The 57671-nt window shown below is 54.7% G+C and carries 51 protein-coding genes and 1 riboswitch (2 of these 52 running past the window's edge); of the genes, 25 read left to right on the forward strand and 26 right to left on the reverse strand.

Annotated elements, in window-relative coordinates; genetic code table 11:
• The 4 genes from AC2LB6_RS02175 to AC2LB6_RS02190 form a co-directional block, all read left to right on the forward strand.
• A protein-coding gene (locus AC2LB6_RS02175) for an MFS transporter (protein ID WP_490092231.1) crosses the window boundary here: on the forward strand, positions 1-924 show its 3' portion. 303 nt of this gene lie to the left of the window's left edge; only the last 924 of its 1227 coding nucleotides appear in the window; its start codon lies off the left edge, out of view; the stop codon is at positions 922-924.
• Positions 925-950: 26 nt separating this feature from the next.
• Positions 951-2012, forward strand: a complete 1062-nt coding sequence (locus tag AC2LB6_RS02180; RefSeq protein ID WP_490092306.1) for a sugar phosphate isomerase/epimerase family protein — start codon at positions 951-953, stop codon at positions 2010-2012.
• Positions 2013-2061: 49 nt separating this feature from the next.
• Positions 2062-3096: a LacI family DNA-binding transcriptional regulator gene (locus AC2LB6_RS02185; RefSeq protein ID WP_490092232.1), complete on the forward strand. Its 1035-nt coding sequence runs from the start codon at positions 2062-2064 to the stop codon at positions 3094-3096.
• Between the two features lie 109 nt (positions 3097-3205).
• A complete protein-coding gene (locus tag AC2LB6_RS02190) occupies positions 3206-3931 on the forward strand; it encodes a pirin family protein (protein ID WP_490092233.1) in 726 nt (241 codons plus the stop codon).
• A 41-nt stretch (positions 3932-3972) separates the two neighbouring features.
• Here AC2LB6_RS02190 and AC2LB6_RS02195 read toward each other — a convergent pair whose 3' ends face one another.
• Genes AC2LB6_RS02195 through AC2LB6_RS02210 form a run of 4 tightly spaced genes read right to left on the reverse strand, consistent with a single transcriptional unit; the run spans position 3973 to position 8760 of the window.
• On the reverse strand, positions 3973-4794 hold the full coding sequence (locus AC2LB6_RS02195) for an alpha/beta fold hydrolase (protein ID WP_490092234.1): 822 nt from the start codon (positions 4792-4794) through the stop codon (positions 3973-3975).
• Between the two features lie 48 nt (positions 4795-4842).
• Positions 4843-6471: an MFS transporter gene (locus AC2LB6_RS02200; RefSeq protein WP_490092235.1), complete on the reverse strand. Its 1629-nt coding sequence runs from the start codon at positions 6469-6471 to the stop codon at positions 4843-4845.
• The gene (locus AC2LB6_RS02205) at positions 6458-6880 is read right to left on the reverse strand and encodes a DoxX family protein (protein WP_490092236.1); all 423 of its coding nucleotides are present in this window, start codon (positions 6878-6880) and stop codon (positions 6458-6460) included. Before AC2LB6_RS02205 ends, AC2LB6_RS02200 begins: the two co-directional genes overlap by 14 nt.
• 2 nt (positions 6881-6882) lie before the next feature.
• The gene (locus AC2LB6_RS02210) at positions 6883-8760 is read right to left on the reverse strand and encodes an amidohydrolase (protein ID WP_490092237.1); all 1878 of its coding nucleotides are present in this window, start codon (positions 8758-8760) and stop codon (positions 6883-6885) included.
• A gap of 287 nt (positions 8761-9047) precedes the next feature.
• Here AC2LB6_RS02210 and AC2LB6_RS02215 point away from each other — a divergent pair, with 287 nt between their 5' ends.
• From AC2LB6_RS02215 to AC2LB6_RS02235, 5 genes are all read left to right on the forward strand, one after another.
• Positions 9048-9740, forward strand: coding sequence for a hydrolase (locus tag AC2LB6_RS02215; protein WP_010670331.1), 693 nt, complete (start codon positions 9048-9050; stop codon positions 9738-9740).
• A gap of 62 nt (positions 9741-9802) precedes the next feature.
• Complete coding sequence (locus tag AC2LB6_RS02220; protein WP_490092238.1) at positions 9803-10027, forward strand: XapX domain-containing protein; 225 nt, start codon at positions 9803-9805, stop codon at positions 10025-10027.
• A gap of 2 nt (positions 10028-10029) precedes the next feature.
• Complete coding sequence (locus AC2LB6_RS02225) at positions 10030-10284, forward strand: XapX domain-containing protein (protein ID WP_490092239.1); 255 nt, start codon at positions 10030-10032, stop codon at positions 10282-10284.
• A 43-nt stretch (positions 10285-10327) separates the two neighbouring features.
• Positions 10328-10711: a response regulator transcription factor gene (locus AC2LB6_RS02230; RefSeq protein WP_490092240.1), complete on the forward strand. Its 384-nt coding sequence runs from the start codon at positions 10328-10330 to the stop codon at positions 10709-10711.
• On the forward strand, positions 10711-16251 hold the full coding sequence (locus AC2LB6_RS02235; RefSeq protein ID WP_490092241.1) for an AAA family ATPase: 5541 nt from the start codon (positions 10711-10713) through the stop codon (positions 16249-16251). Before AC2LB6_RS02230 ends, AC2LB6_RS02235 begins: the two co-directional genes overlap by 1 nt.
• A gap of 28 nt (positions 16252-16279) precedes the next feature.
• On the opposite strand, the gene AC2LB6_RS02240 is transcribed toward AC2LB6_RS02235, so the two are convergent.
• Together AC2LB6_RS02240 and AC2LB6_RS02245 are read right to left on the reverse strand one after the other, a co-directional pair.
• Complete coding sequence (locus tag AC2LB6_RS02240; protein ID WP_490092242.1) at positions 16280-16900, reverse strand: response regulator transcription factor; 621 nt, start codon at positions 16898-16900, stop codon at positions 16280-16282.
• A 497-nt stretch (positions 16901-17397) separates the two neighbouring features.
• Positions 17398-19341 carry an autotransporter outer membrane beta-barrel domain-containing protein gene (locus tag AC2LB6_RS02245; protein ID WP_490092243.1) on the reverse strand — a complete coding sequence of 648 codons (1944 nt, stop codon included), beginning with the start codon at positions 19339-19341 and terminating at the stop codon, positions 17398-17400.
• Positions 19342-20117: 776 nt separating this feature from the next.
• Here AC2LB6_RS02245 and fdhF point away from each other — a divergent pair.
• Both fdhF and AC2LB6_RS02255 read left to right on the forward strand, forming a co-directional pair.
• Positions 20118-23090, forward strand: coding sequence for a formate dehydrogenase subunit alpha (fdhF, locus tag AC2LB6_RS02250; RefSeq protein ID WP_490092244.1), 2973 nt, complete (start codon positions 20118-20120; stop codon positions 23088-23090).
• The gene (locus AC2LB6_RS02255) at positions 23090-23575 is read left to right on the forward strand and encodes a helical membrane plugin domain-containing protein (protein ID WP_490092245.1); all 486 of its coding nucleotides are present in this window, start codon (positions 23090-23092) and stop codon (positions 23573-23575) included. The genes fdhF and AC2LB6_RS02255 overlap by 1 nt, the downstream gene beginning before the upstream one ends.
• A gap of 16 nt (positions 23576-23591) precedes the next feature.
• Here the strand turns inward: AC2LB6_RS02255 and AC2LB6_RS02260 are convergent, their stop codons facing one another.
• On the reverse strand, positions 23592-24002 hold the full coding sequence (locus AC2LB6_RS02260; RefSeq protein WP_490092307.1) for a GFA family protein: 411 nt from the start codon (positions 24000-24002) through the stop codon (positions 23592-23594).
• Positions 24003-24203: 201 nt separating this feature from the next.
• Here AC2LB6_RS02260 and uilS point away from each other — a divergent pair, with 201 nt between their 5' ends.
• On the forward strand, positions 24204-25064 hold the full coding sequence (gene uilS / locus AC2LB6_RS02265) for a UilS family quorum-quenching N-acyl-homoserine lactonase (protein ID WP_490092246.1): 861 nt from the start codon (positions 24204-24206) through the stop codon (positions 25062-25064).
• 92 nt (positions 25065-25156) lie between these two features.
• On the opposite strand, the gene AC2LB6_RS02270 is transcribed toward uilS, so the two are convergent.
• On the reverse strand, positions 25157-25927 hold the full coding sequence (locus AC2LB6_RS02270) for a DeoR/GlpR family DNA-binding transcription regulator (protein WP_490092247.1): 771 nt from the start codon (positions 25925-25927) through the stop codon (positions 25157-25159).
• A 119-nt stretch (positions 25928-26046) separates the two neighbouring features.
• Here AC2LB6_RS02270 and AC2LB6_RS02275 point away from each other — a divergent pair, with 119 nt between their 5' ends.
• Positions 26047-27198, forward strand: a complete 1152-nt coding sequence (locus tag AC2LB6_RS02275; RefSeq protein WP_490092248.1) for an MFS transporter — start codon at positions 26047-26049, stop codon at positions 27196-27198.
• An 81-nt stretch (positions 27199-27279) separates the two neighbouring features.
• Here the strand turns inward: AC2LB6_RS02275 and AC2LB6_RS02280 are convergent, their stop codons facing one another.
• The 4 genes from AC2LB6_RS02280 to AC2LB6_RS02295 all read right to left on the reverse strand — a co-directional run bounded on the left by AC2LB6_RS02280 (position 27280) and on the right by AC2LB6_RS02295 (position 30363).
• On the reverse strand, positions 27280-27921 hold the full coding sequence (locus tag AC2LB6_RS02280) for a DUF1109 domain-containing protein (protein ID WP_490092249.1): 642 nt from the start codon (positions 27919-27921) through the stop codon (positions 27280-27282).
• Positions 27908-28462: a sigma-70 family RNA polymerase sigma factor gene (locus AC2LB6_RS02285; RefSeq protein WP_490092250.1), complete on the reverse strand. Its 555-nt coding sequence runs from the start codon at positions 28460-28462 to the stop codon at positions 27908-27910. Before AC2LB6_RS02285 ends, AC2LB6_RS02280 begins: the two co-directional genes overlap by 14 nt.
• 71 nt (positions 28463-28533) lie before the next feature.
• The gene (locus AC2LB6_RS02290) at positions 28534-29775 is read right to left on the reverse strand and encodes a protein-disulfide reductase DsbD family protein (protein WP_490092251.1); all 1242 of its coding nucleotides are present in this window, start codon (positions 29773-29775) and stop codon (positions 28534-28536) included.
• A 24-nt stretch (positions 29776-29799) separates the two neighbouring features.
• Positions 29800-30363 (reverse strand): peroxiredoxin, encoded by a 564-nt coding sequence (locus tag AC2LB6_RS02295; RefSeq protein ID WP_490092252.1) that lies wholly within the window; start codon positions 30361-30363, stop codon positions 29800-29802.
• Between the two features lie 361 nt (positions 30364-30724).
• On the opposite strand from AC2LB6_RS02295, the gene AC2LB6_RS02300 reads away from it, so the two are divergent.
• Together AC2LB6_RS02300 and AC2LB6_RS02305 are read left to right on the forward strand one after the other, a co-directional pair.
• Positions 30725-31933 carry an aldose 1-epimerase family protein gene (locus AC2LB6_RS02300; protein WP_490092308.1) on the forward strand — a complete coding sequence of 403 codons (1209 nt, stop codon included), beginning with the start codon at positions 30725-30727 and terminating at the stop codon, positions 31931-31933.
• A 419-nt stretch (positions 31934-32352) separates the two neighbouring features.
• The gene (locus AC2LB6_RS02305; protein ID WP_490092253.1) at positions 32353-33639 is read left to right on the forward strand and encodes a methyl-accepting chemotaxis protein; all 1287 of its coding nucleotides are present in this window, start codon (positions 32353-32355) and stop codon (positions 33637-33639) included.
• Positions 33640-34087: 448 nt separating this feature from the next.
• Here AC2LB6_RS02305 and AC2LB6_RS02310 read toward each other — a convergent pair whose 3' ends face one another.
• Complete coding sequence (locus AC2LB6_RS02310) at positions 34088-34483, reverse strand: DUF4440 domain-containing protein (protein WP_490092254.1); 396 nt, start codon at positions 34481-34483, stop codon at positions 34088-34090.
• A 2-nt stretch (positions 34484-34485) separates the two neighbouring features.
• Entirely contained in the window at positions 34486-35859 is a 1374-nt protein-coding gene (locus tag AC2LB6_RS02315; RefSeq protein ID WP_490092255.1) for an MFS transporter, read from the reverse strand.
• A gap of 137 nt (positions 35860-35996) precedes the next feature.
• Between AC2LB6_RS02315 and AC2LB6_RS02320 the strand changes: the two genes are divergently transcribed.
• On the forward strand, positions 35997-36908 hold the full coding sequence (locus AC2LB6_RS02320; protein ID WP_490092256.1) for a LysR family transcriptional regulator: 912 nt from the start codon (positions 35997-35999) through the stop codon (positions 36906-36908).
• A gap of 297 nt (positions 36909-37205) precedes the next feature.
• On the opposite strand, the gene AC2LB6_RS02325 is transcribed toward AC2LB6_RS02320, so the two are convergent.
• Both AC2LB6_RS02325 and AC2LB6_RS02330 read right to left on the reverse strand, forming a co-directional pair.
• Complete coding sequence (locus AC2LB6_RS02325; protein ID WP_490092257.1) at positions 37206-37370, reverse strand: hypothetical protein; 165 nt, start codon at positions 37368-37370, stop codon at positions 37206-37208.
• Between the two features lie 578 nt (positions 37371-37948).
• Complete coding sequence (locus AC2LB6_RS02330; RefSeq protein WP_490092258.1) at positions 37949-38722, reverse strand: HalD/BesD family halogenase; 774 nt, start codon at positions 38720-38722, stop codon at positions 37949-37951.
• Between the two features lie 99 nt (positions 38723-38821).
• Here AC2LB6_RS02330 and AC2LB6_RS02335 point away from each other — a divergent pair, with 99 nt between their 5' ends.
• Positions 38822-39727: a LysR substrate-binding domain-containing protein gene (locus AC2LB6_RS02335; RefSeq protein WP_490092259.1), complete on the forward strand. Its 906-nt coding sequence runs from the start codon at positions 38822-38824 to the stop codon at positions 39725-39727.
• 71 nt (positions 39728-39798) lie between these two features.
• On the opposite strand, the gene uca is transcribed toward AC2LB6_RS02335, so the two are convergent.
• The 6 genes from uca to AC2LB6_RS02365 all read right to left on the reverse strand — a co-directional run bounded on the left by uca (position 39799) and on the right by AC2LB6_RS02365 (position 47565).
• Positions 39799-43404: an urea carboxylase gene (gene uca / locus AC2LB6_RS02340; RefSeq protein WP_490092260.1), complete on the reverse strand. Its 3606-nt coding sequence runs from the start codon at positions 43402-43404 to the stop codon at positions 39799-39801.
• A 112-nt stretch (positions 43405-43516) separates the two neighbouring features.
• Complete coding sequence (locus AC2LB6_RS02345) at positions 43517-44152, reverse strand: urea amidolyase associated protein UAAP2 (protein WP_490092261.1); 636 nt, start codon at positions 44150-44152, stop codon at positions 43517-43519.
• 10 nt (positions 44153-44162) lie between these two features.
• A complete protein-coding gene (locus AC2LB6_RS02350) occupies positions 44163-44891 on the reverse strand; it encodes an urea amidolyase associated protein UAAP1 (protein WP_490092262.1) in 729 nt (242 codons plus the stop codon).
• On the reverse strand, positions 44888-45673 hold the full coding sequence (locus AC2LB6_RS02355) for an ABC transporter ATP-binding protein (RefSeq protein WP_490092263.1): 786 nt from the start codon (positions 45671-45673) through the stop codon (positions 44888-44890). Before AC2LB6_RS02355 ends, AC2LB6_RS02350 begins: the two co-directional genes overlap by 4 nt.
• Entirely contained in the window at positions 45670-46485 is an 816-nt protein-coding gene (locus tag AC2LB6_RS02360; RefSeq protein ID WP_090965396.1) for an ABC transporter permease, read from the reverse strand. Before AC2LB6_RS02360 ends, AC2LB6_RS02355 begins: the two co-directional genes overlap by 4 nt.
• 24 nt (positions 46486-46509) lie before the next feature.
• Complete coding sequence (locus AC2LB6_RS02365) at positions 46510-47565, reverse strand: putative urea ABC transporter substrate-binding protein (RefSeq protein ID WP_490092264.1); 1056 nt, start codon at positions 47563-47565, stop codon at positions 46510-46512.
• Positions 47566-47625: 60 nt separating this feature from the next.
• A riboswitch (guanidine-I (ykkC/yxkD leader) is annotated at positions 47626-47724 on the reverse strand.
• 211 nt (positions 47725-47935) lie between these two features.
• Between AC2LB6_RS02365 and AC2LB6_RS02370 the strand changes: the two genes are divergently transcribed.
• Both AC2LB6_RS02370 and AC2LB6_RS02375 read left to right on the forward strand, forming a co-directional pair.
• The gene (locus tag AC2LB6_RS02370; protein WP_490092265.1) at positions 47936-48985 is read left to right on the forward strand and encodes an ABC transporter substrate-binding protein; all 1050 of its coding nucleotides are present in this window, start codon (positions 47936-47938) and stop codon (positions 48983-48985) included.
• Positions 48985-49674 (forward strand): molybdate ABC transporter substrate-binding protein, encoded by a 690-nt coding sequence (locus AC2LB6_RS02375; RefSeq protein ID WP_490092266.1) that lies wholly within the window; start codon positions 48985-48987, stop codon positions 49672-49674. Before AC2LB6_RS02370 ends, AC2LB6_RS02375 begins: the two co-directional genes overlap by 1 nt.
• 46 nt (positions 49675-49720) lie before the next feature.
• On the opposite strand, the gene AC2LB6_RS02380 is transcribed toward AC2LB6_RS02375, so the two are convergent.
• Both AC2LB6_RS02380 and AC2LB6_RS02385 read right to left on the reverse strand, forming a co-directional pair.
• Positions 49721-50302 (reverse strand): DJ-1/PfpI family protein, encoded by a 582-nt coding sequence (locus tag AC2LB6_RS02380; protein ID WP_490092267.1) that lies wholly within the window; start codon positions 50300-50302, stop codon positions 49721-49723.
• 153 nt (positions 50303-50455) lie between these two features.
• The gene (locus AC2LB6_RS02385) at positions 50456-50839 is read right to left on the reverse strand and encodes a cupin domain-containing protein (RefSeq protein WP_490092268.1); all 384 of its coding nucleotides are present in this window, start codon (positions 50837-50839) and stop codon (positions 50456-50458) included.
• A 272-nt stretch (positions 50840-51111) separates the two neighbouring features.
• Here AC2LB6_RS02385 and AC2LB6_RS02390 point away from each other — a divergent pair, with 272 nt between their 5' ends.
• Positions 51112-51909: a MetQ/NlpA family ABC transporter substrate-binding protein gene (locus AC2LB6_RS02390; protein WP_162303273.1), complete on the forward strand. Its 798-nt coding sequence runs from the start codon at positions 51112-51114 to the stop codon at positions 51907-51909.
• A gap of 120 nt (positions 51910-52029) precedes the next feature.
• Here the strand turns inward: AC2LB6_RS02390 and AC2LB6_RS02395 are convergent, their stop codons facing one another.
• On the reverse strand, positions 52030-52737 hold the full coding sequence (locus tag AC2LB6_RS02395) for a phage antirepressor KilAC domain-containing protein (protein ID WP_090965384.1): 708 nt from the start codon (positions 52735-52737) through the stop codon (positions 52030-52032).
• 390 nt (positions 52738-53127) lie between these two features.
• Here AC2LB6_RS02395 and AC2LB6_RS02400 point away from each other — a divergent pair, with 390 nt between their 5' ends.
• Both AC2LB6_RS02400 and AC2LB6_RS02405 read left to right on the forward strand, forming a co-directional pair.
• Complete coding sequence (locus tag AC2LB6_RS02400) at positions 53128-53562, forward strand: 6,7-dimethyl-8-ribityllumazine synthase (protein WP_490092269.1); 435 nt, start codon at positions 53128-53130, stop codon at positions 53560-53562.
• 51 nt (positions 53563-53613) lie between these two features.
• Positions 53614-54087 (forward strand): nuclear transport factor 2 family protein, encoded by a 474-nt coding sequence (locus tag AC2LB6_RS02405; protein WP_490092270.1) that lies wholly within the window; start codon positions 53614-53616, stop codon positions 54085-54087.
• A gap of 45 nt (positions 54088-54132) precedes the next feature.
• Here AC2LB6_RS02405 and AC2LB6_RS02410 read toward each other — a convergent pair whose 3' ends face one another.
• Positions 54133-54531: a hypothetical protein gene (locus AC2LB6_RS02410; protein ID WP_490092271.1), complete on the reverse strand. Its 399-nt coding sequence runs from the start codon at positions 54529-54531 to the stop codon at positions 54133-54135.
• Positions 54532-54890: 359 nt separating this feature from the next.
• On the opposite strand from AC2LB6_RS02410, the gene AC2LB6_RS02415 reads away from it, so the two are divergent.
• From AC2LB6_RS02415 to AC2LB6_RS02425, 3 genes are all read left to right on the forward strand, one after another.
• The gene (locus AC2LB6_RS02415; protein WP_490092272.1) at positions 54891-55661 is read left to right on the forward strand and encodes a MerR family transcriptional regulator; all 771 of its coding nucleotides are present in this window, start codon (positions 54891-54893) and stop codon (positions 55659-55661) included.
• Between the two features lie 122 nt (positions 55662-55783).
• Entirely contained in the window at positions 55784-56173 is a 390-nt protein-coding gene (locus AC2LB6_RS02420; RefSeq protein WP_490092273.1) for a DUF1090 domain-containing protein, read from the forward strand.
• A 465-nt stretch (positions 56174-56638) separates the two neighbouring features.
• Positions 56639-57671 carry the 5' portion of a Glu/Leu/Phe/Val family dehydrogenase gene (locus tag AC2LB6_RS02425; RefSeq protein WP_490092274.1) on the forward strand. The gene runs 242 nt beyond the window's last position, so 1033 of the gene's 1275 nt are visible here — the first part of the coding sequence; the start codon lies at positions 56639-56641; its stop codon lies beyond the right edge, outside the window.

Genomic DNA, 57671 nt, shown 5'->3' on the forward strand with positions numbered 1-57671 from the left:
GCGCTGATCGCAGAGAACGGGGCACTGCTGATCGCCCTGTTATTTGGCTATACGCTCTGCTTTATGCCTACACTGGCGCTCTCAAATAACATCGCCTTTCACAGCCTTGCCAGCAGCCTGAGTTTTCCTATCGTCAGGGTTTTTGGCACCATAGGCTGGATCGCGGCGGGGATCTTTATCGGCGTGACCGGCATTGCTGACAGCATTGTGGTGTTCCAGCTGGCGGCGCTCTGCTCGGTACTGCTGGCGATTTATAGCCTGACGCTGCCACATACGCCGGCACCCGCCAAAGGTTTGCCATTAAAATTCCGGGATATCTTCTGCGCGGATGCTTTCGCGCTGCTGCGATTGCGTCATTTCATGGTCTTCGCTCTGTGCGCCACCCTGATTTCCATACCGCTTGGCACCTATTATGCCTTCACGGCCTCCTGGCTGGCGGATGCGGGTATCCGCAAAGTCAGCACGCTGATGTCGCTGGGGCAGATGTCTGAAATTGCCTTCATGCTGATCATTCCGCTGTTGTTTCGTCGCCTCGGCGTCAAAACCATGCTGCTGATGGGTATGACGGCGTGGTTCGTCCGCTATGCCCTGTTCGCGCTGGGCATGAGTGATGAGACCCGCACGTTGATTTACCTTGGCATCCTGCTGCATGGCATCTGTTACGACTTCTTCTTCGTGGTGGGATTTATCTACACCGATCGGATTGCCGGTGAAAAGGTGAAAGGTCAGGCGCAAAGCATGGTGGTGATGTTCACCTATGGCATCGGCATGCTACTGGGATCGCAAATCTCCGGTGCGCTCTACAACCATCTGGTCGCCGGCAACGCCAGCGCGCAGAGCTGGGCAATCTTCTGGTGGATCCCCGCGCTTGCCGCTGCGCTGATTGCGATTATCTTCTTTTTCTCGTTCAAATACCGTGATTAGGCGGTAGCGGAACACAGGAGTTAATGATGAAAACAGTTAAGGGTCCGGGCATCTTCCTGTCACAGTTCATCACTACGCAGCCGCCGTTTAACTCGCTGGCGGGTCTGGGAGAATGGGCCGCCGGGCTGGGATATCGGGCGTTACAAATCCCCTGTCATCAGCCTGCTATTTTCGATCTTGAAAAGGCGGCGGTGAGCCAGACATACTGCGACGAGGTGCGGGGAGTGCTGGCCGGTTTCGGGCTGGAGATCAGCGAGCTTTCCACCCATCTTGAAGGACAGCTGGTTGCGGTTAACCCGGCCTACGACCTCGCGTTTGATAATTTTGCGCCAGCAGCATTGCGTGGCGATCCCGTCCGGCGCACCGACTGGGCTATTACCACGCTGAAGCGTGCGGCGGCAGCTTCTGAGAAGCTCGGCCTGCGGGCACATGCTACCTTTTCCGGTTCGTTCGCCTGGCCCTGGTTCTACCCCTGGCCGCCGCATCATGAAGCGCTGTTTGATGAGGCGTTTGCCGAACTGGCGCGCCGCTGGCTGCCGGTGCTGGATGTGTTTGACCATCACGGCGTTGACCTCTGTTATGAGATTCATCCCGGCGAAGATCTGCATGACGGTGTCACGTTTGAGCGTTTTCTGTCAGAGGTGAATCATCATCCGCGCTGTAATATCCTGTTCGATCCCAGCCATCTCCTGCTGCAACACATTGACTATCTGCAGTTCATCGACCTCTATCATTCGCGTATCAGAGCCTTTCACGTTAAGGATGCGGAGTATCAGCTCAACGGGCGCAGCGGCGTCTATGGCGGCTATCAGCCGTGGCTGTCGCGTGCCGGACGGTTTCGCTCGCCAGGCGATGGTCAGATCGACTTCACCCGCATTTTCAGCAAGCTGGCGCAGTACGACTATGACGGCTGGGCAGTGCTGGAATGGGAATGCTGCCTGAAAGAGGGTGAGACCGGGGCGCGTGAAGGCGCAGAGTTTATCCGCCGGCACATCATTCCGGTGTCTGACCGCGCCTTTGATGATTTTGCTCTGGCAGAGAACGGCCCATCGGTACGTCATCAGCTGGGTCTGGATCGCGACGCCTGAGGCGGCGCAGCGTCAGCGGGTGTGGCACGGGTTAAAACAGAGGGATCTTATGTCAGTTCAGAAAATCGCGCGGATGGCGGGCGTCTCAGTCGCCACGGTTTCCAGGGTGCTGAATAACAGTGACAGCGTAAAACCGGCGAACCGGCAGAAAGTCCTCGCCGCAATCGAAGAGAGCAACTATCAGCCCAACCTGCTGGCGCGTCAGCTGCGCACGGCGCGCAGCTCGATGATTCTGGTGCTGGTTTCCGATATCTCCAATCCGTTCTGCGCCGAGGTGGTCAAAGGCATTGAGGAGCAGGCGGAGAAAAACGGTTATCGCATCCTGTTATGTAATTCGGGCGCGGATATCGCCCGATCGCGATCCAGCCTGCAACTGCTCTCCGGGAAGATGGTAGATGGCATCATCACTATGGATGCCTTCAGCAAACTGCCGGAACTGAGTCAGCTGATAGGCGCTGCACCCTGGGTTCAGTGTGCGGAACATGATGACAGCGGCCAGGTCTCCTGCGTCGGCATTGATGATGAAGCCGCTGCGCAGTCCGTGGTGCGCTATCTGGCTGAGCACGGGCATCAGCGGATTGCGCTGATCAACCACGACCTCAGCTACCGCTATGCCCGTCTGCGTCAGCAGGGCTACATCCACCAGCTCGATAAACAGCAATTGACCTGGCAGGCTATCGCGTTCGCCAGGGAGCTGAGTTTCAATGCCGGTAAAGCGGCGATGGATCAACTGCTGGGCGCTGAAACACGACCTGACGCGGTGTTTGCGGTGTCCGATACGCTGGCCGCCGGTGCGATGGCGGCGATCCAACAGGCGGGCCTGCTGATCCCTCAGGACATTGCCGTGGTGGGGTTTGACGGTAGCGAACTGGCCAGCATGGTCTCACCGCCGCTGACAACGCTGGCTCAGCCCTCGAAGGAGATAGGCCGTAGGGCCTGTGAACTGCTGCTGCAAAAAATTGCCTGGCCCGACGCGTCGCCGCAATGCGTAATCATGCAGAGTGAACTGGTGGTGCGAGCCAGCAGCTTAAAGCAACATCAGCAACCCTTTTCTCCGGATAACGATTCCTGTATTGTCCACTAAAACGCGACAGTGATTGCTCATTCAGACCATTGTGTGGCTGTCAGGTTTACTTATATGCTGTCTCCATCGAAGGGCATTCGCACTTCCCGAATCAACGAAGGGGCAGAATATGATTGAGCAAAGATTGTCAGAACAACGCGGTGTGGGCGATCACGGCTGGCTGAATTCACGTCACACCTTCTCTTTTGCAAACTACTGGGATCCGAAACAAGCGGGCTTTTCTGATCTGCTGGTGATCAACGATGATCGGGTTGCCAAAGGACGTGGTTTTGGTGCCCATCCGCACAGCAACATGGAGATTATCTCCTATGTGCTGGAAGGCGCACTGGAGCATAAAGACTCGATGGGCACCGGCTCGGTGATTGTCCCAGGCGACGTGCAGCTGATGAGCGCTGGCAGCGGTGTGACCCACAGCGAGTTCAACCACTCGGGCACCGAGGGCGTTCATTTTCTGCAAATCTGGGTGGTACCGGCAGAGAAAAATAGCCCGCCAGGCTACCAGCAGATGTCGGTCAGCGAAGCGGATAAACGCGGTAATCTGCGGCTGATTATTTCGCCGGAAGGTGAAAATGGGGCATTACGGGTGCGCCAGGATATTCGCATCTATGCGGGACTGTTTCAGGGGGACGAGCAGCAGACAATCACGCTGCCGGACGATCGCTACGCCTATATTCATGTGGCGCGCGGCAGTGTCAGAGTCAATGGCCTGCAGTTTAATGCCGGAGATGGTGCGCGGGTTCGCGATGAGAAAACGCTGTCCTTCAGTCACGGTGAAGGGGCGGAGGTGCTGTTATTCGATCTGCGTCCGAATGAAGTGAATCATCCAACCCGTTAAAACGAAAACTGCGCGGCTTCCACCGCGCAGTTTTTTTTGCATTACTGAGCGTTAAGGAACGCCAGCAGATCCTGATTCAGTTGATCCTGATGCGTCACCGCAAAACCGTGCGGCGCATTGTCATAAACCTTGAGTTCAGCACCCTCAATCATCTCCGCCGCGACTTTGCCGGTAGATTCAAACGGCACGATCTGGTCGTTGCTGCCGTGAATCACCAGCGTCGGCACATTCACTTTCGCTACGTCAGCACGGAAATCGGTCTCAGCAAAAGCGGTGACGCAATCAACGGTGCTTTTCAGTGAAGCGAGCAGCGCGATGTTCAGCGTCTGCGTCATGACGCCATCAGAAACGGTCTGTCCGGCATTGGTCCCATAAAACGGTGTAGCGAACTCTTTGATAAACTGCGCGCGATCCTTAAGCAGGCCATCACGAATCCCTTCAAACACCGACATATCGACACCCTGCGGGTAGTCTGCCGTTTTGCCAAAGATTGGCGTGACGGCACCGAGCAGCACCAGTGCCGCGACGCGATCGCTGCCATAGCTGCCGATATAGCGCGTGACGTCGCCGCCACCCATTGAGAAACCAACCAGCGTCACATTCTGCAGGTCGAGATGGGTGATTAAATCGTTGATATCAGAAGCAAAGGTATCGTAGTTATTACCGGTCCAGGGCTGATCAGAACGACCAAAACCACGACGGTCAAACGCAATAACCCGATAACCTCGCTCCGCCAGGAAGTTCATCTGGCTGTCCCACATATCGGCATCCAGCGGCCAGCCGTGGCTGAACAGAACCGGCTTACCGGTGCCCCAGTCTTTAAAGTAGATCTGTGTGCCGTCGGTCGTTTTAAAGGTGCTCATGGTATTGCCCTCTGTATGACGTGATGGATGAAAACAAGGTAGCGGCAGTCATACTGGCGCCACCAGATAGCGAACCTCAGGTGAATGTTCACCCTGATGAAATGCGAAAACCCGCCGCTCTATCTTTTTATCGTTGATGGTGTAGCGCTCTTTCTGACGCAGATGCTCGACCCAGGAGCCGACCACAAACGTCTCAACGAAAATGCCAGGCTGCAGGATATCTTCATAAAGTGACCAGTTGATGGCGCCGCCGCGACGCCTGACCCGCCGCATATCCTGCATGCAGACGGTAAAGGCATGTGCATCATCAATATTAATCCGGTATTCGTAATTCACCATGACCGGCCCGCGTTCGTGACGGATATCCAGCACAGGCGCATTGACGCCATCACCAACCATATCGAGATTGAGATCGGGATCCTGATCGAGCCGCCAGCGCCAGACGGTGCTGCTGGCCAGTACCATGCCCAGCGCGGCGATGCAGAGTGACAGCGGAATACTGAAGTGAGAGGCGAGCTGTCCCCAGAGCGCGCTGCCGGCGGTCATGGAGCCGAAGAACACCGTCAGATAGACCGCCAGCGCGCGGGCTTTCACCCATTTCGCGGCGCTGCGCTGTGCGCCGAGATTCAGCGTCGACAGCACCGCAATCCAGGCAAAACCGGTGAAGAACTCAAACGCATTCAGCAGCCAGAAGTGTCGCACATAGGCCAGCGCCAGCATAGTCAGGGCGAAGAGGAGACTGGCGACCACCATCAGGCGATCGGAGCTCAGACGACGGCGCAGACGCGGCAGCAGCACCGCGCCGGTAATTGCGCCGACCCCGATGCAAGCCAGCATGATGCCGTAGCCGCCAGGGCCGAGACCGAGTTCACGGCGTGCCACCAGCGGCAGCAATGCCCAGCCCGCGCTGCCAAACAGGAAGAACGAGAAGGTTCGCACCAGCACGTTACGCAATACCGGTGCCGCGTGAACGTAGCGCAGACCCGCCCTTACCGCCGGGAAGAAGTGCTCGGGTGGGAGGCGCTGCACGCTCGGCTCCGCTTTCCAGCGCCAGAGCACCCAGGTGACGCCCAGCACCGACAACGCATTGAGCAGGAAGACCATCCAGGGGCCGGTGAACGACAGGATCAACCCACCCAGGGCCGGTCCGATGGCGCGACTGATATTAATGCCCAGTGAGTTAAGGGCAATGGCAGGCCCGAGTTCCGGCTTGGTCACCAGATCCGGCACGATCGCCTGGAAGGGCGGCGAACTCATGGCGGCACCCGCGCTCAGCAAAAAGGCAGCGGCCAGCAGCACTTCGGGTGTCACATGACCGGTCCAGGCGAGCACGGTCAGTCCGGCGGCGGCGGTAAAGGTCCACAGTTGGGAAAACAGCAAATATTTACGCCGGTCAACGATATCCGCCATGACGCCGGAAGGCAGCGCGAACAGAAACATCGGCAGGCTGCTGGCTGCCTGCACCAGGGCCACGGCCAGTGGATCGGCACTCAGCGTCAGCATGGTCCAGTTCACGCCGACATCGTTCATCCATGAACCGATATTGGAGACCACGGTGGCGATCCACAGCATGCGGAACACAGGCTGGCGCAGTGGCTGTAGCGGTGAAACCTCATTGGCGGGCCGCGCCTCGGGCGGCTCCTGCTCCAGCTGGTGGATATCATTAACCTGTGCCATGACGGACCCCCTGAAGTTTCGCCGCGCCGATGCGCCAGCCGCCTGGCCCGGTCAGCGCCAGCGTGGTAAAGATAATCAGCAGCAGCCAGCCGAACTGACCTTCCGCCAGTGACCAGCCGTAGTGGACTACCAGCATTGCGACCAGCAGAACCGCGATGATCGGCAGGCAGGCAATACGGGTTCCCCAGCCGAGAATGATAAAAATCGGGCAGATAACTTCTGCCACGATAGCTGGCAGCAGGCTCATCATCGGTCCCAGCCCGAAGGGATCTTCGATGCGCGTCAGTTCTTCGCCGAAATGCAGAATTTTCGGCAGCCCATGCACCTGTAACAGCAGCAGGCTGCCGGTCAGGCGCAGGAAGAACAGCCCCGCGTTGATACGGGGCGAAAGAGCGATAGCGTTATTCATGATTAAAACGCGAAGCAGCTGCAGCCGAGCGCGCCCCAGAAGGCGTTATCTTCGGCGACCGGCACGCTGGAATCCCGCGCGATCTCATGCGAGTGACGATGAACACCGCACGGGCCGCTGCAGTGATGGACGGCGGGCATCATGCCTGCACGGCTCTGCGCAACCGGCGGGGCACTGCGATAATGACCCGGCACATTCACCACCGGCGACCACTCAGGCAGAACCGGAATAGCAGGCGGTGCATCCGCGCTGAACGATCCCGCGGCATAGACAATATTACCGTCCACCACGGTCAGCACCGACTCGATGCCTTTGATCTCCTCTTCCTGCACGCTGAAAAAGTCTTTGCTCAGCACCGCCAGATCCGCCAGTTGGCCCACTTTAATCTGACCTTTTTTACCCTGTTCACTGGAGAACCAGGCGCTGCCCTGGGTCCAGAGCATCAGCGCCGTTTCGCGATCGAGGCGGGCACTGACATCATACATCTGCATGCCACCCACGGTTCGGCCCGAAACCAGCCAGTAGAGCGCGGTCCAGGGATTGTAGCTGGCAACGCGGGTTGCATCGGTGCCGAGTCCGACCGGAATGCCGGTCGCCAGCATTTTCTGAACCGGCGGGGTGTGGCGGGTAGCTTCAATGCCGTAGCGCTCAGCAAAGTATTCACCCTGGAACGCCATGCGATGCTGCACGGCAATGCCACCGCCCAGCTCTTTAATACGATCGATATTGCGCTGAGTGATGGTTTCCGCATGGTCAAAGAACCAGTGCAGACCATTGAATGGAATATCACGATTCACTTTTTCGAACACATCCAGCATCCGGCTGATCGACTCGTCATAGGTCGCATGCAGACGGAAAGGCCAGCGATGCTCTACCAGATGACGCACCACGCGCTCCAGTTCGTCTTCCATGCCAGGCGCTAAATCCGGACGCGGCTCCAGGAAATCTTCGAAGTCAGCAGCCGAGAAGACCAGCATTTCGCCTGCGCCGTTGTGACGGAAATAGTCGCTGCCCTGGCCTGGCGTCAGCATGTCCGTCCACTTCTCAAAATCTTCCAGTTCATGACCGGGACGTTGAGTGAAGAGGTTGTAGGCGATACGTAGCGTCATCTGCTTCTTCTGATGCAGCTCAGCGATCACTTCGTAATCTTCGGGATAGTTCTGGAAGCCGCCGCCCGCATCAATCGCGCTGGTCAGACCCAGACGGTTCAGCTCGCGCATAAACTGGCGTGTGGAGTTGACCTGCTGTTCCAGCGGCAGTTTCGGCCCCTTCGCCAGGGTAGCGTAAAGGATCATCGCATTGGGACGGGCGATCAGCAGGCCGGTGGGATTGCCATTGCTGTCGCGCTGGATTTCACCGCCCGGCGGGTTCGGGGTCTCTTTGGTGTAGCCAACCACTTTCAGTGCGGCGCGGTTGAGCAGGGCACGGTCATAAAGGTGCAGCACGAAGACCGGCGTGTCTGGGGCTGCTTCGTTGATCTCATCCAGCGTCGGCATCCGGCGCTCGGCAAACTGGAACTCGGTCCAGCCACCGACGACACGTACCCACTGCGGTGATGGCGTGCGCAGCGCCTGCTCTTTCAGCATCCGCAGCGCATCGGCAACCGACGGCACGCCTTCCCAGCGCAATTCAAGATTGTAATTCAGACCCCCGCGAATCAGATGCAGGTGTGAATCGTTCAGGCCCGGCACGGCGGTGTGTCCCTTAAGATCGACTACTTTCGTGCCGTCGCAGTGAAACTCCATCGCCTCTGCCAGCGTGCCTACCGCAACGAACTTACCATCGCGAATCGCAACCGCTTCTGCCACCGGATTGCTGCGGTCAACGGTATGAAATTTGCCATGTGTCAGTATCAGTTCTGCTTTACCGAGCGTAACCATAGATGCTCCTCAACGGGGGTGTCCGGCTTAGCGCGGGACAGGAAGTGCCGCAGATAACAGGGCACGAATGAGCCGGATTATGGTGAGCGGGCTAATGGGTCGTCTAGTTATACAGAGGGATACCTATACCTTCGTATAGTTATACGCAGAGATAATAGTTTGCCGTTGCAGGTCGCCCTACACTGCGACCAGACAGCCAGCAGCAGGGCGATAAACCTGCACTGACCGTCATTTTGCACCGCGCCGGTTGGCGGAAATTTCGTTACATAACCTCTATGGGTGAACGCATGTCCAACGCTAAACTTGAAGTCCTCACGCCACATAACAGCCAGATTATCTTCATCGACCAGCAGCCGCAGATGGCCTTTGGTGTGCAATCCATTGACCGCCAGGTGCTGAAAAACAACACCGTTGCGCTGGCGAAGGCGGCGAAAGTCTTCAATATCCCCACCATCATCACCACGGTAGAAACCGAAAGCTTCTCAGGTCACACCTATCCGGAGCTGCTGGATGTGTTCCCGGGTCAGGATATTCTGGAGCGCAGCTCAATGAACTCCTGGGATGACCAGAAAGTGCGTGATGCGCTGGCCGCAAACGGGAAGAAAAAAGTGGTGGTTTCTGGCCTCTGGACCGAAGTGTGCAACAACAGCTTTGCGCTCTGCGCGATGCTGGAAGGCGATTACGAAATCTATATGGTGGCGGATGCGTCTGGCGGCACCACCAAAGAAGCACACGACTACGCGATGCAGCGCATGATTCAGGCGGGTGTAGTGCCGGTAACCTGGCAGCAGGTGATGCTGGAGTGGCAGCGTGACTGGGCCAATCGTGACACCTACGATGCGGTGATGAACATTGCTAAAGAGCATTCAGGTGCTTACGGCATTGGTGTGGATTACGCCTACACCATGGTGCATAAAGCGCCGTCACGTCAGAAAAGTGAACACCGTACCCTGGCACCGGTGCACGCACCGGTTCGCTAAGCGGCGTCCTGCTGACCGGCAGAGAGCTGCCGGTCAGCAGAGTGGCACAACAGGAGCTGGTCATGAATCCATTACTTCTTTCCCTTGCAGCCGGGGTGCTGATTGGCCTGCTTTATGGTCTGCTTAAGGTACGCTCACCGGCCCCACCTGCGATTGCCCTGGTAGGCCTGCTGGGAATGTTGCTGGGTGGGGCGCTGATGCAGGCGGTATTGCCCGCTGAAAAGCCCGCGACCGCCCTGCAGCAGCCCGATGTTCCGCCCGTTCAATCCTCATTCCGGATAAGCTGAACATGTTGAAATCCTACATTTTTTCTCTCGCGATCGGCCTGCTCGCCGGGGTAATCTATGCCCTGATCAACGTTCACTCTCCGGCGCCGCCGATTATTGCGCTGGTGGGGCTGTTTGGCATGCTGGTGGGCGAACAGTTAATTCCGCTGGCTAAACGTCTGTTACGGCGACAGCCGGTAACGCTCAAGTGGTTCCGCCATGAGTGCGTGCCAAAAATCAGTGGGACACCGCCACCCGATGGCGATAACACCCCTTAAGTCCTCGCGTGTCGCACGGTGAGGCGTTCCAGAGGATACCTGCATGGCGCTCTCCCGGCGTATTGTCATTGTTGATGATGAACGCGCGGTCCGCAGTGGACTGAGCAATCTGTTGCATTCAGACGGCTATTCAACCCGATTATTTGAATCCGGTGAGGCGTTGCTGAGCGATGAGGATGCGCTTTCTGAGGCGGGCATGCTGATCATTGATGTCGGCCTCAAGGGCATGTCCGGCTTTGAGCTCTTTACCCTCCTGAAGCAGCGGGCCGATCTGCCGCCGGTAATTTTTATCTCGGCAGATTTGGAAGAAACCACGCTGTGGTATGCCATTGCGCTGGGCGCTGTGACTTTTTTGCGAAAGCCGATTGATATTGATACGCTGCTGACACTGATCCGTTGCGAGTTATCTCAGGGAGATGTGCGCTGATGAGCCTTCTTTCGGTTAATTTCCAGGAGAGTGACGACGCAGGGATCGCGATTGAAAATTTTGACACGTTGATGCCGCTGGCACAGGAGGGCTGTCTGCTCTGGATGCTGGCGCGCCGGACGTCTGGCGAGTCAATACTCATTGCCACCGGTAATAGTGACGACGTCACGTTTCAGGCGACCCAACAACTCAAAAATGAGCGCGCGCTAGCGGCGTATCTCTCTCCCCGCTGGGCCATTACCGCCACCGGTACCACCCGTTACCTCAACCGTTATGCGTTGATTTACCCCACGTTTCCGTTTCGCACCCTGGCTAACAATCTCGCGACCCCTCCCGACAAAATCGCCGACTTCCTGCAGGTTGCGTTGCAGCTTTGCTACACGCTCGGTCAGGCGCATCATCAGGGCATCGTGCATGGGGATATCAAGCCGGGTCATTTTTTTATCACTGACGATGGCCGGTTCCGACTGGGCGGGTTTGGACTTGCCTCGCTGGCGGCGCAGTCGGCAGAGAAAAACAACCTGCGCGCCACCGGCGGCACGCTGGCTTATATGTCACCTGAGCATACTGGCCGCACGCCGCATCCGGTCAGCAGCCTCAGCGATCTCTACAGCCTGGGCGTAGTGTTATATGAATATCTGACCGGTAAGCTGCCGTTTGGCTCACCGGATGCGGGAGAAGCGGAGTGGATCCATCATCACATCGCCAGCGCGCCCCGGCCAGCCGAACAGGTCAGAGAGGATGTGCCGCCGATGCTCTCGGTGATTCTGCTGCGTCTGCTGGCAAAGTCACCCGCTGACGGCTACCAAAGCGTGCAGGGGCTGATGGCCGATCTGCGCCGCTGCCAGGCAACGCTGACAGCGGAGAATACCATCGCATCCTTTACGCCCGGTCTGCAGGAGCGGTTCAGCACCAGCTTCCGGCCCGAGACGCTGTTCACTCTGCATCCGCAGGCCCGCGCATTGCTGACGACGCTGGAGTCGGTCAACCACACCGGAACGCAGAGTCTGGTGATGCTGAGTGGTGCGCCCGGCTCGGGTAAATCTGCCATTATCGCTTCCGCCCTGAAAACCCTGCAGCACCGACAGATTCTGCTGGCCGCCAGCAAAGCCGATCAACATTCGCCGGCCGTACCCTATGCCGCAGTGGCCTCCGCGTTTCGCACGGTCACGCTTTACCTGCTGGGATTATCGGCTCAGGAAGTCAGCAAATGGCGGGGACGACTGTTGCGGATTTTGGGTGGGTATACCGATTTAGCCATTGAGCTGGTGCCTGAGTTAAAACAGCTGCTGAATATCCAGGCCTTACAGCCGGTCGTGCGGCATGCCCCGGACGCCCGCGAGCAGTTTAATCAGATGGCCTCTGCGCTTATTCATGCTTTTGCCACGCCTGGCCGTCCGCTGGTGATGCTGATTGATGATGTTCACTGGGCAGATAATGCCACGCTGCAACTGCTGGAAAACCTGATAACCCGTAATGAGCATCTGCCGTTTATGCTGGTGCTCGCCTTCCGGGAGGGCGATTCGATGCCCTGTCCGATGATTGCCGGGTTTCTGCTGCGCATCAGAGCCGCCGCACCACGGGTAGTCGCGCTGATGCCGCAGCCGCTGAGTGTTAAAAGCATCGGCCGCTGGCTGGCGGGGAGACTGCATACCCGTCCCGGCGGCAATCGCGAGCTGGCACAGATACTCTTTGAGAAAACCGGTGGTAATCCGCTCTCTGTGCAGGAGTTCTTCCGGCAGGCGGTGGATGATGGGGTGATTAACTTACATCAGAATCCACCGAAATGGCATTACGACAGCCAGGCGCTGATGGCGCGTCACTACACCGACAATGTGGCCTCGCTGGTGTTAAGTCAACTGACGCGGATGCCGGAGAGCACACGTCAGCTGCTGGGGTCGCTGGCTTGTCTGGGGGCCAGCGGCGAGCTGTCGCTGTTAGGTCATCTCAACGCGACACCCGTGACGTTGATTCAGCAAAAGCTCGAGCCAGCTGTCAGCAGTCGTTTCATCAACCTGACTGGTGTGCACTATGCCTTTACTCACGATCGCGTGCACAACGCGGCGTTATTGCTGCCCGACCTCCGGCAGCAACAACATCTTCACCAGCAGGCGGCGGCCTGGCTGTCAGCAGCGGTTGTTACCGCCGATAACAGTGAGACCCTGTTCCGCGCGGTTTATCATATTGGCATGATTGCTGAACTGCCGCTCAGTATTGCTGACCGTGAACTTTACTATCCCCTCTGTCTGCGCGCTGCGCAGGCGGCGAAACGTGCCGGGGATTATCTCTCGGCGCTGCGCTATCTGCGCACCGCCCAGCGGCTCAGCCAGCGTATGTTTTCCGACAATGACTTTATGCTGGGCTTCGATGAAGCGGAGTGCGAGTTTCTGCACGGTAATCTTACTACCGCGCAAACGCTTTGTACCCGACTGCTGAATGAGCCGGGCACACTCACTGAAAAATCGATGGCCGCCTGTCTCTCGGCGGAAATTCACATGCGGCAGTCTGACAACCATCTGGCGCTGGAAACCGCGCTGGCCTGGCTGGCTGTCTTTGGTGTGCATCTCAACCGGGATCCTGATGACGCGCAGATCGACGCCGCCTGGCTGGCGCTCAGGACTCGCATTGGCGACTCCCCGCAGTCTGCTTTTGCCGGGCTGCCACTGAACAGCAATCCCGAAATTGAGTCGATCCTTAACCTGATGGCCAGCACCATTTTTGTCTCTGCCTACGACTGCCCGCAGCTGCATCTGATTCTGGTCTGCCGGATGCTGGATATGACGCTGGAGCACGGCATGACCGGCGCTTCTGCGTTTGGTCTGGCCTGGTTCAGTGTGCTGACGGGCGAACGCTATCAGGCCTGGCACTTGAGTTATGCCTGTGGCCAGGTAGCACGTGAGCTGGTGGAGCGGCATGACTTTATCCGCTATAAAGCCCGTACGCTGCTGCCACTGGATCAGGTGGGGATCTGGACACAGCCGCTGGATGTCGCCGTCGAATGCGCCCGTGAAACTTTTCGCGTCGCGGTAAGGCACGGCGATCGCTCCTTTGCCTGCCTCTCATTGCGACATCAGATCATGAACGCGCTGACGCGCGGCGATCACCTGGAGTCGGTGATGACCTCTATTGAGCGCGGACTCGCCTTTACCCGCAAAACGGTTTATCCCGACGTCGAGAATGTGCTGCTGATGCAGAAGCAGCTGGTAAGGCAGTTGCGTAACAGTAATGGGTTCAGAGCAGGCGAGCGCGACGAGGTTTTGCCGCTGGTGGCAGGCAGTGAGCCAGGACCGATCTCCGGCCCTAAAGCGATGGTGCGGTTCTGGGCAGGACTGTATCGGGGAATGGCCTATTTCTATGCCGGTGAATACGGTAATGCGCTTCGCTGTCTGGCAGACATTCAGCCACTGATCAGCGCGGTGCCCGCTTACATCTTCCTGATGGATCAGCATTTTTACAGTGCATTGTCCCTGAGTCATCAGCCTGAAACTGCTGATAGCGACGCGCTGCGAAGCCATCTGGATAAGTTTGCCGGCTGGACTGACCTCAATCCCGGTCTGTTTGCGGACAAATATGCCCTGGTGAAGGCAGAGTGTGCCCGACTCAGCGGCGACACGGGCGAGGCGCTGAAGCAGTATGAAAATGCAATCCGTCTCTCGCGGCAGTCGGGATATCTGCACATTCATGCGCTGGCAAATCAGCTGGCGGGTCGCTATTGCAAAGCCTTGCAGCTCGATACAGCCGCAGATGCCTACATTAAAGCGGCAATGGCCAGCTGGGAGAACTGGGGAGCACAGGCGATGGTGCGCCAGCTGGAGCAGCACTATCCGCATCTGGCCGCGCCGGTGCAAAACAGCGCGCTAACGACCATTCCTTTCACTCAGGACGCCGCTTTCTATGATCTGGAAAGTGTCCTGACCGCCGTGCGCGCATTGACGGAAGAGATCAATCTGGATCGGCTGATTCATACCCTGATGCAGATGCTGCTGGAGCGGGCGGGTGCCCAGCGGTGTCGTCTTATCCGCATTCTGGATGGCAATCTGCCAGAGACGCAGGCCTGGGCGGAAAGCACGGCCGATGGCGTGCGGGTGCAGATTGTTAAAGAGCGGCCCGACGCGACCGACCTGCCGCTATCGATACTGTCAGCGGTGATCCGCACCGGCCAGGAGATTCGCACCGGCAAACCAGAGACGTTCAGTCCGTTCAGTCAGGATCCTTACCTGGTCGCCTCGGGTGCAGCGGTGCTCTGTGTACCGATGTTCAGACAGGCCAATATGGTCGGGGTACTCTATCTTGAAAACCGCCTGATGCCCGATGCGTTCACCGCTGAGCACTCCCATATCGTGAAAACATTGAGTGCGCAGGCGGCGGTTTCCCTTGAGACGGCCCGACTTTACGCGGAGCTGCTGGAGGAGAACAACCATCGTCGGCAGGTTGAGAAACAGCTGCGTGCCAGCAAAACCTCACTGATGCTGGGCGAGAAGATCAGTCATACCGGCACCTGGCGCTGGGAAGTGACGGAGGACATGATGATGGTCTCTGAAGAGTATGGCCGGATTCTGGGGCTGCCAGCCGAACAGAAGGGGCTGTCGATGGCAGACTTCCTGACCCGCGTTCATCCCGATGATTATGAGTGCATCAGCGAACTGGTGACGCACAGCGTCAGTCAGGGACGCAGCATGGAGGCTGATTTCCGGGTGCTCAGGCCGGATGGTGAATGCCGCTATATCAAAGGCATCGGTGAGCCGGTAGACAATTTCCCCGAGGTGAAGGAGTACTTCGGCACCATTTCCGATATCACCTCGCAACGTCTGGCGGAGGATAGCGCGCGAATGGCGCAGGCGGATCTGGCCCGAGTCACCCGTGCCACCACCGTCGGGCAGCTTACCGCGTCCATTGCCCACGAAATCAGTCAGCCGTTAATGTCGATCGTGGCCAATGCGGGCGCCAGCCTTCGCTGGCTGAAGCGGGAACCGCTGATGCTGGAAAATGCCAGCAGCGGTCTGGATGAAATTATCAAAGAGGGGCAACGTGCCGGGGAGATTATTCGTGGTCTTCAGGCGCTGACCCGCAATCATGAGTCGAGTTTTGCTTCGGAAAACCTGCATCTGATTGCCCGCGATATTCTGGCGCTCTCCCGGATTGAGCTGGAACGACGCGGGATTTCGCTGGAACTAAAACTGCGGGCCGCGAAGGCAGATATTTTCTGCGACCGCGTTCAGATTCAGCAGGTGTTGCTGAATCTGGTGATCAATGCGATCGATGCCATGTCGGACGATCTGCCGCGTGCGGCGCTGTTGCGCCTATCATCAGAGAATCCCACTCCTGATACTCTGCGCTTTGAGGTGCGGGATAGCGGCTGCGGATTGCCTGACGACGTGCGGGAACGGATTTTTGAGTCGTTCTATACCACGAAAAAAGGCGGCATGGGCATGGGGCTAACCATCAGCAAAGGGATCATCAAAAAGCATTGCGGTGAATTAGGCGCAGAGAACCGCGCGGAAGGGGGGAGCTGTTTCTGGTTTACACTGCCGCTGGGATAAGCGAGTGGAGCAGGATGTCTGCCTGGCCTTAGCGGCGTCGGCTGTGATCAATGTTAAGCCGCTCTGCCGCCCGGACCAGATCGGTTAGCGAGCGTGCATTCATCTTCTCCATCACCCGTCGTTTGTGGACTTTAGCCGTAATTTCACTGACGCCCATTTCGGCGGCGATCTGCTTATTCAGCAGACCGCTAATGGCCAGCATCATCACCTCGGTTTCACGTGGCGTAAGGGTCTGATGTCGCTGCACTATCTCACGCCGCTCTTCAGAAGAGGCCAGATTCTGCTCTGCAATCTGTAAGGCTTCCGAAACCGCCTGCAAAATACGCTCAGGATCAACGGGCTTAGTCAGAAACTCGTAAGCGCCAGTTTTCATCGCCCGCACCGTGACCGGGATGGTTCCGAAGCCAGTCAGGAAGATCGTGGGAATGGCATAGCCGCGATCGATCAACGCCTGGGCGACATCAAACCCATCTGCGCCGGGCAGATTAATATCCAGAATCAGGCAACAGGGAAGTGGAGTCACAGCGTGTGCCAGGAAATCATCAGCTGAAGAGAAAGAGATAACCGTGTAATCGTCGGCGGTAAGCAGATTACGTAGTGCAGAAGTCACAGCCGCGTCGTCGTCAACGATATATACGATGGGATTCATAAGGACCTCATTTCAGCCAGAGTTTTACTGATCATTTAATTAAGCATGACGCGCAAAGAGGCCCTGATGGGAGTGCGTCGGGCAGGGTTAACAGGATATTACCATAACAGTAATCATTATCATCTTATAATTAACGGCTTATTAAAATTCAGATAAATTACTGATTGATATGGTTAAATCATGAGCATTGAATCATGTAGCTGTGTAGGAATTCTCGTTGTGAGTGTCGTGCTTTGTCATTTAAACGCCATATTCGTGCCATTCATAAGTCACTTAATAACGGCCAGGAGAATAGTGCCTTGCAGGTGCGGAAATAGTCCATACGCCGGTTTGCCGGATTACATCGTTTCAGCAGAACTTAATACGCAACAAGAAAGTGACAGTGCGAAATTAATTCAGATGTTAAGCGGTACGGCAGATGAGGGCGGGGCAATTCAGCGGCATCTAATAAAAGCCATGCCCTGAACGGTTCAGTGCATGGCGGGCGCTGAGGGCTATCAGAAGCTCAATCTGAAGCCTGCGGTTGCATAAACAGGGGTTTCGACCTTATTACCTTTCTGGTAGGTCACCTCAGAATAGATCGAGGCATTAGGAGCAACATCAGCGGTTAAGCCGATACCATATTTACCTACGTTGCCGGAATAGTGCGTGTTGAAAGCCACATCATTGATCTCTGTCTTGTTGCTTTTAACGAACTCACGGGCAGCGGCAACTTTGGCGTAAGGTCGCACGCTGTGGTCCAGCACGCTGAACTCGCTCTCAAGCAGCGTACCGATTTCACCCTGAACACTGTCGGCGGCGTGAACTTTTGCCGCCATACCGTTATCCAGGTTGTAGTTTGCTTTTCCGATGCGCGAGTATGCCACCCTGCCATAAGGTGTGACTTTGAACGGCCCGGTTAATGCCAGCGTGTAACCTGTTTCGGCGGCTGTGGTGAAGGTGTTCTGGTCATAGTTTCCTTTGACCCGGCTTCCACCGTTCATGCTGGTGGTCACTTCATTGTTGAGATGGTTAGCTTTCACCAGCAGGTCGGCATATAAGCCGCTGTTATCAAACCAGGTGGTATACAGGCCGCCACTGTAACTGCGAATGTTCCCGTTATCATTGTGTTCAGACTGAATTGTCGTCTTGCTGAAAGTGGTAAAAGCACCCATTAACAGCGTGCCGTTGCCGATCTCGCGCTGTTTATCAGCCCCGATCTGCATGCCATTCAGAGAAGAACGAAATGTACTGTAGCCATTGTCATCAAGGCGGGAGTTCTGATTAATGTAACGCGCCCAGACGCCTGTATCGCCACTCTGGCGGCGCAGGTCGCCCATTCTCTGACGCAGCGTGCTGGTTTCAGCATCCAGAATAACTCTGGGTGCGGTAGCCAGATTAATGACCGCCTGAGCGCTATTACTTAGTTGCGGCTGGGCAAATCTTGCCTGCTGCAAAGCGTCTGCCAATCGTGACGTTTCCTGCGACGGTAATTCTCCCGGTTTGCCACCGGCTAAATACCATTCGGTATGTCCGTTCCCGGTTTTACTGTAAAGCTTATATTGCCAGACACCCGCCTCAACAACGCCGCCATTATTAAGTAAATTGAAGCGCGCATCGCCGCTGTTGATATAAACCAGTTGCACATTGCGGGGATTAGCAATTTCCCGACCGGTATCGTCAACAACGATTCCAAAACGTCCGGTCGCTTTTTCAGAAACCGTTATTCTGTCACTTACCGCATCGGCAAGGCTGGTTGTAAGATAAAAAGTACCCTCACCGGAAAGATTTTTTAACGCGAGCTGATTGAACTGCGCGCCAGAGGCATAGGCAGCAAGGCCAACACGGCTGCCGGGCTGCATGACCAGATTATCGATACGCGTAACCAGTTCCGGTCCGACTTTATCCGGCAGCGGTGCATCACCATCGTCACCATCGCCGATCCAGGCCGGACCAATTTCCATTGAGCCTGCCAGGGTCAGGTTTTCAATATAAACATTCGCACCAGAAACCGGAGAATTAACGGTAACGTCAGTTGAGTTAATATCGTTGTTTGAAATATCTAATTCAGCCTGCGGGCCAATAAACAACTGTCCCGTAGAGACGGAACCCGTACCCATTTCAATTACGCCTGAGCCACTCACGGTGGTGTTGCGGATAGCAGGGTTAGCAGACTGATTATCATTGTCATAACGGACCAGTGAGATACGAGAGTTATCAGTAACCAGCGTCTCAGTAGCCAACCCGTCGCCCTGAATATATAAATTGCTCTCTCCGGTCAGGGTGATGTTGTTTACAGCGGGGAGCTGAGTTAAAGAGAGTTCCGCATCGTTATAAGTGGTGCCTGAAATGATTTGTGTATCGTAGTATGCCCCGGCACTCCAGGCAGCGGGGGAGAGACTGATAATGAAAGAGGCAACCCCTAATGAAAGGGTGGTTTTTTTGTGGTTAAAAGCGTTCATGATTTACATCCCTATAAGAATTAATTTAAAAATAATTGTGCAGCATCAGCGCAGTGCTGATTATTTGAAACATGGATGAAGTTATGCGGAATAGTTAATTGACGCTTCCCGGTCGATTATTTATCGGCTCCCTGCAGGCCAGACAATAAGCTTCCAGCCGCGCAATATATGGCGGTGAATCAGAGAAAAGGGAATCAGTCGTTAACACGCAGCGTAAAGCGTGCAGGGTAAATGCAAAGAGAGGGTAGATTGCGCGGCTTTTCATTGTCATCCCTGTTTATAGAGTCTTTTATCTGTGCGTCCTGGCACCGTGCGAAATTAACGGAATCCTTACAAATGTCAAGCACGGCTTAACATACCAGTGAAAATTCTGATTATGGAGCCACCGGGCTATGAATGCCTGACGAAGTGAAAGCGCCAGGCTAAGCCGTCTGCGTATCCTCGCACGGGGGCTTCAGAAATGTTTATTATTATAGTTACAACATGCCTTATTTGAGAAGATTTAATTATAACCTCAGCCATCGAGCAGTTATCGCTTAACACCACAAAAAGAGCCGCTCACATCCGTGACTGATGCATCAGAAAAACACGACGGACTTCACGCGGTAAGAAGTCATTACATTTTAAAAATCCTTACCTGTCAGCAATTAACCTTAATAAGCGTAGCGGTATTGATGGCGCGGTGGCTAATCCTCACTAAGCTTGTGATGCAACCCTCTAAATACAGGGGTATTTTTCCAGCAGGAATCTTTTTGCACTGTCGTCATGAGGCTTATATGAGTGAAAATTACTGCACCATTGTCTTCAATGGTGAACGGTTGAAAGGGTTAGCCGATCAACCGCTGATCGACTTTCTGGACGCTCACGGGAAAAAATTACCTCATGTCTGCTATCACCCGGCCTTGCCGCCGCTGCAAAGCTGCGATGTCTGTTGGGTAGAGGCCAATGGCGAGCGGGTTCGCGGCTGCACGCTTCGCACTGAAGAGGGCCTGGCGGTACAGAGCGAAGGCAGTTCGCTCAAGGCCGCACAGCAGGAGGGTATGGATCGGCTGCTCAACCGTCATGAGCTTTACTGTACCGTTTGTGAGCACAATACCGGTGACTGCACGCTGCATAATGCCGTGGCCGATATGCACATCCCGATTCAGTACTATCCTCATCAGCCCAAGCCTTACGCGAAAGATCACTCCAACCCGTTTTACACCTACGATCCCGACCAGTGCATCTTATGCGGGCGCTGTGTCGAGGCGTGCCAGAATGTCGAGGTCAATGAGACGCTGTCGATTGACTACACCCAGGCACATCCGCGTGTACTCTGGGATGGCGGCACAGAAATTGCCGGTTCCAGCTGCGTCAGCTGTGGACACTGCATCACAGTTTGCCCATGTAATGCATTGATGGAAAAAACCATGCAGCCCGATGCAGGTCCCTTCACTGCAATGGATGAGGGGCTTAAGCGTCCGTTAATCGATTTCGTCAAAACGATGGAAAACAGCATCGGCATGGAGCCGATTACCGGCGTTTCGAAAATCGATGTTGCGCTGCGCCAGTCTGAGATCAAACGCACCAAAACGGTCTGCACCTATTGCGGCGTAGGTTGTAGCTTTGAAATCTGGACCCGCGATCGTCACATCCTTAAAGTTCAGCCGGTCGCGGAAGCCCCGGCTAATGGCATATCGACCTGCGTCAAAGGTAAATTTGGCTGGGATTTCGTCAACAGCCCGGAGCGCCTGACGACCCCGTTGATCCGCGAAAACGGTCGCTTCCGGCCGGCCAGCTGGGATGAAGCTTTGCAGCGGGTTGCAGAAGGTTTACAGGGCGTTGCCCGGAAATATGGTGGCGATGCGATTGGCTTTATCGGCTCCAGCAAGGCCAGCAACGAAGAAGCCTATCTCACTCAGAAAATCGCCCGTTTAATCTTTGGCACTAACAATGTCGATAACTCCTCGCGCTATTGTCAGAACCCGGCGACAGAAGGGCTTTTCCGCACCGTGGGCTACGGTGGCGATGCCGGAACGATAAAAGATCTGCAGCAAACTGATTTGATTGTGCTGGTCGGCAGCAACCTCTCCGAGAACCATCCGGTGATTGCGTCGCACATTAAGCAGAGCCACAAACATCGCGACCAGAAACTGCTGGTCGTTGATCCGCGCCGTCATGAAATGGCGGAACGGGCTGACTGCTATCTGCGCATCCGACCCGGCACGGACCTGGTCTGGGCCTCGGCGATGGCGAAATATATGTTCGATCACGGTTATGCCGATGACGCGTTTCTGGCGCAGCGGGTTAACCAGGTTGAAGAGTACCGCGCCTCACTTGCTCCCTTTACGCTGGCCTTTGCCAGTGAGATCTGTGGACTGAGCATGACAGAGCTGACGAACGCGGCGGAGATGATCGGCCAGGCAGGAAGCGCCTGCATATTGTGGGCGATGGGGATTACCCAGCACAGCCACGGAGCTGACACCAGTACGGCGCTGTCGAACCTGCTGCTGGTCACCGGCAACTATGGCCGGCCGGGAACCGGCGGCTTTCCGATGCGCGGACACAACAACGTGCAGGGTGCCAGTGACTTCGGCTGCCTGAGCAATCTCTATCCGGGCTATGAAAAAGTCACTGACGCTGCGGCGCGCGAGAAATGGGCGCGTGCCTGGGGCGTCTCGCCTGATGCACTCTCCGACAAGCCGGGCGCCGATAACTTCAAAATGGTGCAGGAGGCCGGTGAAGGCAAAATCCGCGCGATGTACATCACCGGAGAAGAGACGGCATTTGCAGATGCTGAAGCCACGTCAGTGCATGACGCCTTCAGCAAGCTGGAATTTATGGTGGTTCAGGACATATTTATGTCGCGCACCGCCGAATTTGCCGATGTAGTGCTGCCCGGTGCACCCAGCGTGGAGAAAGAGGGCACGTTTGTGAATACCGAGCGGCGCATCCAGCACTTTTCCCCCGCCATGAAACCGCTGGGCGATTGTCGTCCTGACTGGCAGATCTTTACTGAACTTGCCGCGCGCCTTGGTCATCCGTGGCATTACCCGAATCCGGGCGCGATTATGGCTGAAGCGGCGGGCATTGCAGAGATTTTCGCGGGCGTCAGCTATGAGCAACTGGTTGGCTGGCAGTCACAGCTCTGGCCGGTCAGCGCCGCAGGCGAAAGCACACCCCGTCTCTATACGGAACGGTTTAATTTCCCGGATGGTAAAGCGCGCCTCTATCCGCTGAGCTGGCAGCCACCCGCTGAGCAGGAGGATACGGAGTACAATCTGCTGCTGAATAATGGCCGGATGCTGGAGCATTTCCAGTCGACGAATCAGACCGGGAAGGGTGGCCGCATGATGTCGCTATCGCCCAATGCCTTTGTTGAGATTTCACCGGAGCTGGCGGCCTCACGCGGCCTGACTGAAGGAGAGTGGGTGCGTATCACCTCGCGGCGCGGTTCGCTGGATGTGCCGGTGGTTATCACCGAACGCGTGGCGGGCAACGTACTGTTTATGCCGATTCATCATGGCAAGGATGGCGTCAACGCGCTGACCGGTGAGCATCACGATCCCGACGTCAATACGCCCGCTTATAAAGAGATCGCCGTCAACATGAAGCGGGTTGATCGCCGTCCGCAGCCTAATCCGGTGCCGTTACACAATTTCCGCCACGGTAACCGAACGCCACTGGATCACCTGCCGATTGAGCAGAAATGGCAGCAGTCTGGCTATCGCGAACCGCCTGAACATGTCGAAAAACCGGAGAAATTCTAATGGCAGAACGGATTAAGTATCAGGTCCCGCCGACCCGCACCGAGCGGACCGCACGGCAGGAGATGGATGAGTTGCTTGAAAATCTCCACCAGCACGGTTTTCTGCGGCTGGCGAACGACCTGGTTAAGTCAAACATCGAAGTGGGGAAAATTCTGGTCTCGGGCCTTAATCAGCCCGGCACCCAGAACGCACTACAGAATCTTTCGCTGCTGATGATGACGCTGGGCAGCGTGCCGCCAGAGCGTTTTAATCACTTGCTACTGGCGGTGCGTGATGCTGCGATGGCCGTTAAACCGGCGAGCGATGAGGCCCGGCAGGAAAAAGCCGCGCCGGGCATCCGCGGCATCATCCGGTTACTCAATGATGAGGATCTGTGGCGCGGACTGCGGCCAATCTTCGCGGCGCTGGAGGTCTTCTCACAGCAGATCGACCGTGAAGAGGAGAAGCCGGTTACACGCTTCAGTGGCAAGCCCAGCCGGGAGTAGTTCTGCCTTCGATCGTTCAGGATCGCGTGGGGGTGTAGACCAGATGACCGGCTACACCGCCCGCACCGCCATCTTTAGGGTGGTTGATGCCATCGGAGACCGGCACATCGGTAAAATCGAACGGTGAAATGCCTTCAAGACAGGCGACGTTAACCCCAAACTGATCGGGCTGAGAGCGGCTCTGATGAAAGGTGTAGATACCGCAGACGGAGCAGAAGTAGTGGCCCACCTCTTTGCTGTTGAAGCGATATTCTGTGAGGTGCGCTTCACCCTGCGTCAGCTCAACTTTGGTCGCAAACACCACTACCGCGCCGCGCATCCGGCAAAACGAGCAGTTGCAGCGGCGCACCGTGTTAAATCCGTCCTTCAGCGTCACCCGATATGCCACCGTGCCACAGTGGCATTGTGCTGTCATTTCATTCTGCATCATGATCTCCTGTGTAGTGAAACACCCAGCTTTCAGCCTACGCCAAAGCTCGGGTTTTAGCAGCATCGCAGGCAGATTTGTCCGCATTTCAGGCAAAAGGTGTCAACCGTCTGATCTGGATCGAAGTAAAAACTTCGGGGATGTGAAAGGGTGCTTGCTGAATTTTCTGACCCTTAACCTCAGCGAGGAGCATGACCGACGATGGAATTATCTACCCACCAACTACCGGAAGGTATCGTGCTGACGCTGCGTCAGCCCACAGCAGCCTCCAAATCCCCGGTGATTATTCTTTGTCATGGCTTCTGCGGAATCCGGGAGATTTTGCTGCCTGCGTTCGCGGAAGCGTTTACCCTGGCGGGTTACGCTACCCTGACTTTTGACTACCGTGGATTTGGTGACAGCGAAGGCGAGCGGGGACGTCTGGTGCCTGCGATGCAGATCGCTGACATTCTCTCGGTCATCGCATGGGCAAAACAGCAACCGGCGCTGGACCCGAGCAGAATAGGTTTATGGGGCACCTCTTTTGGCGGATGTCACATCTTTGGCGCGGCAGCGAACAACCCGGATGTGAAATGTGTTGTCAGCCAGCTGGCCTTTGCAGACGGGGAAGAGATTGTCACCGGGCAACTGGACGCGACAGAAAAGGCGGGCTTTATTGCTACGCTGGAGAAGATGGATCAAAAGCGGCAGAACAGCGGCAAAGAGATGTTTGTTGCTATTACTCGTGTGCTGAACGATGAAGAGTCAAAAGCGTTTTTTGAGGAGAACCGGCATAAGCACCCGAAAATGGACATCAAAATCCCGTTTTTAACCGTCCGGGAAACGCTGCTCTACAAACCCGCCATGAATGCCGCGAAAGTTACCTGTCCGACCCTGGTCGTGGTCGCGGGTCAGGATAGCGTGAACCCGCCTGAGCAAGGGCGGGCGCTGTTTGATGCAGTAGCCGCAACAAATAAGCAGCTCTTTGTGGCAGAAGAGGCCCGTCATTACGATATTTACAGCGGTCAGCACTTCGCGTCAGTGATTAAGGTGCAGACGGCGTGGTTCGCGGCGCATTTGTAACCTGAAGCAGGCTCGCTTCTGCGTGATCTTCGCTGACCTGGGTCGCGATCCAGGTAGGAGCGAGTTTATTCCGTGCTGAACATTGCGCAGGCTCAGACCGTGATAAGCGTAATCTCTTCAGCTTCAAACGCATCCAGCAGCGTTTTATCGAGCTTCTCCTCAACCACCAGCGTTGTGATATCGCGGCATTTCGCCACACTGAACCTCGCCACGGCGGGAATTTTATCCGCCGTCAGCCCGACTATCACCTGACTGCTTTGCGCCATCGCGACTTTCTTGAATTCGCAATCGGCATAATCGAAACCAGTCAGCCCGGCCTCCGGACTCATGGCGCAGCCGCCAATAAACGCCTGATCGAAAAGTATTCCCTGAATCTGACTAATCGCGGTTTGCCCGACCACGCCGCCCGTACTCTTCTGTATCTGACCACCCAGCATGATCACCTCCGCGACAGGATGGTTAATCAACAGCGCGGCGATATCAGGCGCATTGGTGACGACGGTCAGACTCATCTCCGACGACAGTGCCTGTGCCAGCGCCAGATTCGTCGTGCCGGCATCAATAAAGATGCAGCTGCTGGGTTTAACCAGGCTGGCACAGCGCTGCGCGATCAGGGCTTTTGCTGCATGATCGTGCTCTTTTCGGCTGATGAAACTACCCGCGTCCGACAGCTGTAACACCGCACCGCCGTAGACCTTTTTACATAGCCCCTCTTTACTGAGTTCATGCAAGTCGCGCCGTATCGTGTGCTCTGACACCGCCATTTGCCGCGCCAGATCCGCACAGACGACGCGACCATTCTGCTGCAAGATCTCACGAATCAGCGCTTGTCGCTGTTGCGGGAAAGCTGCATAATCGAGCATAACTACTCCAGAGTGTTCATAATCGAGCTACAGTGAGCATGATCGTTCACTGACGGGCGGGGTGTCAACAGAATATCATCACCCTTTCCCGGCTCACTGACATCCACTAAAGGATCGCAATGGCTAATAACGTCTCTTCCACACAGGCAACGCGTATTATCTTTTTTCTGGCCGGATTTATTACTGCGACCTGGGCCGTGATGGTGCCTTTCGCCCGCGCCAATACCGGCGTCAATGAGGCACAACTGGGGACATTACTGCTCTGTCTGGGCGTTGGCGCGCTGATTGCGATGCCGGTAACGGGCTGGCTCACCAGCCGCTTTGGCTGCCGCCGGGTGATTCTGGTTGCGGTCGCGCTGATCATCATCAGCACGCCGTGGTTGTCGGTGCTCAGCGATCCGCTGCTGCTGGCGCTGGCATTGCTGCTGTTTGGCGTGGGCATCGGCGTCACCGACTGCGCCATGAACATTCAGGCAATCCTGGTGGAGAAGCAGGCTGAGAAGCCGGTGATGTCCGGTTTTCATGGCATGTATAGCGTAGGTGGTATAGCGGGTGCAGGTTTTATGACGCTGATACTGGCGATGGGTTTCAGCGTGCTGACCGGCTGCTTACTCGCGGTTGTCGCGGTTATTATCATGACGCTGGTCAGCGCATCGGGTTTACTGACCTACGCCAATCCCGCTGAAGGTCCGGTGTTTGCGGTTCCGCGCGGCAGCGTACTGATTATCGGCATCATCTGTTTTGCCGTCTTCCTGACGGAAGGTACCGTGCTGGACTGGAGTGCGGTCTATCTGACTGATGTCCGCGCCATTCCGGCGTCACTGGGTGGACTGGGTTATACCTGCTTTGCCATCGCGATGACCATGGCGCGGCTGACCGGCGATCGCATCATCTCGTCGCTGGGACGTTTGCCGGTGGTGCTGGGCGGCGCACTAATAGCCGCTGCAGGAATGGCGATGGTGACATTTATCGATTCCTGGCCGCTGGCGTTGCTGGGATATACCCTGGTCGGTGCAGGCTGCGCCAATATCGTGCCGGTGATGTTTTCTGCTGCCGGACGTCAGACGGTGATGCCACAGGCTGTAGCCGTACCCGCCATTACTACGCTGGGTTACCTGGGCGTGCTGAGCGGGCCAGCCGTGATTGGCTACGTGGCGCATTACACCCATCTCGCTTTCTCATTTTCATTGATCATGGCACTGATGCTGATCGTCGGCGCGGTCTCGCTGACGCTGGATTTAGGCCGTAATCGCGTGGGAGAGAACGCATAAAATAACCCAGCTCGCGCTCCTGACAGGATGTGATTGAAGGGCCGCGGAGCCATCCTCAGGAGGAACGGAAGCGGCCTGACATTAATCTCCCAGCCGGATCCAGCGGCGTCCGGCCAGCACCGTCAGCGCCACAATGGTAATGCCTGCAGCCAGATGCATAGAGAAATCAATGATATGCAGATGAGTATCATGACACAGCGACAGCAGCATTGATGAGGTAAACGCGCTGCCGCAGCCGCTCAGCGCGAGACTGCGCGCGGGATAGAGTGAACGGGTGCGTTTCAGGGCGATCACAGACATCAGCATCATCGGCACGCTGGCCGACAGCATAAACAGATAGCAGTGTATCCCTTCACCCAACCGGCTCGCGCCCGCTGGCGGGGTCTCAGATGACATATTGATCAGATTTAGCGCCAGCCACATCATCGCCAGCAGCATCGGCCAGCGCAGCTTAATCGGTTTCCGTCCTGCAATACTCAGCGTAAAGGCGGCCGCCAGCGTGCTGCCCGCGATGACGAGCGACAGCAGCAGGGCAACCAGCGCTAACATGGCGCCAGGCTGAGACCAGTCCGTCAGACGGCTGTGGAACGCCCAGCTGGTCAGCGCGCCACAAGGCAGGGCAAGCGCGATCCAGCCCGCGACGCGCCAGGTCGTTGGCCAGACGCGCTGCACCGGCTGTGCAGAGGCGCTGAGCTGATTAATTAACTGGTCATGGTTTCTCATGATGACCCCGTCTATATTTACGAAGGTTGACCATTGCCCGATGCAACAGAGATTTAACCGCAGAGAGAGACTGATTGGTTTCAGCGGCTGCCTGCGCCAGGCTCTGCTCGCGCAGATGCACAGATTCGACGATCTCCCGCTGGCGCAGCGGAAGGGTATCCAGATACCCGGAAAGGATATCCGTATCCGCTGAGGATTCTGCGCTTTCAGCAGGCCTTCGTTGCAATTCCTCATCATCCTGAACTTCCTGACGACGACCGTGCTGACGCAGCGCATCAATGGTTCGCGCAGAGGTGATGGCGGCAACCCAGGGAAGGATCGGGCGCTGCGGATCGTAAGTATGCCGCACCCGATGGATCGCCAGCAGCGTCTCCTGAATCACGTCCTCAACCAGCACCTCGTCACGGATTTTTTTGCACACCAAGGCCCGGATGGCCGGAACCATCACCTTGAGTAACTGGTTATAGGCAGCTCTGTCACCCGCCTGTGCACGGGCCATCAAATCTGGCCACTGCTGTGCGCGTGGATCAGTCTCTGACATCGATCATCAGCAGTTCAGCACACTGTCGCAGTGGCCTGACAACGCGTCAGGTAATCGTTTCATCAATCCTCTCAGGTTTTCTTTCCTTTTTCCGTCGCCTGATCCAGCGCTGAAATCACAATTCCAGGCGTCAGTACCTGCGGCAGCACCACCGGTTTTCCGCCGTCAGCCGGGTAGACCACGTAGAGTGGCAATCCACCGCGACCGAAATCACTCAGCGCCTGTTCAACATCGGGATTGTATTTGGTGGAATCTGCGACCATGTAAATAGTGCTGGTGCGCGCCATGGCCGCCTTTACCGCCTGCGTCGAAAGCGAGGTGCGATCGTTCACCTGGCAGGTAATACACCATGACGCGGTAAAGTTCACCAGAATGGGCTTGCCCTGGCCTTTGATCGCGTCAACATTCTGCGGCGACCAGGCCACCGCGGCAGCTGCCTGTGAGGCGGTTTCCGTTTCAGCGGGCGCGCTGGCAAAACTGTTCAGATTCAACAACGGCACCATGACCAACGCCAGGAAGAAAGCGGTCGCAACATGCAGTACCACATGGCGCTGTCCCATCATACGGCGTTTCTGCGCCATCCCATACAGCCAGGCGGCAAAACTAAACAGTAAGCAGCAGGCCAGGATCGCAGCCAGTGCCGCCGATCCCGCCTGACGTTCCAGTACCCAGATCAGCCAGCCCACCGCGCCCAGCATCGGAAACGCCAGACCCTGTTTTAAGGTGATCATCCAGGCACCTGGCTTTGGCAAAACTCGCGCCAGCACCGGGAAAAATGAGATCAGGGTAAAGGGCGCAGCAAAGCCCAGCGCCAGTGAAATAAAGATCACCAGACTCACCAGCGGAGGCTGAGTCAGGGCAAATCCCACTGCGCTGGCCATGAAAGGTGCGCTACAGGGAGTGGCGACAATGATGGCCAGCGCGCCGGTCAGTGCTGAACCGACTAAACCTCCGCGATTGCCACCCATTTCGCCAACCCGCTGTACTGATAGTCCGACTTCAAACAGACCGAGCAGATTCAGTGCTGAGCCGAGCATCACCAGAATCAGCGCGGCGATGACCAGCGGCGATTGCAGCTGGAACCCCCAGCCCACCGAAGCGCCACCGGCTCTTGCCAGCAGCAATACCGCAGTCAGGGCAACCATCGTCACCACGACGCCCAGTAAGAAGGCCAGGCCCTCAGCACGGGCGTGCGATGGCGATTCGTGATGGCGGATCAGGCTCAGTGCTTTCAGCGAGATCACCGGAAACACGCAGGGCATGAGGTTCAGAATAATGCCGCCCAGGAAGGCGGCTGCAATCGCAGTCAGCATGATGTACCTGCTCAGAAGATGAAGTTATGCCGGATTGGCCTGACGATATTTTTTAACGGCATCCATCGCTTTCTGGATATGCGTATCAGGATTTTTATCGGTGAAGCTCAGCAGAATCTTGCCGTCGGGCGCAATCACATAGGAGGTGCGGTCCGAGATTTTCTGACCCTTCATCTCCATTGTGCTCTTATATTCTGAGGCGACTTTGGCACCTGGATCGGCTGCTACAGTAAATTTGTCACGGCATTCCAGCTGCGAGAATTTAGCAATCTGATCGGTATTGCCTGCGGTGACGCCAATGACGGTCGCACCCTGTTTTTTGAATTCATCGGTCGCTTCAGCAAAGTCATGCGCTTCGAGCGTGCAGCCCGCACTAAACGCAGCCGGGAAGAAGTAGAGGACAACCGGGCCTTTTTTCAGGGCCTGCTGCAAAGAAAAGGTGGTCGATTTACCCGCAAGAGCGGCGTCGAGTTTGAAGTCCGGCGCTTTTTCACCGACCTGTAACGCCGCAAAAGCGGATGTTGCCGGAACACTCAGTGCCAGTAGCGTAGCGACGGCCAGGGTTTTCAGGGTGTTTTTCATTGGCATTACTCTCTCCATTGACGAACAGACGGAGTTGTCTGACGTCTCTGATAAAAGGTTCGTTCAAAAATCGAAAAAGTTGCGCGGTTTCGAAATTTTTTACTCTTTTTTTTGTGGCGCGTTATCAGTTTGTTAATATTCCGCCCAGGTCATTATTAGCTGAATCGAATAAGGCTTAAGCTTCTTCACCTCAAAGAACCAGTCGTCGTTATTCTTTTAATATCCTTTTCAATGTGATTGAACTCTCAATAATGGCGCTAAAAAGCGCCGATTTACCGTCAGGTGAGCATCGTCACGTTTCTGGTAAGCCTCAACCAGTAAATTCCCCTTATGGAATGAAAAAACGATTCAGCAAATGGGGTAAATGATGAAGATTAAACTGGCGTTAACGGTACTGGCGGTTCTGGTTTCAGGTTCTGCCGCGGCGAAAACCTGGGTGCTGACGAGTGCTGAACAGGGCACAGAGCAGGGAAACTGGCAGATTTCCAGCAGTCAGCTGAAGTTCCAGGGCAAGCCGTTCAGCATTGAGCAAAAAGTCCTGCATGGTGGCAAGCAGGAAGGCAGTAAAATCATCACAATCCACAGTCAGGATGGCCTGAATATCACGCTCAGTCCGACCCGAGGCATGAACTTACTGCGCGTAGAAGGTTTTGGCACCCGCATGGGCTGGGATTCACCGGTTAAAGAGGTCGTCAATCCTGCCTACATCAATCTTGAGAGCCGCAACGGTCTGGGCTGGCTGGATGGTTTCAACGAGATGATGGTGCGCTGCGGCTACGAATGGACGGGTCATCCGGTGACCGATCAGGGCCGTATCTACACGCTGCACGGTAAAGCGGGTAACACGCCGGTTTCCCAACTGGAAGTCGAAGTGGCTGACGCGGCACCGCATGAAATCCGCATTCGCGGCCTGATTAAAGAGAGCACCTTTAAGAAAACCGATTTGCAGACCCTGACCGAATTGCGCTACGTGCCGGGCAGCAACAGTTTCAGCCTGCATGATGTGTTAACTAACCACGGTGACTATCCGCACGATTACCAGATCATCTATCACAGCAACTTCGGTAAACCTATTCTGGAAGAGGGCGCGCGCTTCCTGGCACCGATGTCCGGCATCAGCCCGTTCAATGACTACGCGAAAGCCGGATTAAAGGACTGGCAGACTTACAAAGGTCCGACCAAAGACTTTGATGAGATGGTGTTCAACATCAAGCCGCTTTCCGACAGTAATCATCAGACCGTCGCTGCGGTGATCAACAAAGCCGGAAACAGCGGCGCATCGATTCAGTTCGATACCCGTCAGCTTCCGATGCTGACCTTATGGAAAAACACCGACACGCTGAAACAGGGCTATGTGACCGGCATCGAGCCAGGCACCAGTTATGCCTATCCGGTCACTATTGAACGTGAACAAAAGCGTGTGAAGCAACTACAGCCGGGAGCCAGCACAGCATTTGATCTGACGTACACCTTGCTGCACAGCAGCGAGCAGGTTAATGACGTTGAGAAACGCATTAAGGGCATTCAGGGTGAGAAGAAGATTGATGTGAGCGAGACGCCGATAGCCAAAGAGTAACTGCCAGAGCGCCCCGGTCCGTGCCGGGGCCGTTTTAATCTGACTGACCTGCAATTGCTGTTCACTCCTTAACGTTTCTTAAGCGCGCTGCTGCCTTGCTTGCCTGATCATCTTCGAACTTATCTCTGCTTTTAACTGACGCGTCTGCAAAATTCACTGATCCCATTTTAGGTTGGCGGAGTCGATGCGCCCTCAATACTTAACTAAAATTAAAGTCTCGATAATCTCTTCCGATAATACATAGAAGGTGTGTTTTCAGGCACAAATATGTTCTTCCGTGGATATCCAGGTTTACAGGTTACATCAGCAACGCCACACGCGTGCAAAACGATTTATATAGCCTGTAACAGGTATTTAGCTGATGCGGAATTACGTGAAAGAAAAACGAAGATAGATAAAAGTCGCCCCGTGAGGTTTGCATGTTTAATCTAAGTAAAGTCATACCCAGGGTTACAAAACCCGTCTCCCTGAATATGGCTGATGATGTCAGCGCAATCAAATACGCGATGGGATGGGTGGAGTTTTCTCCCCAGGGTCAGATCATGATGGCTAATGATATGTTCCTCGATATGACAGGCTACTCCCTGAACGAGGTTGTCGGTTTACATCACAGCTTACTCTGCCAAAGCACGTACACCAAAACCCCGGAATATGCGAGGTTCTGGAAGGCATTATCTTCAGGAGAGTCGGTAAACGGTGTGTTTGAACGTTGCAGGAAAGATAAATCCGTGTTTTATATTGGCGGTTCATATTTCCCTGTAAGGAATAAACATAATGAGGTAGTAAGGGTAATAAAAATTGCGAGTGATATTACAGAAGAGCATAAAAAACTCAAAAGTAAAGAAGCTATTATCAGCGCGATTAACGCCTCGATGGCCCTCATAGAATTTACCACAGAGGGTGAGGTGTTAGGGGCAAATGACAACTTCCTGAAGTTAATGGGATATCAGCGCGATAATATTATCGGTAAACATCATCGTATATTTTGCTTTAATGATTTTTATACTAAAAACCCCGACTTCTGGGCGAAAATCAGAGGGGGACACTCTTTCAGCGGGCGATTTGAGAGAAAAAATATTGCAGGTGAGCGCGTCTGGCTCGAAGCGAACTATACACCGGTTCTTAATGCCAATGGCGCTATCGAAAAAGTCATCAAAATTGCGTCGGACATCACTGTCAGAGTCGAAAATGCGAGAAGAATTGCAGATATTGCAGTGACCACTTCGGAAGAGACTTCTCAGATCTCGCATAATGCTAAAGAAGTATTAGATGAAACTGTCAGAAATTCCATGCTGGTATCCGATAAGGTAGAAGCCGCTGCTGAAGTGAGCAAAAAACTTTACGAGTCTGCAGTAAATATCAGTGAAATAATATCGACAATCAGCAGTATCACGTCTCAGACCAACATTCTGGCGCTCAATGCAGCCATAGAAGCTGCACGAGCCGGCGAAGCTGGCAGAGGATTTGCTGTGGTTGCAGAAGAGGTCAGGCGACTGGCTGCGTCAACCTCCACATCTACGCAGAAAATTACCACTGTCATTGAAGAGAACAACCGGCTTATCAACGATATGTATCATCAGCTTGATGAAATCAGAAAAATCATTTCAAGTGAAAATGACAAAATTAGTGAGCTGGGAAGAAGCTTCCAGGAAATTAATAGCGGAGTGAATGAATTTTCTACAGTGATTAATCAGCTCAATGCCTGATACCCTGAGCCAGTTCTGCTTGTCACGCGCCTTTGTGAGGCGGTAGCAGGGACTGGCAAGGCATTATTCTCTATTATTAATCCTGGCTATCATATTTCAGTATCTCTCATTATGAACTAACCCTATATGCAAAAGACTGAACAACTTTTGGCCGAGCTGAATGGTACAGTCAGTGATCTTGTCAGCGAAACGCAATGTCTGGAGGGCTGGGGCAGTGTATGATTAATCGTAGTCTGCGGGCGGTTATGAACCTTGTGAGCAACAGACTTAATTTAACATAAGATAGATTATGCGCACCAATGGACCAGAGACCAGACAGAGGTTAACCCTCTAATCAACCCTCATCTGGATTCTACGGGCAACCTGCCGATGACAATGAAACACGGCGTCTGTTGCTTAGTCTTGCACACTTCTGCTCGCGCCCTTACTTACTGCGAATCGTCAGCATCTATGGCTTAGATAACGAAGTCTCGTGCAGATGTCGCCACATTATCTGGCCAGCATCATTTACCTCGAACACAACCGTAGAAAACCGCAGCGTGGCGCTTTGTCCCGAAAGTTGCTGCATCTCTTTGTAAACCACGGTGGCATTTCTTTCACTCTCAGCAACAATCTGCATATCGCAAATATCAATGTCTAAGCCAGGACGTGCTCCACGCTGAGTGCGGAAAAACGCGCTTAATGCCGGGAAGTCGAGCAAGGCACCGCCCGGTGTCACCATAGAATATTCAGGACTAAAACGCGCTAAAAGTCCCTCACAAACGTCATCATGTGCATCTTTATTGCCCAGCCAATTGCGAATCAATTCGTGGGCGTACAGGACTTCCTTAAAATAACGATTCATTATTACTCCTTAGTAAGCACAGTGATAACCTTCTGATTTGAAATGCGTAAACAGCACAAAACCGGAATCACAGCGCTGCATGCCGCTATAACAAAACAGAGATGGTAAGCGTGTTCTGTTGCTATGCCGGTATCAGCAATCAGGTTGAATAGCAGGCTGACCAGCGTAACGCCGAGACAAAAACTGAGCTGGCGATTGATATTCCATAGTGCGCTGGCATCGGCAAGTTCGTTATCGGCGATGTGAATAAAAGCAGCACTTTGAGCCGTACTGCTGCACAGGCTGCCGCCAAACCCCATAAAGGCGAAAGCCATTACACAGACAATCATGTCCTCTGGCTGACCGGTTAGCACCAGCATGCCAATACCCAGCGCCTGCACAAGGCAGCCGGTTATAAATAGCGGGCGCGGCCCCCAGTGGTTGAACGTCTTACCTGTCAGGCTGATGGCAGCAAAGGACGCCAGAGACCAGGGCAGCATGAGCGCGCCAACAAAGCTTGCGTGCATACCTAATTGATTTTGCAGGTAAAGCATAGTGAGCATACTAATGCCGGTGAACACACCGGGGATAAACTGATAAATCAGCATTGCAGTTTGTAACAACGGATCCCTGACCAGATGCAGGTTAATCAGTGGCTGTTTTTTTCGAAGCGCGTCCCACACATAACCCGCCAGAGTGATACCCCCCGCCAGCAGCATGAACGCTCCCTGATAAAGCCGGTCAGTTTCACCCAGCCAGGTGAGTCCCAGAAGGATCAACATGAGCGCGGCACAACCGCTGATCAAACCGATCAGGTCCAGCGGCTCAGATGCGTTCGCCGGACTGTCAGCCTTCAGCCAGCACCCCGCCAGCACAAATGCCCCAACCGCGAGTGGCAGGCTCACGAGAAACACCCAGCGCCAGCTAAGGTTCTCCACCAATATTCCTCCAAAAGCTGGCGACAAGGCGGGAGCCAGTAGTGCAATTAACATCACGACTGACGATAACTTCGCACGTTCATTGCTCCTGTATAACGCATAGGTCATCGTCTGGCCGATGGGGATCAAAATTCCGCCACCGATGCCCTGTATCCAGCGCCACGTGATGAGCTGTGTAACCGATGTTGATGCACCCACACCACAGGTGCCCACAATGAAAATAAGCAGTGAGAGCATGAACAGGCGTTTAGCGCCCATGCGCCGCACCAGCCAGCCACTGAGCGGTATGACCAGCGTCAGTCCTAAGATATAGCCATTACTGATCCATGCCAGCTGGGTAACGGGCGTATCAAACTGTCTGCCAATGCTGGGGTAAGCCACATTGGCGATAAACATGTTTACCAAATCAATAAAAAACCCCAGCAAATAAACACTGGCTACGCGCACTCGATAGCTCATTTTGGTTCCAGGCAGATCAGCATCAGCATCAGCATCAGCTGCGCAGTATAGGGGCTTAAATTGTCAGGATAAATTCACTTTCCGTTGTTACACTGTCAAAAATACTTTGACAGTAAGCGGACAATTAAAGGTTCATCATGATCAATATGCAACGGCTCGAAATCTTTGTGGCGGTGGTCGAAGCCGGCAGTTTTACCGGTGCCGCTCAGACGCTCGGTTTAACTAAAGCCGTTGTGAGTTTTAATATTAAACAGCTGGAAGAGCAGCTGGGTGTCTCGCTACTTATCAGAAGCACCCGACGCGTTTCAGCTACGGATACGGGTGAAAGATTTTATCATCGCTGTCTGCAGCTGCTTCAGGATGCGGAGAGCGCTTTAGAAGAGGTGCGAAGTGATCACTCTGGATTAAGCGGGTCACTCAGGATTACAACTACTCTGGAATATGGCGCTCGTGTGATCGTCCCTGCCCTGGCGGACTTTGCAGTAAAACATCCTCAGTTACGCATCCATCACGTGTCGTCATCAAAAAACGATGATCTGATTGCCGGCCGATTTGATGTGGCGATACGACTTGGCCATCTTGCCGATTCCAGTCACCACGCCCGCCTCATTGATCATTTTGATATCCTGGCCGTCGCTGCACCCTGCTATCTCAATACCCTGAATGAAGCGTCTATCCGGGATCTTTCACAACTCGCGTCAGCAAAATGGATTGCGCATAGCCGATTATCGACACCACTCAGCTGGCAGGTGACCACGCCTGAGGGCGAATCTGTTCTGATGAGCGCAATCCAGCCTGCCATGATCACGGCTGATAGTGCGTCCTCATTGCTGGCTTTTGCTCTAGCCGGTTCTGGGGTGGCGATTCTACCCGTCTGGCTGGTGCAGGATGAGATTGATAAAGGTGGGTTAGTACGTTTGCTGCCCGATCATCAATTTCCCCGACAGGGAATTTACGCGCTTTATCCTAATACTCGTCATGTGTCAGAAAAAGTGCGAGCGTTTATAGATTTCCTTCATGACCGTTTGACGATCGCTAACAGAAAATAAGCGCATCCATTACATTATTTTGAGGGGTTAAAAATTAATTTATTTGCGCTGGTTTTGACCGCATAAAATTTATTATTTAGTATCGGAGGATGATAAATATTTAATATATGATTAATTGCAATCCTCTCTAAATCTATGGGAATCACTTATTTCCCTGCCCTGACAAATACACCTTTTTAATTGGCTTTCATTTTCGAGATTATGTTTATATGATTTGGTTAGTGTTTTAGATTTTTTAAAAACCCGACATCAGCCGGGCTTGCGAAAGTTATTATTCCTTACCGAATCTCATCAATTTTATCCCGCCTTATCTACCATCTCGACCAGGATGGCGACCGGGTTTTCCTCAAAACCTACCGATACTGTCATATTGGGATCCTGGCCAACCCAGCAATCTCTATTTTTATTGCACATTTCTGTTTTTTTAAACCCGTTTTTTTCCAGCCAGGCATTAATTTTCAACGGATCCGTTGTGCCAAAAAAATCACTTGATGAATCAGTGCGGGATTGGGTCCGGACACATTGCTATAATGGAAGCTGTAGACGTTACTCACACGAGGCATATTTTTTAGCAATGACGGAGTATAAAAATTATATTCTCGCTTATCTTTTTCCGTGTAATTAGCACCGTCAGAGAACTCCATACTGAGATATTGCAAACCATAATAAAGACCAATTACACAGACTATCAGAACGGCCAGCGTAATTTTTAGTGACTTTTTCATACCCGTGGCTCTCCCCTGCCAAAACGGATAAAACCCCGATTAGGGTCAACAATACCGACATCTTCAGATGTCCACCTGTTATAGGGCGTGACGGTATACTCATCTTTATCCCCCTTCCATGTGGTGCAGTCATAAGGTATTTGACCGGTATTTCCTTTAACCCTAAAAATAACAATGCTATTTTAGCACGCATTAAAATGAATTTTTATGATGCCAGTACCTACGGTAAGAAAAGCTACCAACTTAATCGGTACGCTTTTTCAGACGAAGGTCGAAGGATTCTGGCCCGAAGATGCGGACTGGCGTGCCCTGATGTCAGAGTCTGCCGTAAAAGGTCATACGCGCGGTTTCTGATAACGCAATATCCGGCTGAGTATTGTAAGCCAGCACGGCCAGCATCCTGATAACCTCGCCTTCAGTTGGGGTCACGCGATGAAGGGAATTTCGGCCGCGAAATAGCACCAGATCTCCGGCATCAATCTCCAGTACGTCAACCGGCTGGCGCTTGTCCAGCACAGCGTCGACCCCTGCGAAGTTCATCTCACCGGCATCGGCATCCCGTAGATCCTTCACATACTGAAACAGCCCGCCCGCCAGTGGTTTTTGTACCAACAAGGTGATAGCAAAGGAGGAGTTGTCGAAGTGCCAGCCCAGCTCCTGTCCGTGAGGCGCGTAGTGCAGGTTGATCGAGGAAAGCGGATCAGCGTAGGGATAGAGCACTTCTTCACCCAGTACATCGCACAGGAAATGCTGGAACAGGGCATCATTATAAAGCTGGCGCAGCGGCGAATCGGCAGCGATCACATCATCCGTAATACAACCTTTGGTGCTGAGCACGTCCCGATTACGCGGGTGATCGGCGGGGAAAGCGTCATCAGGCTTCATCAGATACACATTGTGTTTGCTGCGGGTGTGATAGGCCAGATGACGTTGCGCATTGCCCTCTTCAATGATCGCCTCTAATGCCTGTGGTTTTAAAAACTGACGCAATACCAGGGCGCCGGACTGGTTTAACTGCTCACGACTGCGTTGACGCCAGCCATGATCGGCCAGTGGATGAAGATCGAGACGAACAAGGGAACCAGACATAGCAACAATTCTCACGATGGGCAGGTGTAATGGTACTCTACCTGTCGCCCGCCACGCGGCGTAACGATAAAAACTTACTGCCCTGATAAGGAAGAGTTAATGCCTGCTCAATTGCCAAGGCTGCCAAAAATCAGCGTCATACAGTCATTTAAGGTGGCCGCCGAACTGGGCAGCCTGGCAAAAGCCGCCGCCCAGCTGGCATTAACGCCCGCGGCGGTCAGCCAGCAGATTCGCCAACTGGAGGAGCAACTCGGCAGCGCCCTGTTTTTACGCACGCAGAGCGGAGTCATGCTGACTGAAACCGGAAAAGAGTATCTGCGCTATGTCACCGAGGCCTTTGATATTCTGCACCTCGGTCAGCAAAACATCCGTCATGCGGCCAGCGCGCCAAAACTCACGGTTTACGCATTACCGGCGCTGGCATCGAAATGGTTGTTACCACACCTGGCGAGCTGGCGCGATCATTGTCCGGATATCGATCTCTCGCTACACGGCACGCATTCTCAGGTCAATTTCACCGCGATGCCTGCCGATTTTGTGATCTCCTTTGGTGAAGATCGTTACCCTCAGTTAGACAAGCTTAAGCTGTTTCATGATGACGTGCTGCCTGTAGCCAGCCCGTCTCTGCTGAAACGCTTCACGCCACAAACGGTTCTGAGTCAGGCACCGCTAATCCACCTCGACTGGGGTAATGAAGGAAGGTTCCTGCCGGACTGGCAAAGCTGGTTTCAGGCCAAAGGCATAAACGAACCGCCGCCGCAGCCCGCATTCAGCTTTAATCTGACCTCGCTGGCGATTGATGCGGCTGTCGCGGGTGTGGGACTGCTGCTGGGACAACGACGCCTTATCGCACCGGAACTGGCGCGTGGCGATCTGGTGGTGGTGGATGATCTTTGCCTGCCGCTGAGCAAGCCCTACTTCCTGGCCTGGCCGCAACGTACGCTGAGTCAGCCTGGGAGTGAGGCGATGATCGGCTGGTTAAGCGAACTGGGCGCAAGCTGCTGATAGCCTGCGCCCGGTTCTAAGCCAGCGGGCGCAGCGTCAGACTTTCACTGCGCCATCGGCTCTGATCATCCTCATGCATTATCCTCAACAATGACTGCCACGCGTTGCCCTGCGCGTACAGAGCTGCCTGGCTGCACGCTGACCTGCTGAATAATGCCGTCGCACGGAGCCAGAAGCGGGATCTCCATCTTCATCGACTCCAGTACCACCAGGATATCGCCTTCACGCACCCTGCTTCCCGCCGTCGCCTGCACCTGCCATAGATTGCCAGAAACCGGGCTTTCAACCCCCTGCTCACCTGGCTGCAGCGGTGCGTCGCCGTCTTCATTCACCGCACTTTCCTGACTGTCGAAATGGGCCTGGCCGCTGGCTATCCAGCGATCACGTTCTGCATTGAATGCGCTTTGCTGATGATCGCGAAACTCGCCGATACTCTCCGCTTCACGTACGAGAAAGTCCTGATACTCCGCCAGCCGCAGCGTGCTGTGCTCAATACGCAGCGGATAGCGACCAAGTGGAAAATCGCGACGAATCTGCAGCAGCTCCTCAGCTGAAACCGGATAAAAACGGATCTGATCGAAAAAACGCAGTAGCCAGGGTTTACCGCCAAAATCGGACACTTCGTGATATCGGTTCCACATCTGCAGCGTGCGCCCGACAAACTGATAGCCGCCTGGCCCCTCCATGCCATAAATGCACAGATAAGCACCGCCGATGCCAACCGAGTTTTCCGCCGTCCAGGTGCGGGCCGGGTTGTATTTCGTCGTCACCAGCCGATGGCGGGGATCCAGCGGCGTAGCGACCGGCGCACCGAGATAGACATCGCCCAATCCCATTACCAGATAGCTGGCCTCAAACACGGTGTTCCAGACGGCCTGCTCATCGGGCAGATCGTTTATCCGGCGGATAAATTCAAGATTGCTTGGGCACCAGGGCGCATCCGGACGCACGGTGGTCATATATTTTTCGATGGCTTTTTGACAGGCCGGATCGTCCCAGGAGAGCGGCAGATGCACCACGCGTGTGGGCACCTGCAGATCATCACTCATGCAGACCGTCTCCCACTCACCTCGCACCCACGCCAGCAGAAAGTCGAGCGTCAGTGTTTCCGGCTGGAAGTGGATTTGCAGCGAGCGGATACCCGGTGTGATATCAATAATGCCGTTGCGGGATTGCGTTTCCAGCGCCTGCATTAACGCGTGAATGCGAAAACGCAGCACCAGATCCAGTTCCGGCTCGCCTGCCTCCAGCAGCAGATGGGTATCGCCAGAGAGACGCGCCACCAGGCGTTTAGCTGCTTCACCGCAGGTCATGACGATGGGCGAAGTCAGCGGCGCAGGCTTCCAGTGAATGTCCTGTGGCTGGAGCGTGGCCAGCTCGCGGCTGCGGCCCTCTGCCAGTCGCCGGGCCGTCGGGATATCCACCGCCACAAACACCACTTTGTCACCGGCTTTGAGCTGGCCCAGCTGCCAGAGATCCGCTTCAATGACCGTCACCGGGCAGACAAATCCGCCGAGACTCGGGCCATCCGGCCCCAGGATTACCGGCATATCACCGGTAAAATCGACCGCGCCGATGGCGTAAGGGTTGTCATGAATATTCGATGGATGAAGTCCTGCCTCGCCGCCGCTGTCGCGGGTCCAGATGGGCTTTGGCCCAATCAGACGCACGCCGGTACGACTGGAGTTGAAGTGCACTTCCCATTCTGTGGCAAAGAATGTCGTAATATAGTCCGGCGCAAAGAACTCTGGCGCGCCGTGGGGGCCATAAATCACTCTTAGTGTACGTACTCTGGCGAGGTCTGTGCGAAGTGCAGCAGGCAGTTCTGTTCCGACAGCGCTCGCGGCTTGCGGAGCGAGATGCAGCACATCACCGCTGCGCAGCGCGCGCCCGGCGTGTCCGCCAAACTGGCCGAGGGTAAAGGTGCTTTTACTGCCTAAATAGTCCGGCACCTGGATGCCACCGCTCAGGCAGAGATAGCTTCTGACGCCAGGGCCATTCATCGCGCCCAGCTTCAGCATTGATCCGGCCGGGATCGTAAACACAGAGTCCATCGCCTGTTCAGCGCCATCCAGCGTGACACTCAGCGGCGCGCCACAGATTACCGCCTGAATCCCGGTATTAAATTTCAGGGTGGGTCCGTTAAGAGTAATCTCCAGCGCGGCGGCTCCTTCTGCATTGCCCAGCAGACGGTTGCCGAGACGCAGGGCGCGATCATCCATCGGCCCCGACGGCGGCACACCGACCGCCCAGTATCCCAGACGTCCGGGGTAATCCTGAACGCTGGTCTGGGTTCCGGCACTCAACACCTCAACGGTTGCCGCCTGATAGCCGAGCTGCTCCAGGCTGCGGGTCCAGGGTTCGCCTGCGGTAAAAGGTGCAAAGGCTAATATCTGCAACAGATAAAGGCGGTTGGTTTCAACGCCATAGAGACGGATTTCCGCCAGTGCCTGTGCCAGGGTGGCGATGGCTTCATCGCGTGTGGCGCTGAAAGCAATTGCTTTTGCCAGCATCGGGTCGAAGAATGGCGGGACTTCACATCCCGCTTCCACCCAGCGGTCAATGCGCAGGGTTTCACCGTCGGCTGCCGGGAAATGGACCTCGGTTAATAGTCCGGGCGAAGGCTGGAACTGCCGACCCGGATCTTCCGCATAAATTCGGGCCTGCACGGCATGGCCCCGCGGATTCAGCGTGGCGGTTAAAGCAGTCAGTGAGGGGAGAGCGCCTGCCGCCAGCTCAATCATCCACTGCACCAGATCCACGCCCCAGACCTGCTCCGTCACGCCATGTTCAACCTGCAGGCGCGTATTCACTTCGAGGAAATAGAACTGCTGGGCTGCGCTGTCATAGACAAACTCCACCGTTCCGGCGCTGCGATAGTTGACCGCTTTCCCCAGAGCGACAGCCGCCGAGCAGAGTGCGTCGGCCATACCATCTGGCAGATTTGGCGCAGGGGTTTCTTCAATCACTTTCTGATTCCGCCGCTGTACCGAGCAGTCGCGAACGCCCAGTGCAATTACCTCGCCCTTTCCGTCACCGAAAATCTGCACTTCAAGATGACGGGCGCGTTCGATATATTTTTCGAGAAACACGCCAGCATCGCTGAAGTTGTTCTGACCAAGGCGCTGTACCGTTTCAAACGCGTCTGACAGCTCCCGCGCATCACGACAGACGCGCATACCAATGCCACCGCCGCCCGCCGTGCTTTTTAGCATAACCGGATAGCCAACACACTCTGCGGCGCGTTGAGCCTCGCGGACATCCGCCAGCAGCTCACTACCCTCCAGCAACGGTACACCTTCGGCTTTCGCCAGCGCGCGGGCCGTGTGCTTCAGGCCGAAGGTCCGCAACTGCTGGGGAGTCGGGCCGACAAAAATCAGCCCCGCAGCCTCGCACGCCTCGGCAAAGGCGGCGTTTTCCGAGAGAAAACCGTAGCCAGGATGAATTGCTTTGGCTCCGCTCTGCTGCGCGGCGGCGATGATCTTTTCCGTCACCAGATAGGTTTGTGCGGCTGGGCCCTCGCCCAGGCTCAGCGCCAAATCCGCCTCACGGATATGTAAACTGCTCAGGTCGGCTTCAGAATAGACGGCGACCCCTTTCACCTGCATGGCACGCAGCGTGCGCAGGATGCGACAGGCGATCGCACCGCGATTGGCAATCAATAAGGTATCAAACATAAGCGAACTCTCGGGGATGCGGGTCGTCCCGCAAAATTCGATATTCCCTGGGGTCGTCCCCGGGGCTGACCGGCACAAAATTTGCGACCGGTGCCAGGTTCAGAGGGCTAACTTAGTTCCAGACCAGCACTTCGGCGGGTGTCGGGTTCCAGCCGTTGCAGGGGTTATTCAGCTGCGGACAATTGGAGATCAGCACCATCACGTTACAAGCCGCCACCAGTTCAACGTATTTGCCGGGCGCAGATAACCCGTCCTCAAAGGTCAGACCGCCTTCAGGCGTGACCGGAACGTTCATGAAAAAGTTGATGTTGGCGCCGATATCGCGCTTATGCAGGCGGCCATCGTGCAGGCAGGCGCAAAGGAAGTTATCCCGACAGCTATGCATGTAGCGCTTATCCTGGGCATAGCGCACGGTGTTACTCTCCTGCGAGCAGGCCCCCCCCAGGGTATCGTGGCGGCCACAGGTATCGGCGACGATCGTCAGCAACGGATTGCCGAGATTCGAATAGAGCACGCTGCCGGTGGTCAGATAGACCTTTCCCTGACGACGCAGCGTGCGCTGAGGATCGTAGCGTTCGCGCGGGTTGTCAGTGTTGTAAAACAGGGTATCAATCGCCTGATTACCTTCGAGGTCGAGCAGGCGCAGCGTTTGCCCTTTTTTCACGTCGAACAGCCACGGCTCGCCTGCCGGGATCACGTGGCGATAGACAGCATCTTCAGGACGACGATCAGAGTTAATAAGGGTCATCGCAGTCTCCTTACAGTGCAAAAAGTTGAGTGTTTTGAAACGCGCGCTGGTTTTCACCGCGAGTGACCATCGCATTGCTGACGGCCTGCATATCGTCGGCCTGATACCAGCTCAGCTGGACCGGACGCGGAAGATAGTCCGTGGCGGGATCCTGTGGATGTGGCAGCGCAGTCAGCACCATTAGCACGTCCATGGGCGCGTACAGCTCAACGAAATCCCCCGCACGGCTGTTGTCCGCGCTGAACCCGAAGCGACCCCCCTCATCCACCGTAACCTTGCTGAAAAAGTTGACGACCATCAGCAGGTCTTCCAGGCCCAGATCCCATTTCCCCATCTCAACCAGCAGATTATCCACGCCGTTGCGGTAGAAGCCGTTACGCAACTCCTGATAGCGACCGGCACCGTACTTCTCCTGTGTTTCCTCCGCGTTAAGTACGCCGCCAAACGGATCGTGCCAGCCGCAGCTATCCGCAACGATCGCAGCCATCACGCGGCCCATATCGGAGTAAAAACAGTGGCCGGTGGTCAGGCAGGCGGTGTGCTGGCCTTTCAGGGTATCCGGCAGATTCAGTCGTTCACTTTTCTCGTGCGGATTGAGCATCATCATGCTGACGTTCGCGCCGCCCTCGATGTCGGTCAGGCGCAGAATCTGCCCTTTGCGCAGAATCAGTGAGGTATGCGCTCCGCCAGGCAACTGCTCTTCTCGCAGGCTCGGAGCTGAATGAAAAAGTGCTGTCATTGAGCGATCTCCTTAAGGGAATAAATGTTGTTCTTGCTGCCGGTCGCCAGCTGAGAAAGCCGCGTTTCATTAAGTGGGATGTCGTAAGTGATACGCGCGCCCCACGCATTAGGGGCCTGCGGGTCGATGCGCACTTTGTCGAACACCAGCAGCCGGGTACCCAGATTGAAGCCTTCGGCAAGGTCGTGAGTGACCATAAAGACCGTCATCCGGGTTTCGCTCCAGAGCTGGAGCAGCAGCGCATGCATATCTTTGCGGATGCCGGGGTCCAGCGCGCCAAACGGCTCATCCAGCAGCAGCACGCGCGGCTGCATCACAAATGCCTGAGCAATCGCCAGCCGCTGCTGCATCCCGCCGGAAAGCTGCGCCGGATATTTATCCAGCGAATGGCCCAGCCCGACTTTCACCAGCATCTGTTTTGCCTGTTCCCGGGCCTGGCGTTTCCTGGTGCCAAACAATCGCCCGGTTAAGGGTGACGCCGGAAGTTCGAGGCCAATGGCGACGTTATCCAGCACGTTAAGATGGGGGAAAACCGAATAGCGTTGAAACACCACGCCACGGCTGCGATCCGGCTCACCGGGCAGCTTTTCGCCATCCAGCGTGATCGCCCCCCGCGTTGGTTTTTCCTGCCCGAGAAGCAGGCGTAAAAACGTCGACTTACCGCAACCGGACGCTCCCACCAGCGAGCAGAACTCGCCCTCTTTCACCTGCAGATTGATGCGTTCCAGCACCACGTGGTCGCCATACTCCTGCCAGATATTTTTGATATCGATAAAACTCATTCCCGGCCTCCTTCCGCCCAGGGGAAACAGGCTTTGTGCAACTGACGCAGCGCGAGATCCATCAGCCACGCCAGCAACGTGATCCAGATGACGTAAGGAATGATCACATCCATCGCCATATAGCGACGCACCAGGAAAATGCGATAACCCAGTCCGGCGGTAGCGGAAATGGCTTCGGCTGAGATCAGAAACAGCCATGCGGAGCCAAGCAGCAGACGCAGCGAGGTGATCAGCCGCGATAAGAGCTGCGGAAGTACTACCCGCAGCACCACCGTCCAGCTATTCGCCCCCAGGGTTTGCGCTTTGATGAACAACTCCGCAGGGATCTCCCGCGCCCGATGTTCCAGATCGCGCGCCAGCATTGGCGTAATGCCGATGACGATAAGCATCACTTTTGATAGTTCATCCAGCCCAAATACGATAAAAAGCATCGGCAGCAACGCCAGCGGCGGGATCATCGACACCACGGTCATGAACGGTGACAGCGCGGCGCGGGTCATCGGGAAGACGCCCGCAGCCACACCGATGCAGAGACCGATTAGCGATGAGATCACGAGGCCGGTCAGCAGACGGCTTAAGCTAATCCACGTATCCGCCCACAGCAGATATTCCCCGCTGCGCTTGTCAGGGGTAAACGCCATCCGGTCGATGGCCGCGATCATCTGCGACAGACCGGGCAGCAGTTTGTCCTGTGGATTAGCCTCCAGACGCACCGCCGAACTGATAAACCAGACGGCGATCAGCAACACAAACGGTAACAGCATCAGCGTCAGGCGCATTCCCTGCCGGGGATAGCGGTTGATGTGGCGCATGGCAAAAACTCCTGGGATCGGTGATTAGAGCTTGCCCGCAGCGGCCATCTTCAGATAGCTGTCGTCAAAGCGCAGTTTGATATTTGCTTTATCGCCGACGGTGACATTGCCAGGGAAACTCATGCCGATGAAGTCAGCGCTTTGTGCGCCATCGCCCAGTAATCCTTTATCAAAGGAGAACGCGGCTACACGCTGCATGGTTTTCGCAATATCGGGGGAAGCGACAAAGGTCTGGGTTTCGGCGGGGGTCCAGAACAGGTGGGTGGTTTTCAGCTGCGCCTTGTAACCCGCGAGATCAGTACCGGAATCGGCAGCCATTGCGCTCAGCGCCTGCGTATCCCCGGCCTGCATTTTTGCCATCATCTCAAACCAGGCTCCGGTCAGCGCCTTGCCAAGTGCGGGATTGTCTTTCAGGGTGTCGGTATTCACCACCATCATGTCAATCAGCTCGCCCGGCACAGCCGATGAGCTGAACACTTCGGTAGTTTGTGGCGTCTTTTTGATGACCGAAAGTTGCGGGTTCCAGGCCACGGCCGCTTTAACATTGCTGGTTCCGAAGGCTGAAACGATATCGGCATCGGAGGTGTTCACGACTTTGACATCTTTTTCCTGCAGTCCGGCCTTCTCAAGACCCCGTACCAGAAGGTAATGAGAAACCGACAGCGCAGGCAGATAGACCGACATGCCCTTCAGATCGCTGAGTTTCTTATTTTCCCCTTTCAGGACTACGCCGTCGTTACCATCGGAATAGCTGCCGGTGATCAGCGCTGTCGAGTCAACGCCACCTGCCGCAGGAATGGTCAGCGCATCCATATTGGTCATGGTGCAGCCGTCGAACTGTCCGGCGGTGTACTGGTTGATCGACTCGATATAGTCATTGAGCTGGGTGATATGGATCCTGATGCCATATTTGCTGGCCCATTTATCAATGATCTTCTCATTGCTGATGGTGCCCCACGGCATCCAGCCCGCGTAGATGGTCCAGCAGATATTGAACTCTTTTTTGACTGCGGCGGAAGATGGCGTGCTGACCAGCAGCGCAAGAGACATAACGAGTATCAGGAGTGGTGATTTCTTCATGGTTGACCTCTGGTTGGCACAAAAAAACGGGAGCAGCGCAAGACACCAGATGGTGCCGCTGTCTCCCGGGCTTTTGTCCCGCCGTGTAACCTCGCAGAGGTCGCCAGCTCTCGGACCAGACATTCACCTGCGTGAACCGGAACCCTAGCCAGCTATTTGCTATCAGTTGTGTCGAACGCTGCTTACTGTTCAGACTTCAGCAAATGGCGTGCCAGAAATTAAAATCATAATAATCAATTAAATAGCGGTGACAGGATTAATAAGGCACCGGGATGGTGAGCCAGCAATGGGCGTTGCACATAATCAGTGCCGTGACGCCCGTCACTAATCGCTATATAATTATGTGTATAACGATTTTTGAGGATAAGTAATGAAGCACTTCTGGCAGGCATGCACACTCGGTTTACTGATTCTCCTTCCGCTCACTTCGCAGGCATCGCGCCAGATTACCGATCAGATTGGCCGTCAGGTCACGATTCCAGACCACGTCGATCGCATTGTGGTGCTTCAGCATCAGACGCTCAACCTGCTGGTGCAGATGAACGCCACCGATAAAATCGTCGGTGTGATGGCGAACTGGAAGCAGCAGCTCGGCGACAGTTATGCCCGCCTGGCTCCCGAGCTGAACCAGAAAGCCACGCTGGGCGATCTGACGCATGTCGATCCTGAAAAACTGGTGGCGCTGCATCCGCAGGTGGTCTTTGTTACCCACTACGCGCCGCATGAGATGATCGACAGCATTACCGCGCTGGGGATTCCTGTCGTGGCTATCTCACTGCGTCATGACCAGCCGGGTGAAAAGGCCAAAATGAATCCGACCCTTGATGACGAGGAGATGGCTTACGACAAAGGGCTGCGTGAAGGCATTACGCTGATTGGTGAGATTGTCAATAAACCCGCAGAAGCTAAAGCGCTGATTGAGGCCACCGATCAGGGCCGCAAAATTGTCAGTGACCGCCTGAAGGATACTCCGCCGGAGAAACGTATTCGTGCCTATATGGCCAATCCGGAACTGACCACTTATGGCTCAGGGAAATATACCGGCCTGATGATGCTACATGCGGGTGCGGTCAACGTCGCCGCGGCGACCGTGCAAGGATTTAAAACCGTGTCGATGGAGCAGGTGATCGCCTGGGATCCGCAGGTGATTTTTGTGCAGGCTCGCTATCCCTCTGTCGTTAATGAAATCAACAGCTCACCGCAATGGCAGGCGATTGACGCGGTTAAAAATCATCGCGTCTGGCTGATGCCGGACTACGCCAAAGCCTGGGGTTATCCGATGCCGGAAGCGATGGGGGTTGGCGAATTGTGGATGGCGAAAAAACTCTATCCGCAGAAGTTTCAGGATGTGGACATGAACAAGCTGGCTAACAACTGGTATCAGCGCTTCTATCGCACCACTTATCAGGGGCCCGAATAATGCGCGTACTGGCGGCGGGTAGCCTGAAAACAGTCTGGCCGGCGTTGATGGCGCACTTCAAGGAGCCGGTCAATGCCCGCTTTGGCCCCGCAGGTCTGCTGCGCGAACAGATTGAAGCCGGTGAGCCCTGCGATCTCTTTGCTTCCGCCAGTGAGGCACATCCGCAGAAACTGCTGGCTGCAGGGCGGGCACTGGCGATCATCTCCTTTGCGACCAATAAGCTCTGCATCACGGTGCGCAGCGATCGGCTGCAGGCGGGAGATGACTGGTGTCAGCTGCTCACCCGTGACTCGCTGCGGATCGCAACCTCCACGCCAGCCGCCGATCCGTCGGGAGATTACGCGCAGGTACTTTTCTCCCGGATGGGCCTGGCGGGTAAAGAGGTGCGACAGCGTGCAATCCCGCTGGTGGGCGGACGTGACTCAGCAGCGATTCCCGCAGGCAGGCTCGCGGCCGAATGGATTATTACCACGGATCAGGCGGATCTGTTTATCGGCTATGCCAGCTATCGGGGAGCCCTGAGTCAGATTGCCGGGCTGACAGTCGTTGATATCCCGGAGGCTGTTAACCCTGTTGCGCGCTATGCCTGTGCAGTTATCACGCCAGAGGCGGGACGGCTGGCGGCGTTTCTAAGATCGGAACAGGCAAAAGCAGTTCTTGGAGGAGCGGGGTTTGGTTGTGAATTTTAGTTATGAATAATGTGCGCCCCGCTATTCCGGGGCGCAGAAAAGCGGATCAAAGCTGAGTAAAATCGACCCCTAACTTATGACTGATGTGTTCCGCCTGTTCGATGGCCCTGTCACCCTCGCCTGTCAGAACAACAGCAATCGCGAAGGCGAAATCAAATGCCGCGCCCAGATCCTGCCCGCTCAGCAGATTACCCTCTTTCACCACTGACGCATTAACGTAAACGCCATCGGTAACACCTTCTGATGAAGTGCCGGAACTGACATAGCGACGCCCTTTTAACAGCCCATGTGGTGCCAGCACTCGTGCTGCTGCGGAGCAGATGGGGCAGATCAGGCGATCCGCCTCATCATGACGGCGAATAAAATCGATGACCGCAGCATTTACCGACAGATTCTCACTGCCGTCGGGGCCGCCAGGCACAATCACCGCATCAAACAGTTGGTCGCGATGCATCTCCAGCAGCTCATCGGCGACCAGCTTCATCTGATGATAACTGGCCACCTCCCGATAAGGCTGGCAGGCCAGGGTCGTCACGCGAACGCCCAGCCGTGAAAGGATATCAAGCGTAATGATGGCTTCAGCTTCTTCAAAGCCAGGTGCGAGCAATAAGGCAACGTTCTTATCCATGAAAAATCCTTTTTATATTGATGTGGATGAAGCAGAGGTCCTTTGATCCTGGGCTGTGCTCGCTCACGTGTTACTGATCAGAATCAAATCCGGCGGGGTTTACTAAAGGGCTGAATCACGGCAGCGGGAGACACTGCCGAGAGGCGTCATGATTTAAAACTCTTCAGGTTCGCCCGGCAGTGGTTCGGTCAGTTCCTGCCCTTTTACACCGGCATAGGTGATCACCAGTTCGGCAGGCTCATCCAGGGTATAGCCCCGATGCGCGCTGTTGACCGTTTCATTGAGGGCTTCACCCGCATGGAAAGTACGCTGCTCGCCGCTCTCTTTATCCTCAACAATCAGGGTGCCGGAGAGAATAAACGCCGCATTCGGCATCGGATGAGTGTGCCAGGGCAATGAAGTGTGGGCAGGCAGTGACAGCCGCATAACCGTAATTTCCGGTTCGCCAGTGGGATAGGCTTCGATAATTTCACCATTCCAGGCCTGGCTGCTGCGCATAACTTCAACTGCGTTGATCCCGCTATCTTGCTTCGACATGGTTAATCCCTGTAAATATTCAATAGAAAGCCAGTAATGACTGATTAGTAAGCGTAGAATAAAATTACGTTGCTGCTTAATGGGATTATTGGACGGAAATATCCGCCAGCAAACCCGCAACAGGCGCAGAGAATTATTGAGCAGACCGGCTCACTGGTTAATTAATGTTCGAAATCAGCGTTGTAGTTATAAGATATATTCCTCAGTCAGTACGCAACCTGTGTGTTCTGTATTATCTTTGAAGCCATCAACCACCTGAGGGATTTCTGATAATGAAAGGTCTGTTTACGGCATTACTCGCCAGTTCTGTTTTATTATTATCCGCCTGTTCAAAAGATGACGATAACAAAGTTAAAGTTGCGATTAATACCGGGCCCGATGAAGCGATCTGGCAGGTGGTTCAGCAGGTTGCTAAAGATAAATACAAGCTCGATGTCGAAGTGCTTAACTTCAATGATTACGTGCTGCCTAATGAAGCGCTGAATAACAAAGAAGTCGATGCTAACGCCTTCCAGAGCCTGCCGTATCTTGAGTCACAGTCTAAAGAGCGCGGCTATAAGTTTGCGGTAGTGGGTAAAACCTTCGTCTTCCCGATTGCGGCTTATTCGCACAAAATCAAAAACATCAGTGAGCTGCAGAATGGTGCCACTATCACCATCTCTAACGAAGCCACCACGCTAGGACGCAGCCTGCTGCTGCTGCAGGCGCAGGGTCTGATTAAACTGAAAGACGGTGTGGGTTATTTACCGACCTCGCTGGATATCATCGAAAATCCAAAAAATCTGAAGCTGGTTGAAGTGGACACCCCACAGCTGACCCGCACGTTAGATGATCCAAACGTCAGCCTGTCAATCATTAATACCAACTTCTCGGCTCAGGCTGGATTATCAGCACACCGCGATGGCTTATTTATGGAAAGTGCCTCGTCGCCTTATGTGAATGCACTGGTATCACGTGAAGATAATAAAGACAGCGATAAAATTCAGAAGCTGAAGGCTGCGCTGCAGTCACCGGAAGTCGCGGCGAAAGCGGAAGAAGTCTACAAAGGGGATGCGATTAAAGGCTGGTAATCCGCCCATTAATCGATCCTGAACGATCAAAAAAGGCCGCACTCAGTTGCGGCCTTTTTTATTTCTGCGTTTTCTGCCTGTGCTTACCCATCAGCATTCCCTAAAAGTCCAGAGACGCAATTACGCGGCTGCGCCTTTGGGCTGAGCAGAGAGATGCCCAGCCCACAGGCTGGCGACCCATTTCACCCCTTTTGAAGTGAAGCGCGCCTGAGAGAATGCGTGCTGGTTTTCGCCTGTGCCGGTATGCAGCGTAAAGTAGCCGGCCTGCAGATGGTAGTGCTGCGGCGTCAGGGTTCCTTTGGCGCGATACATAATGTTGCGCTCCAGCAGGAACTGGCGGAATTCTGGCTCTTTCACTTTCAGCATTTTGCAGAGCTGGCGAAAGCCAAGGCAATCATCGACCTCGACGAAGTTATCAAAGAATGCCGCCTTGGGAGCCGAGAGAGCCAGCTGCTGCTCTGCCGCCTGACGCTGTTCAAACTGCTCAGCCCACGCGCGAGCCGCTTCAGCCGGGTTGGTAAAGTCAGGCAGATGAGTGGTCTTCTCGCGATCCTGCCAGCGATCCAGCACTTCAGCAGTGAAGCCGGGCGACAGGCGAGCCACAGCCAGCAGCGAGTCACGCTTGCTCAGACGATACTCCTGACGCACTTCCCCTTCCCGCTCATAGTCATTCACGATGAGTGGCTGGGAGAGACGCTGAGCCGTCTCCAGACTTTTGATTAACCGCTTCACTTCTCCGTGTGTGATACCTGTCATCTGAGCCAGCTCACGGCTGCTCATTGTGACCGATTGTTCCAGAGACCTGAGGCTTTCAGTCGAAATCATCATGGGTTCACCCCTCACTTACGCTACCAATACCCGGCGGGCAGTCCATTTATTATACAAACAACTGTTCAAATATCCAGTATTTTATTTAAGCAGTGACGTAACTGGAAGCTGTTACGCAAACAGGCTGGTAGAAGGTGGTTTCCCCGGCTGTAGAGTGCGTGTTAAACGCCGCACAGGGGGCGTTGAGTGCCTTTGCTGCAGCATATTGAGGTAATCAGGGCATCTGTTATTTACATATAATCACAATGATGGACACAGACTCTTTACATTACAGTATAGTGAAGGCTGTCAGCAGGTTACTGGCCTGCCAGCCTCACTATTTTTGATTCGGGGTGCAGAGGCGCAATCTGGCCCGCTACCACTGGATGTCATATTTTACAGGAGTAAGTCATGCAGCCGTTGAAAGTCGCCTTTATTAAAGCCAACTGGCACAGCGAAATCGTTTCTCAGGTTCTGACGGGTTTCGAACAGGAACTGGAAAGCCGTGGTGCGACATATGAGATTAAAACATGGGACGTGCCGGGCGCTTTTGAAATGCCGCTACTGGCGCAGCGTCTGGCGCAGACCGGCAACTATGATGCGATTGTCTGTGCGGCACTGGTCGTCGATGGTGGCATCTATCGCCATGATTTCGTCGCTCAGGCGGTGGTCAGTGGTCTGATGCAGGCGCAACTGGCGACCAACGTACCGGTGTTCTCGGTTTCCCTGACGCCACATAATTTTCAGCCATCGGCAGAGTTTATCGACTTCTATACCCAGCACTTCGTGAAGAAAGGTCAGGAAGCGGCGCGTGCCGTCTGCCAGATCCACGCCCTGGAACTCTGATTATCCCGGATGCGGCTCCAGCATCTGCCTGTGCTGTATAAGGAGAGAAAGTTGGAAAACTCACGTCCGCCCTTACCACCTTTTACCCGGCCCGAACAGGCGATTGAAAAAGTCCGGCTGGCTGAGGATGGCTGGAACAGTCGGGATCCTGAGCGCGTCGCGCTGGCCTATTCAGAGGATAGCCAGTGGCGTAATCGCGATACTTTCCTGACCGGCCGGGCAGCAATTGTCGCCTTCCTGCAGCAGAAATGGCAGCGGGAGCAGCAGTATCGGCTGATCAAAGAGTTGTGGAGTTTTGACCAGAACCGGATTGCGGTGCGGTTTGCCTATGAATGGCACGATGAACAACTGCAGTGGTATCGCTCGTATGGAAACGAGAACTGGGCGTTTGATGAGCGGGGATTAATGATGCAGCGCTTTGCCAGCATCAACGACCTGAAAATCAGTGAACGACAGCGGCTGTTTCACTGGCCACAGGGACGGCGCCCTGACAACCACCCTTCACTGAGCGAACTCGGCTTATAACGCAGGCTTGTTCAGCGGAGAGCGCGGCTCTCCGCCGTTATCAACTCAGCCCTGCTCGCCCTTGTTCTCAACAAAGGTCGCTTTGTTGCGCGTGACTGTATAAGCCACCTTTTTGACATCTTCCGGTGATGTGGTCACTTCTACCGGCGCAATGGTCACACGACCCATACCAAACAGCGTTGGCACATAGCCACCAATCTGATGCTTTCCGGCCGGAACATGCAGCAGCATGCTTTCGCCGTTGGGCAGTCTGCCGGCGTCTTTACCATCTACAGTCAGGAACACACTGGAGCCATCATCTGCGCGGGTCTTGATGTGTGAAACATCAATCTGTGTTGGGCCAGCAGCAAATTCATTTTGTGCATCGCTGGTGGCATTTTTCTTCGCGCAGCCGGTCAGCACAGCAGCAACCGTCACAACGGCGAGAGTATAACGATAACGCATTGGGCACTCTTTCTCCTGATCATCAGAACCCGCTATTTTAGCGATTTGTCGGGCGGATGTAAGAGGGAGACGAGTCGGCATGCTCTTAAAAAGGGTAAAACAGTGCTGTTTTCCGTGTCTGTTTGCGTAAAGAATCTTTACTGAATAAATACACAGCCTTTTTATTGTCCTGTTACAAACCGTTAACCTGCTGATCGGCATCAGTTTAGACGATGACATTCGCGAATAAGCGTAGCGTCACGTGTGCTGTTCAGGGCTTTTCACCAACTTTTAGCCTATTAATTGGCGATTATAAGGTTCATAATGATTTTTCATCCCCGGTTAATCCCGGCGGCTATTCCCTCTACAGAGGGCACGAGATGCAAATTCATAATACCGAAACTGTCTGTGCGATAACCGGCACCCATCCCGCTAACCTGAAGCGCTGGATGAAGCAGGGTTTACTGACGCCACAGCAGAACCCGGATGACTGGAGTGATGATCACCTCAGCGAAATCCGTATCCTGGTGGGCTTAACGGCCACAGGCGCAACGCTGGACGAGATCAAAGCGTGCCAGCAGGCTGCATCAGCGGTCACGACCTATGGCTGGGCGGCGCGCAAAGGTGACATGCTCTGGCAACTGGAATTTGGCACACCGCTGTCGCTTTCACGTCAGATGCACAATATGTCCAGCAACTACAGCGGTGATGATTTCATCATTAATCTGCTGCGGCCGCTGAGTGTCTGGCTTAATGCCGATCACCGCCGGGGATCGTCGCAACGCCTTGAGCGTTTTGAGCAATCCGTTAAGCAGCAGGCTGACAAAGTGATGCGCGTTTCATCGCGTAACGAATCCGCGATACCTCTGTTCCTTGAAGCGGTGAGCGTGCTCGATAAAACAGAAATCTGGCTTGAAGCGATTCGTCTCACCGCGATGGGCTTTAATGTTGCGGTTGATTCGCGTGCGAGCGGACTGCCTGCCATAAAAACTGAACTCCATCAGCATCATGTAATGTGGTGTGGTGCCGGGATCAGTCAGCAGATGCAGGACTATTTCGAACAGCAGAGTCAGGATGGTCATCCTGTGATGCTAAGTGGCCCTGATCGCAACCTGCATTATTCGCACTCTGACGCCTCCAGCGCTGCCTGATAGCAGGCAGCTTCTTCTTTTTTCCCGCTCTTCCACTCCAGTAAATATTTTTTTCCGTTAAGAATCTCTTAAGGTGACTGCGTATACTGGCGCCTCAACCCTGACTCATTGACGAGACTACGATGAAAAAAACTTTACTGACCCTCAGCCTTTGCCTGTTACCCCTGACCTTCACTGCTGCTCATGCAGCGTCTGCCCTGACCGGTTGTGCTGCCAAAAAGCAGGAGATTGAGACCCAGCTCTCTTTTGCCCGCCAGCACAATAATACCCATCAGGTTGCCGGCCTTGAGACCGCCCTTCGCGAAGTGGATCAGAACTGCACCGAAGGCAGCCTGTTAAAGCAGCGCCAGGAAAAAGTTGCTGAGAAAAAGTTTAAGGTGCAGGAACGCGAACAGGAACTGGCAAAAGCGAAAGCGGAAGGACGCAGTGCCAGCAAGATTCAGAAGCGCGAAGAGAAACTGGCAGACGCTCGCCAGGAGCTGAAAGAAGCCGAGCACGCTCTTCGTCAGTAATCGTTCCGGGCCAGCCCGCTGCGTTGGCCCGCTATTTACCCACCTCCCACCTATTACTGTCCCCTCTTTTCTAAATCACTGATTAGCCTGCGCAATTCCCGTTCAATCCATTACTTCAGGTAATCCTTTGATTACTTATTCTCATGCACTGAACGGGGGCGTCAAAGTCAATCAGGTAGCGATCAATTATTTAACTTTTTGAACATCTTCAAAGAATTGAAAGATAGCGATATTTCCGTGATATGCAGTTAATAAGCACTTCGGGCGCATCTTTATTCGTCTCAGAGGGGGCATTTCACCTGATCTATTCACTTTCAATGCCCCAAAACAGGGCATCACTGCACTTAAACGGGGCAGGTGCACCATCATATTTGTTTCAGAAGTGTTAGATTATGTCTGCGCAAGATAATGCGCTCACCTTCCACGGCTCCACCCAATAAATGACTTCATTAAGAAAGGTTTTTTATGGATAAGTTATCTTATGCGTCTGAAAGCAGCACATCTGCCTGGTCCACCTACTTACAGCAAATCGACCGGGTTGCGCCTTATCTGGGCGATCTTTCACGTTGGATAGATACTTTGCGTCATCCAAAACGTGCGTTGATTGTTGATATTCCTCTCCAGATGGATGATGGCTCAATTCGCCATTTCGAAGGCTATCGCGTTCAGCACAACCTTTCGCGCGGCCCAGGTAAAGGCGGTATTCGCTATCATCCGGCTGTCGACCTGAATGAAGTCATGGCGCTTTCCGCGTGGATGACCATCAAATGTGCAGCGGTTAACCTGCCTTACGGTGGTGCTAAGGGCGGCATTCGTGTCGATCCTTTCAAACTCTCCGATGGTGAACTTGAGCGGCTGACTCGTCGTTATACCAGCGAGATAGGCATCATCATTGGACCGCAAAAAGATATTCCGGCGCCAGACGTTGGCACAAATAGCAAAGTGATGGCGTGGATGATGGACACCTACTCCATGAACCACGGCACAACGATTACCGGCGTGGTTACCGGCAAACCTATTCACCTGGGCGGTTCACTGGGCCGCGAAAAAGCCACCGGCCGTGGGGTGTTTATCACTGGCCGTGAAGTGGCTCGTCGTTCAGGTATTGAAATCGAAGGCGCCCGCGTGGCGGTTCAGGGTTTCGGTAACGTCGGCAGCGAAGCAGCACGCCTGTTTAATGAGGCGGGCGCTCGTGTGGTGGTGATTCAGGACCATACGGCAACGATTTATAATTCAGATGGCATTGATATGGCCGCGCTGACCGAATGGCAGATCGCCCACAAGCAGATTGCCGGTTTCCCTGGTGCGCAGAGCATTGATAAAGAGGCGTTCTGGACCACTGAGATGGATATCCTGATACCGGCCGCGCTGGAAGGTCAGATTACCCGCGAGCGTGCAGAGATCCTGAGCTGCAAAATCGTACTGGAAGGCGCAAACGGCCCGACCTATCCGGATGCCGATGACATGCTGGCAACGCGCGGCATCATCGTGGTGCCGG

This window comes from Pantoea sp. RCC30.1, assembly GCF_058148845.1.

Coding starts and splice junctions, on each gene's coding strand:
- AC2LB6_RS02210 (WP_490092237.1), bottom strand. CDS start 8,760: ATGGTTACGCTCGGTAAAGCAGAACTGATACTGACACATGGCAAATTT.
- AC2LB6_RS02360 (WP_090965396.1), bottom strand. CDS start 46,485: ATGCGCCACATCAACCGCTATCCCCGGCAGGGAATGCGCCTGACGCTG.
- AC2LB6_RS02270 (WP_490092247.1), bottom strand. CDS start 25,927: ATGCTCGATTATGCAGCTTTCCCGCAACAGCGACAAGCGCTGATTCGT.
- AC2LB6_RS02245 (WP_490092243.1), bottom strand. CDS start 19,341: ATGAACGCTTTTAACCACAAAAAAACCACCCTTTCATTAGGGGTTGCC.
- AC2LB6_RS02200 (WP_490092235.1), bottom strand. CDS start 6,471: ATGGCACAGGTTAATGATATCCACCAGCTGGAGCAGGAGCCGCCCGAG.
- AC2LB6_RS02415 (WP_490092272.1), top strand. CDS start 54,891: ATGCAAATTCATAATACCGAAACTGTCTGTGCGATAACCGGCACCCAT.
- AC2LB6_RS02420 (WP_490092273.1), top strand. CDS start 55,784: ATGAAAAAAACTTTACTGACCCTCAGCCTTTGCCTGTTACCCCTGACC.
- AC2LB6_RS02260 (WP_490092307.1), bottom strand. CDS start 24,002: ATGCAGAATGAAATGACAGCACAATGCCACTGTGGCACGGTGGCATAT.
- AC2LB6_RS02235 (WP_490092241.1), top strand. CDS start 10,711: ATGAGCCTTCTTTCGGTTAATTTCCAGGAGAGTGACGACGCAGGGATC.
- uca (WP_490092260.1), bottom strand. CDS start 43,404: ATGTTTGATACCTTATTGATTGCCAATCGCGGTGCGATCGCCTGTCGC.
- AC2LB6_RS02300 (WP_490092308.1), top strand. CDS start 30,725: ATGAAGATTAAACTGGCGTTAACGGTACTGGCGGTTCTGGTTTCAGGT.
- AC2LB6_RS02205 (WP_490092236.1), bottom strand. CDS start 6,880: ATGAATAACGCTATCGCTCTTTCGCCCCGTATCAACGCGGGGCTGTTC.
- AC2LB6_RS02350 (WP_490092262.1), bottom strand. CDS start 44,891: ATGACAGCACTTTTTCATTCAGCTCCGAGCCTGCGAGAAGAGCAGTTG.
- AC2LB6_RS02380 (WP_490092267.1), bottom strand. CDS start 50,302: ATGGATAAGAACGTTGCCTTATTGCTCGCACCTGGCTTTGAAGAAGCT.
- fdhF (WP_490092244.1), top strand. CDS start 20,118: ATGAGTGAAAATTACTGCACCATTGTCTTCAATGGTGAACGGTTGAAA.
- AC2LB6_RS02375 (WP_490092266.1), top strand. CDS start 48,985: ATGCGCGTACTGGCGGCGGGTAGCCTGAAAACAGTCTGGCCGGCGTTG.
- AC2LB6_RS02240 (WP_490092242.1), bottom strand. CDS start 16,900: ATGAATCCCATCGTATATATCGTTGACGACGACGCGGCTGTGACTTCT.
- AC2LB6_RS02180 (WP_490092306.1), top strand. CDS start 951: ATGAAAACAGTTAAGGGTCCGGGCATCTTCCTGTCACAGTTCATCACT.
- AC2LB6_RS02255 (WP_490092245.1), top strand. CDS start 23,090: ATGGCAGAACGGATTAAGTATCAGGTCCCGCCGACCCGCACCGAGCGG.
- AC2LB6_RS02220 (WP_490092238.1), top strand. CDS start 9,803: ATGAATCCATTACTTCTTTCCCTTGCAGCCGGGGTGCTGATTGGCCTG.
- AC2LB6_RS02315 (WP_490092255.1), bottom strand. CDS start 35,859: ATGAGCTATCGAGTGCGCGTAGCCAGTGTTTATTTGCTGGGGTTTTTT.
- AC2LB6_RS02295 (WP_490092252.1), bottom strand. CDS start 30,363: ATGCCAATGAAAAACACCCTGAAAACCCTGGCCGTCGCTACGCTACTG.
- AC2LB6_RS02355 (WP_490092263.1), bottom strand. CDS start 45,673: ATGAGTTTTATCGATATCAAAAATATCTGGCAGGAGTATGGCGACCAC.
- AC2LB6_RS02410 (WP_490092271.1), bottom strand. CDS start 54,531: ATGCGTTATCGTTATACTCTCGCCGTTGTGACGGTTGCTGCTGTGCTG.
- AC2LB6_RS02345 (WP_490092261.1), bottom strand. CDS start 44,152: ATGACCCTTATTAACTCTGATCGTCGTCCTGAAGATGCTGTCTATCGC.
- AC2LB6_RS02365 (WP_490092264.1), bottom strand. CDS start 47,565: ATGAAGAAATCACCACTCCTGATACTCGTTATGTCTCTTGCGCTGCTG.
- AC2LB6_RS02225 (WP_490092239.1), top strand. CDS start 10,030: ATGTTGAAATCCTACATTTTTTCTCTCGCGATCGGCCTGCTCGCCGGG.
- AC2LB6_RS02305 (WP_490092253.1), top strand. CDS start 32,353: ATGTTTAATCTAAGTAAAGTCATACCCAGGGTTACAAAACCCGTCTCC.
- AC2LB6_RS02195 (WP_490092234.1), bottom strand. CDS start 4,794: ATGAGCACCTTTAAAACGACCGACGGCACACAGATCTACTTTAAAGAC.
- AC2LB6_RS02230 (WP_490092240.1), top strand. CDS start 10,328: ATGGCGCTCTCCCGGCGTATTGTCATTGTTGATGATGAACGCGCGGTC.
- AC2LB6_RS02190 (WP_490092233.1), top strand. CDS start 3,206: ATGATTGAGCAAAGATTGTCAGAACAACGCGGTGTGGGCGATCACGGC.
- AC2LB6_RS02310 (WP_490092254.1), bottom strand. CDS start 34,483: ATGAATCGTTATTTTAAGGAAGTCCTGTACGCCCACGAATTGATTCGC.
- AC2LB6_RS02385 (WP_490092268.1), bottom strand. CDS start 50,839: ATGTCGAAGCAAGATAGCGGGATCAACGCAGTTGAAGTTATGCGCAGC.
- AC2LB6_RS02285 (WP_490092250.1), bottom strand. CDS start 28,462: ATGTCAGAGACTGATCCACGCGCACAGCAGTGGCCAGATTTGATGGCC.
- AC2LB6_RS02320 (WP_490092256.1), top strand. CDS start 35,997: ATGATCAATATGCAACGGCTCGAAATCTTTGTGGCGGTGGTCGAAGCC.
- AC2LB6_RS02185 (WP_490092232.1), top strand. CDS start 2,062: ATGTCAGTTCAGAAAATCGCGCGGATGGCGGGCGTCTCAGTCGCCACG.
- AC2LB6_RS02215 (WP_010670331.1), top strand. CDS start 9,048: ATGTCCAACGCTAAACTTGAAGTCCTCACGCCACATAACAGCCAGATT.
- AC2LB6_RS02280 (WP_490092249.1), bottom strand. CDS start 27,921: ATGAGAAACCATGACCAGTTAATTAATCAGCTCAGCGCCTCTGCACAG.
- AC2LB6_RS02370 (WP_490092265.1), top strand. CDS start 47,936: ATGAAGCACTTCTGGCAGGCATGCACACTCGGTTTACTGATTCTCCTT.
- AC2LB6_RS02275 (WP_490092248.1), top strand. CDS start 26,047: ATGGCTAATAACGTCTCTTCCACACAGGCAACGCGTATTATCTTTTTT.
- AC2LB6_RS02395 (WP_090965384.1), bottom strand. CDS start 52,737: ATGATGATTTCGACTGAAAGCCTCAGGTCTCTGGAACAATCGGTCACA.
- uilS (WP_490092246.1), top strand. CDS start 24,204: ATGGAATTATCTACCCACCAACTACCGGAAGGTATCGTGCTGACGCTG.
- AC2LB6_RS02290 (WP_490092251.1), bottom strand. CDS start 29,775: ATGCTGACTGCGATTGCAGCCGCCTTCCTGGGCGGCATTATTCTGAAC.
- AC2LB6_RS02400 (WP_490092269.1), top strand. CDS start 53,128: ATGCAGCCGTTGAAAGTCGCCTTTATTAAAGCCAACTGGCACAGCGAA.
- AC2LB6_RS02335 (WP_490092259.1), top strand. CDS start 38,822: ATGCCTGCTCAATTGCCAAGGCTGCCAAAAATCAGCGTCATACAGTCA.
- AC2LB6_RS02330 (WP_490092258.1), bottom strand. CDS start 38,722: ATGTCTGGTTCCCTTGTTCGTCTCGATCTTCATCCACTGGCCGATCAT.
- AC2LB6_RS02390 (WP_162303273.1), top strand. CDS start 51,112: ATGAAAGGTCTGTTTACGGCATTACTCGCCAGTTCTGTTTTATTATTA.